The organism is Chromobacterium sp. IRSSSOUMB001 (genome assembly GCF_023507765.1).
Taxonomy (GTDB): domain Bacteria; phylum Pseudomonadota; class Gammaproteobacteria; order Burkholderiales; family Chromobacteriaceae; genus Chromobacterium; species Chromobacterium haemolyticum.
Genome location: NZ_JALCYU010000012.1, coordinates 1 through 57,671, shown reverse-complemented (window position 1 = coordinate 57,671; position 57,671 = coordinate 1). Strand labels below are relative to the sequence as shown.

Below are 57,671 nucleotides of genomic sequence, written 5' to 3'. Positions count from 1 at the left end.
TCACCGCGTAGCCGCGCGCCAGCATGGCCAGCGGCCCCCAATAGCTGACGCGGTTGAAACGGTAAGGGGACTCCGTCACCTGGCTGGCTGCGGCGGCGGTTTTGAACTCGGTGGGATAGGCCCACATCAGCAGCGGCAGCGGACCATTGCGTTTGGCCTCGTAGCCGGGCGGCAGGTAGAGGGTGGCGGTCAGCTTCACTCCATCGGCGCGTTGGTAGCGCAGCTGCTTTTTGGAGACGTTTTTCAGCTGTGGTGTTGGGTGCGGCATATGCGTTAGCGCCAGCGGTTCTGCGGCGTGCCCCAGCGTCAGACGGTAGAGATTGGGCGGCTGGTCGATGGATTCGCGGCTAAGCAGAAGCTCTTGGCCGGCGTCGTCCAGCAGTGCGGCCGGCTGTTCGAACCAGGGCGCTTGCGATTGCCATAGCCGCGTGGCGCGTTTATCGGCTAGAGCGTAGCGGTCGACGAAGGGGCGGTCGCCGTCGGGGCCGGCGCCTTCGCCCAGCAGATAGACGGACTTGCCGTCCGGCGTGGTTTGCAGCACGGATTGGCCGTTAGCGTTGCTGACCATGGCCGCCTCGCCTGGGTCGCTGTAGCGGTCTTCCGATTTGCGGCTGCTCAACAACTCCGGCGCGACATCCTGATCCGGGCGCGCGCGCCAGACTTTCAGTTCACGGGTTTTCCACCAGTGCTCGCGCACCAGAGCCAGGTCGCCGCGGCCCCAGCGGACATCGGCGAAGCGGCTGGTCAGCCGCATCAGCCGCCGCGGCGCTTGCTGAAACGGCGCGGCTTGCAGATAGAGCGCGTCGCGTTCGGCGGCGGCGCGGGCAGGGTCGCCTCCGTCCAGCGCCTCAACCCAAAACAGAGACGCTGGAGCGTCGGCGCGCCAGGCGATTTCGCGCGGACCAGCCTCCACAGCGTCGTTGCCGGACGGCATGCGTTCCAGCAGCGGCCGCTGAGTCACGGTGTGCGCAATACGGCCATGCCGGTCCAGTACATCGATGCGTTTAGGGAAGCGGGATATCGGCACCAGGCCGGAGTAGGGGCGCTGCAGGCGGGTGGCCAGCAGGTATTGGCGGTTGGGAGAGCCGCTGACGCTGAGATAGCGGTCCGGTTGACCGATCGTACTGAGCTTGCCGTCCAGGCCGACCAGCGCCAATTGGCTTTGCAGTTGATAGTCGAGCAAGTCGGCGTCGTACGGGGTCTTGAGCAGATCGGGATAGGTCCGGGTTTGAGAGAGGATGCCGCCTTCGCTTTGCTGGATGTTGGGGCCGCTGGGCGCTTGGGGTTGCCGCGGCGCGGGGCCTTGCTTGGCAGGCACGCGCTTGATCAGCAATTGTTCGCCGAACCAGGCGAAGCCGGAGCCGGTGGCGGCGTTGAGGTGGAAATCGCCCAGCCGGCGGGCGCGGGCGTCGGCGACATCCAGCAGCCACAGCTCCACGCCCTTGACGCCCCAAAGGCTGAAGGCCACTCGGCTTTCGTCGGCGGCCCAGGCTGTGTCCGCGATGCGGGCGCCGGCCGGCAGGCCGCGTACCGTGCGGGCGCGGCCTTGTTTCACGTCCAGCAAGGTCAGTGCGTTGCCGAAGTCGAAACGGCTGGCGGCGCGCATCGAGGGGTTCAGGCGCAAGCCGGCCAGCTTGAGTTCAGGCTGAGCGACATCGGCGATGCCGGGCAGGCCTGGACGATGGATTTGCAGCAAGGTCCGGCGTTTGGGGCCCAGGCTTTGTAAGGGAGGGCGCGGCGCGTCCACTAGCGCTTGCAGTTCCGCGGGCGGGGTCTGATAGCCGTGTTCGGCAGCGCTAAGCGGCGGCGCGGCCAACAGGCCGACAATGAGCGGCGCGCTGGTCAGCAGCGGGGAACGAAGGGACATGCGGGACTCCTGGCGAAGAATGGCGGGCAAGTCAAAAAACTTGCCCTAGTCTTGCCGGAGCGTCAAGGCGCGCCGCGCGCGGGCGGCGAAGGCCGAGTGCGCGCTAGAGCGGCGCGGCGGCGCTAAGCAGTTCTTTTTGCTGCGGATTGGCCGGTGTTACCGGGTAGTCGAAGAACTGCAGCGTCAGGCCGCCGCCGTCTGCGTTGAAGCGGGCCGGGAAGCCCAGAGGCAGCGTGGTCTTGTCGTGGACATGACCAAAAGGAATGCCTGTCAGCACCGGAACGCCGGTCAGACGGCGGATTTCTTCCAATACCGCGTCCAGGGTATAGCCGGGATCGTAAATGTCGACTTGGCGGTTCATATTGAAATCGCCGATGAAAATGGCGCGTTGTTTAGCAAGCACGCCGGCGAGATGCAGTTGCTGCAGCATGCGCTCAATGCGGTAGGGCTGTTCGGCGACATCCTCCAGGAACAGCAGACCGCCTTTGATCTCCGGCAGGTAGGGGGTGCCGACCAGGCTGCTGAGCACGCTGAGGTTGCCGCCCCAGAAAATGCCTTCGCCGCTGGCGTTGTGGCGTTGAGGCGCGTCGACGCGCAGTTGGCGGTTGGGCGTGGTGGTGGTGGTCAAGAACTCATTCAGCGTGAAGGCGCTGAGCTGCTTGGCTCCAAAGTCGCTGACCATGGGGCCGGCGAAGCTGCCCAGGCCGCCCTTGGCCAGCAAGGCCAGCTGGATGGCGGTGAAGTCGCTGTAGCCGATCAGTTGGCTGCCGGATTCGCGCAGCAGCGGGCAGAGCCGGCCGTAGTCGATATGAGGCAGCAGCCGCGTGGCGCCGTAGCCGCCACGGCCGGCCACCAGCAACTGCGGCGCGCGGCGGCGCGAGATCAGCTGATTGAGGTCGCCCAGCCTTTGCGCGTCGCTGCCGGCGAAGCGCTGGTAGCGGCGGTCCAAGGCCTGGACGTTTTCCAGTTGGTAACCGGCCAGACGCAGCCGCTCCACGGCTTGCTGCTTTTGGCGCGCGTCCGGCAGCGGGCCGGAGCAGGCGGTGAAATAGAGGCTGCTGCCGGCGGCGGCCGGCGCGGGAAGGGATTGGTCAACCATGGTGCGACATCCTTGCAAGAGGCCAAGGCCGGCGCTGAGCGCGCCCATTTGGAGTAGTTGGCGACGAGAGTATTGAATGCGGGCAGTCATTGAGTCCGGGGCCGGTAAGGGCTGGTGCAAACGAGGTTCGACAGCGCTAGGCTGCGTGAGTTGCGCCAGTATACGGTAAACGCGGCGACGATGCTGAGCGCCGCCGCCATCGCCGCGTTCAGGCCAGCAGATTGGCCAGGCTGGAAGTGGACTGCTGCATGGCGGACAGTTCGCTGTTCAGTGAGGTGTACTGGTGCAGGAGCGAGCTTTTCTCATTGGCCAACTGGTTGTTGAGCTGGGACTGGAGATTGTTCTCGTCGCTGATCTTGGTGTTGATGTCGCCTTGTTCGGTGGTGATCATGCCGTTGGTCCCCAGCAGGTTATTGATGGCGGTATTGAAGGTGTTGGCGTAGCCGTTGTTCTTGGCATTGCCAAACAGATTGGCCACAGCGCCGGGGTTGGCGTTCAGCGCGGTGATGAAGGCGCTGGAATCCAGTTTCAACGTGCCGTCCGCCTGCTGGGTGATGCCGACCTGGGCCAGGTAGGCGTAGGAGGAAGAGGCGTCGACGCCCGACACCGGGGTGCTGAGCAGGCCGGCTAATTGCTCTTGCAGGCCGATCACATCGCTATTGTTCTTCATGCTGCCGCCCAGCGCGGAATTGCTGGCGCTTATCACCTGATTGTAAGCGCTGACGAAGCTTTGCAGCGTCGAGGTGACATTGGTGGTGTTCTGGCTCATGTTCAGCGTTACCTGGCCCAGTTTGTTGAGGTTGACGGAGGCGCCGTTGATCACATTGCTCAGGGTGTTGCTGCTGCTGGACACGTTTACGCCGTTGACGGTCAGCAACGCGTCCTGAGCGGCCGCGGATTCGCTGGCGGCCGCGCTGCTCTGGCCCAGGCCGGCCAGGGTGTTGCCCGAGGTGCCGCCGCTATCGCTGCCGCCGGCGGAAATGCTGAAGGCGTTGGCGGGGCCGGATTGCGAGGAGGCCAGCACCAGCGAGTAATGGTTGTTGTACTGCACCACCGATGCGTTGACGCCGATGCCGGCGCTGTTGATGTTGTCGGCGATTGAGGAGAGCGAGATGGTGGAGCCGTTCTGGCCCAATTGCACCGTGCTGGTGGCGCCGTTGACGGTGAAGCTCAGCGCGCTGGGGGCGCCGGCCAGCGCCGCGTTCTGGTCGGTGATGGCTTGTCCGCCGGATGTTTGGTCGAGCACCAGTTGCCGCGGCTGTGCCAGTTGGGTGACGTTAAGCGCGTAATTGCCAGCCACGCCGCCGGAGGTGGCACTGGCGGTGGCGATGGTGTTGTCGGTGGATGTGACCTGGAATTGTTGCAGGAAACTGCCCGAGGCCATGGCGGTGACCGAGGTCTGCAAGGCGGACAGCGCCGAGCTGATCTGACCGATGGAGCTGAGCTGGGACTGATAGTTGCTGACCCGGTTTTGGCTTTGGGCCAGAGGCCGGGACTCAATCGACATCAGTTGGCTGACGATGCTTTGAACGTCCAGCGGCCCAACGCTGGTGGTAATGGACGCCATGACGACTTCTCCCCGCGCGATCCGCTGCCATGGGCGCGCTGCAATGCTAGAGATTCAAGAATCTTATTGTCGTAATGCGTCCATCACGGTTGAGCCTCCGGCTGCCAGGCCGGCGCGAGCTTGCGCCGCAACTTCCATTGTAGAAGGCGGCGCGCTGCGCGTTGATGAAACCTTATCGACCATTCCCGTCCGGATTTTAGCGCGGCGCGTGCGAATGAGTCGGCGGGGCGGTTTCCGTTATAACGCGGGCCGCGGCGGCGGGTTGACGTCGCCGCGGCCCCGAGCGGTCACGAACCGTTCTTTAGTTCGGCGGCTTCACCGGTTTCGCCGCCGTCTTCCGGCGGAGGGCTCTTGGGCGGCAGGAAGAAAGACAGCGGCGCGTTGAGGAAGCGTTTGAACAGCATGGGCACAAGAGGCCACAGCAGGCTGCCGGACAGCTTGCGCGAGCGCAGCGCCACCCACAGCGCCAGCGAGAAGCTGACCGCCAGGTTGGTCAGGCCGATCAGCGCCACGCCGGCGCAGCCCAGCAGCACGGTGGCCAAGGGCAATTGGAAGTCCTGCGCCACGGTGGCGAAGGCCAGGTTGGCGGCGGAAAAGGTGATGTGGCGGATGTCGATGGGCAGGCCGAGGATGAAGCCTATGGTGCCGGTCAGGCCCAGGAACATGCCAAAGTAAAAGTTGCCTGCCAGCGCGCCCAGATTGTGCTCGATATAGCTGCCCAGCTTCCAGGCGCGGTGCTCGCCCAGCAACCGCTTCAGGCCGGCGTGGGAGGCGATGCGTTCCGGGATGCGGCGGTAGATTGCCTTGTTGTCGTAGTAGCCGGCGATCAGGCCGGACAGAAACAGGAAGACGCCGGCAATGGCGGCGTGCGGCAGCGCTAGGCTGTGAATGGGGTCGATATCGTGCAGCAGGCTTTGCGCCTTGACCACGTTCACCACCGGCGCGCCAAAGGCGGCTTGCCAGGCGAAGGCGATCAGGCCGGCGGTGGGGATGGCCAGCAACACGTTGCCGAGGATGGCGACGAACTGAGTGCGCATCACTTTGACCACCAAGTCGGCCAGGTCTTCCAGCTGCTTCTTCTGGCCGTGGTTTTCATGCAGCACCGCGGCGATGCGGGCGGCGGTCATCGCCGGCTGCTTGGTGGCAATGGTCAGGTGCAGGATCTGCACGATGATGAAGCCTATGGCGTAATTGAGGCCGAAGGCGATGCCTTCCCACAGCGGGGGCAAATGGCCGCGGCTGAGCATCAGTTTGATCAGCGCCATGAAGCCGACGATCAGGCCGGCGCCCATCGCCGCCTTGGCCATGGTTGACCACTCCTGGCGGCTCTCGGCGATATAGTGCTCGCCGTGGCGGCCGGCGTGCTCGGTGACTTGCAGCGCCAGCAGCTCCACATTGGACTTGAACAGATCGCGCAGGCTGTATTTGCGGTTCTCCGCGCGGGCGAAGGTCACGATGAGCTGGAACAAATGCGGTTCTGCGGCCGGGTTGTGTTCCGGATCCAGGATGGCCAGCAGCGCGCGGATGCGGGCGATGCTCTGCGCCAGCCGCAGGCCGTGGTAGGTGAGGTTGACCGAGATGCCGAAGCGCCGCGCGTTCTTGCGCACCTTGTTGAGAATGCTTTCACACTGGTCCAGCAGCACCAGCACGTGCTTGTCGTCCTCGGCGCGCGGCAGGCTCTCCACCAGATCGCGGCGGTAGCCATCGACATAGCGCTGAACCTCGGCGTTCAGGTTGAGAAAAGGGGATTCGAAGCGCTCGATGTCCGGATTGATGCGCACCAGCTCGGGCTCCAGGCCGATGGCGGTGATCTGGGCCGACAGCACTTGCACCGACTCCAATAATTGCAGCCGGGTCTGCTGCCAGCCGTCGGCGTTATCGTTCTCCTGCCAGGCCATCGCCCGCCACAGCGCGTGCCAGGTGGCGTTGGGGATGGCCGCCAGCCAAATGTAGTCTTGTTTCCAGCTAAACAGCCGGCTGAAGCGGTCTTGCAGCGAATCCGCCTTATAAGGCATGGGCAGGATGCGCTCGCCGACGCGGCGCAGCAAGGTGGAGCCGAAACCTTCGTTGGCCAGGATGCCGCATTCGGTATACAGCGGAATCTGCCGGGTTTCGGTCAGCAATTGCAGCAAGGCTTTGCGTAAGGCCGCGCGGTAATCGGAATGGTGCTCCAGCAGATAGGACAGCGCTTGCAGATTGACCACCGCTTGTTGCGGTTTGCCGGCGTCGTCGGGGCGCAGGCACTGCAGCAGGGCGGACAGGGCGTCGAGCTGGGCCGGCGCTTGGCTGATCTGGCGCAAGGCCTGTTCCAGGCTGGGGGACTGAATGTTTTCGCTCATCTAGGGTGCTGGTTTGGATGAAAGTGAGTGGTGGGGCGCGACTCCGGCCTACGACCTTAATGGTAGGCGCAAGCGGCTGGATTTTCCGGCGCGGCGCGAGCGCCTGCTTGGCGGCGCGTGGAATCGACCTTGGGGTTTAGAGATGGGGACGATTGATTCAGTTTCCAGCTTTGCTTGCAAAATCACGCAATTGACACCTTACTGACCAGTAAGTAGAGTGCTTCGCATGACTCAAAGCTCCGATCCCAAGACCGACACCCGCAAGCGCATTCTGGACATCGCCGAGCAGTTGCTGCTCAGCCGGGGCTTCAACGCTTTCAGCTACCAGCACATCAGCTCGGAGCTGGGCGTGCGCAATGCCGCCATTCATTATCACTTTCCCAAGAAAAGCGATCTGGGCGTGGCCTTGATCCAGCGTTACCGCCGGCGTTTCCAACGCTTCATCGACCAGCAGGCGGAGCTGGATCCCCGGGCGCAGCTGGAGGCCTACTTCGGCTTGAGCGACAGCTATTACCTGCAGCATCGGCAGATCTGTCCCAGCGGCATTCTCAGCACGGAGTTCCTGACGCTGCCGGAAGACATGCAGCAAGAGGCGGCGGCCTTCATCGACGAGATGCGGCTATGGGCGGTGGACATCACCCGGCGGGGGGCGGCCTGCGGTCAGATGCGTTACGCCGGCACGCCGGAAGCAATTGGCATGATGTTGTTTTCCGCCTTGCAAGGCGCGCTGCAACTGGCGCGCATCGACCAGCACGCGCTGGAGACCATCAAGCAGCAGGTGCGCTCGGTGCTGGGGCTGGACGGGCATTGAGTGCCGGAATCACGACAACAACAGAGGGGCGCTACATGGAGTACAAGAAAAACAGCATGAGCCGTATTGCCGACAAAGTGGGCAAGTTGCCGGCGGGAATGCGCAGCACCGTATTGAGTATGATGTTCGGCAAGATCGTGCCGTTTCTGTCCACGGCCGGCCTGCGTTTCGAGGAGGTGGGCCATCAGCGCTTGACGGTGTCCATTCGCAACCGCAAGAAGGTGCAGAACCACATTCGCGGCGTGCACGCCGCGGCGATGGCCTTGCTGGCGGAGACTTCGACCGGCTTTGTCGTCGGCATGAACATGCCGGACGACAAGCTGATGCTGCTTAAGTCCATGAAGGTCAACTACGTGCGTCGTTCGCAAGGGGATATGCGCGCGGTGGCCAGCCTGAACGCGGAACAGATTCAGCTGATGCACGACACGGAAAAGGGCGAGGTGCTGGTGCCGGTGCTTGTCACCGACGAATCCGGCGAATCGCCGATCGAATGCGAAATGCTGTGGGCGTGGATTCCCAAGAAGCGTCCGGAACAAGGAGCGGCGGCATGATCAATCTGGAAACGATGCGGATCGAACTGAACGAGCATGTAGCGCTGATTCGCCTCAGCCGCGCGGATAAGGCCAATGCCCTGAACCGGCAAATGTGGCAGGATTTGCGCGCCGCTTTCGAGTGGCTGGACGACGCTCCCGAGGCGCGCGTGGGCGTGTTGGCCGGCGAGGGCAGGCATTTCTGTTCTGGTATCGACCTAGGCATGCTGATGGGCGTGCAGGCGGAGATCGCCGACGATTGCGAGGCGCGCAAGCGCGAGAAGCTGCGTAGACTGATCCTGGATCTGCAGGACTGCGTCAATAGTCTGGAGCATTGCCGCAAGCCGGTGATCGCCGCGGTGCATGGCGCTTGCGTCGGCGGCGGCCTGGATATCGCGCTGGCCGCGGACTTCCGCTTCGCCGCCGCGGATGCGGTGTTCTCGGTGCGGGAGATCGACGTGGGCATGGTGGCGGACGTGGGGTCGCTACAGCGGCTACCACGCGTGGTGGGCGAGGGCATGGCGCGCGAACTGGCGTTGACCGGCCGCGACGTGGCCGCGGAAGAGGCGTTGGCGATGCGTCTGGTCAACCGAGTGCTGCCGGATGCGGCCGCGGTGCTGGAAGCGGCGCTGGAGTCGGCGCGGCTGATCGCCGGCAAGTCGCCGCTGGCGATGCGCGGCTGCAAGGAAGTGCTCAACTACAGCCGCGACCATTCGGTGGCGGACGGCCTTAATTATGTGGCGAGCTGGAACGCGGCGATGCTGATCTCCGAGGATATCCAAAAGGCCGGCATGGCCATCCTGACCGGCCACGCGGCGCAGTTCCGCGACTGAGCGCGGTTTGTCTGTTCCCAATGGCGCCTGCGGGCGCCATTGTCGTTGGCGGCGGGCAAAGAAAAAGAGGCGCGGAGCGCCTCTTTTTGAGTCAAGCGGGTTCGGCAGCGCTTACTGAGCGGCGCTGGCGGCCGGCGCGGCGGCGGCTTCGCCGCCGACGGTGGACACCACTTCCCACTTGCCGCCCTTGACCTGATACACGGTGACCGCGCCGTTCTTGATGTCGCCCTTGTCGTCAAAGGCGATCTTGCCTGTCACGCCGGTGTAGCCGGTCTTGCCCACTTCGGCCAGATAGGTCTTGGGGTCGGTGGATTTGGCGCGCTTCATCGCGTCCACCAGCACCATTACCGCATCGTATTCATACGGCGCGTAGATCTGCACCTCGGTATTGAACTGCTTCTTGAACTTATCGTTGAACGCCGCGAAGCCGGGCATCTTGTCGCGCGGCACGCCGCAGCTGGACGCGTATTGCCCGTCGGAGGCCTCGCCGGCCAGTTTGATGAATTCCGGCGTCTGCCAGCCGTCGCCGCCCATCAGTTTGGCCTTGAGGCCCAGGCGCTGCATCTGCTTGGCCAAGGGGCCGGCTTGCGCGTCCATGCCGCCGTAGAAAATCAGGTCCGGCTTGCTGGCCTTGATTGAGGTCAGGATGGCGTTGAAGTCGGTGGCGGTGTTGGTGGTGAACTCGCGTTTCACCACTTCGGCGCCCTTGCCCTTGACCGCGGCCTCGAACTGGTCGGCGAGGCCTTGTCCGTAAGCGGTGCGGTCGTCGATGATGGCGATCTTCTTGGCCTTCAGCCCGGTGGCGGCGAATTCGCCCAACGCGCGGCCTTGCTGCACGTCGTTGGCGATCACGCGGAAGGTGGTCTTGAAGCCTTGCTTGGTGTAGTCCGGGTTGGTGGCGGAGGGGGAGATTTGAGGAATGCCCGCGTCGGAGTAAATCTTGGACGCGGGGATGGTGGTGCCGGAGTTCAAGTGACCCACCACGCCGGCGACGCCGGCGTCAACCAGGCGCTGCGCCACTTGGGTGCCGATTTTCGGGTCGCCTTGGTCATCTTCCGACACCAGTTCGAATTTGAGCTTCTTCCCGCCGATCTCCACGCCGGCGGCGTTCAGATCGGCGATGGCCAGTTTGGCGCCGTACTCGTTGTCCTTGCCCAAATGGGAAATGGGACCGGACATCGGCGATACCTGGCCGATCTTGACGACGGCGCCGTCGCCAGCGGCTTGAGCCGGGGCCGAAGCCGCCTGATTGGCGGCTGGTTGCTCCTGCTTGCCGCAGGCGGCCAGGGTCATGGCGGCAGCGGCAATGACGCTGAGGCGGACATATTTGTTCATGTGATGTATCCCCTGATTCTCTATTCTGTAGACTCTAGTCATCTCTTTGTGGCCAACGGCATTTTGGTGAAATGACCGTTGGTTGCGTTTGATTATGGGTAGCTGTTTGCGCGAGTGTCAATGTCAAAACCGGGGAGGGATGCAACTATTTGTAAACTTCTTTGCCAATGGTGTGTCTAAAGCGCAAACGCCCCCTGGAATAATTGCCAGGGGGCGTTTCTTGTAATTCAAGTTTTTGAATTTAAAAGACTTGCTCGGATTTTTGCCGGCAGTCTTGTTTCAGGCCTTGGCGCCCAGCGTCTGGGCTCGCTGCTGGCGCAGCAGGGCGTTTTCCTCCGGCGCTTCGCACCATCCCGACAGATTCTTTTTGATCATAGTCGAGATTGCGAGAATCCATTGCGGGTTTTCGTTCAAACAAGAAATGTATCGATATTCGCCGCCCCCGTGGCTGAGGAAGGTTTCCTTGCCTTCCATCGCGATTTCCTCCAGCGTTTCCAGGCAGTCGGCGATAAAGCCGGGGCAGAGAATATCCAGCTTGCCGGTCTTGTCCTTGCCTAGTTGAGTCAATACTTCGCTGGTATAAGGCTGCAGCCATTCCGCGCGACCGAATCGGCTTTGGAAGCACACTTGGTATTCCTGTTGCGACAAGCCCAATTCTTCCGCCAATAAGCGGCCGGTTTTCTGGCATTCACAGTGGTAAGGGTCGCCTTTGTCGCGGGTGAACCGGGGGACGCCGTGAAAGCTCATCACCAATTTGTCGCCGCGGCCATGTTCGCGCCAATGCGAGCGCACTTGTTCCGCCAGCGCGCGGATATAGCCGGGATCGTCGTGAAAATGACGAACGGTGCGCAGCTCCGGCATATTGCGCAGTTTCATCAGGGAGCGGAATACCTGATCCAGCGCAGTGGCGCTGGAGGAAGCCGCGTATTGAGGATACAAAGGCACCACCAGCAGACGTTCCACGCCTTGTTCTCGCATGCGGGCGATCACGCTTTCCACCGAGGGTTCGCCGTAGCGCATGGCGAAATCCACGACTAAGTCGCGCAGCCCCATTTCACCCAACTGGCCTTTGATTAACGTGGCCTGCTTGCGGGTGTGGGTATAAAGCGGCGAACCGTCCTTCTCCCAGATCGCCGCGTATTTTTTGGCGGATTGGGCGGGGCGGGTGTTCAGGATGACGCCGTTGAGGATCAGCCACCAGAGCGCGCGCGGGATTTCGATCACGCGGCGGTCGGAAAGAAACTCTTTCAGGTAGGGGCGCAGAGCCTTGGCGGTGGGGGCTTGCGGCGTGCCCAGATTCATCAGCAGCACACCGGTTTTGGGCGTGTAATCGTGGCGAAAAGGGGGTTCGGGCTTGAAATCCGCCATGCGTGACCTCTTGGTTGGTGCTGGGCGGCGTTGCGCCCGGTTGGGTTTTTAGGGGGGCAGCGGCCGGGTGATCTTAAGACCTGTTTGCGATCTGCTGCGCGTCGTGAAACGAGGCTTGGTGAGTGCGCCATCCGAAATGCTCATGTACCGTGTGCACACTCCGCTTTCTCAGCGGTTTTCACCTTGTCTCGCCTCAGCTCGCGAGATCGTAAACTGTTCTTAGTCTTCGCGGGACGGCGCCAGCACTGCGCGGTTGCCGTTGCTTTCCATCGCCGAAACCAGGCCGGCGGATTCCATCTGCTCAATCAGTCGCGCGGCGCGGTTGTAGCCTATGCGCAGATGGCGCTGCACAGAGGAGATCGACGCCTTGCGCGTCTTGAGCACAATGGCGACGGCTTCGTCGTAAAGCGGGTCGGCTTCGCCGTTCGCCTCGCCGTCAAGGCCGGAGGGCGAACCGTCTTCGCTGTCGCTCTGGCCGGTGAGAATGCCTTCCACATAGTCCGGGCCGCCGGTGCTTTTCAGGAACTCCACCACATGGTGGACTTCTTCGTCGGCGACGAAGGCGCCATGGACCCGGACCGGATAGCCGGTGCCCGGCGGCAGATAGAGCATATCGCCTTGACCGAGCAGGGTTTCCGCGCCCATTTGATCCAGAATGGTGCGGCTGTCTATCTTGCTGGATACCTGGAAGGCGATTCGCGTCGGGATATTGGCCTTGATCAGGCCGGTGATCACGTCCACAGACGGCCGCTGAGTGGCCAGGATCAGGTGGATGCCGGCGGCGCGGGCCTTCTGCGCCAAGCGAGCGATCAGTTCTTCTATCTTCTTGCCAGCCACCATCATTAGATCGGCCAGCTCGTCTATCACCACCACGATCAAAGGCAGGGTGTCCAGCGGTTCCGGGGTTTCCGGGCTCAGGCTGAAGGGGTTGGGGATCTTTTCGCCGGCCTTGTCCGCGTCCTTGATCTTTTGGTTGAACCCGGCCAGGTTGCGCACGCCCAGCTTGGACATCAGTTTATAGCGGCGTTCCATCTCCGCCACGCACCAGTTCAGCGCGTTGGCGGCTTGTTTCATGTCGGTGACCACCGGGGCCAGTAGGTGAGGAATGCCTTCATAGATCGACAGCTCCAGCATTTTGGGGTCGACCATGATCAGCCGCACTTCTTTGGGCGTGGACTTGTACAGCAGCGACAAGATCATCGCGTTGATGGCCACTGATTTGCCGGAGCCGGTGGTGCCGGCCACCAGCACGTGTGGCATCTTGGCGAGGTCGGCGGACACGGGTTGTCCGGCGATGTCCTTGCCCAAGGCCATGGTCAGCTTGGAAGCCATGTTCTGGTAGCCGTCGGAGCCGACGATTTCCGAGAGGCGCACGATCTGGCGTTTGGGGTTGGGGAGTTCCAGGCCCATATAGGTTTTACCGGGAATGGTTTCCACCACCCGGATGGAAACCAGAGACAGCGCGCGCGCCAGATCCTTCATCAAATTGACGACCTGAGCGCCCTTTACGCCCACCGCCGGTTCCACCTCGTAGCGAGTAATCACTGGGCCGGGATAGGCCGCCACCACTTTGACGTCGACCCCGAAATCGGCCAGCTTGCGCTCGATCAGCCGCGAAGTGTATTCAACCGTATCCTGCGACACCGGTTCCTGTTGTTCCTTGGGCGCCTCCAGCAGTGTCAGGCCGGGCAGCGCGCCGTCCTTGGGGTCGGCGAACAAGGATTGTTGCACTGGCTTTTGAGCCTTGGTGGACAGCGGCACGTCCAGCACTGGAGGCTCGATCCGCAGCGGGCTTTTCTCCTCGTTCTTCTTTTTCTCGGTGGTGATCTTGGCTTCGCGCTTTTGCGCGATCTCTTTGCCGATTTCGCGATCTTTGCGTGCCTGCCAGTTGTGCCACAGTTTCAAGGCGCCGTCTTCCAGCGCGCCGCCCAGCCGCTCCATGATGTCGAGCCAAGACAGCCCGGTGAACAGGGAAAAACCGATGGCGGCGAGCACGCTGAGCAAGAGGTAGGCGCCAGACAGGCCCAGGCCGTGGGCGATGCCGAGGCCGATGAAATGCCCCAGCATGCCACCGGCGGACAGGGGCAGATTGAGCGCTTTTTCCGCCAGGATGATGGCCTCTATGCTGGCGCTGGAAAACAGCAGCAGTAGAAAGCCGCCGATGGCGGCGACGGTGATGGGGTTGAGCTTGAAGCCCAGTGTTTCCATGCGCTGATAGCCCCAGGCGATGGCCACTAGGCAGAACACCACCAGCCACCAGGCCGACAAGCCGAACACGTAGAGCAGCATATCGGACAGCCAAGCGCCGAAAGCGCCGCCGTAATTGCGCACGGTGGGATCTGAGGAGCTATGGGACCAGGAGGGGTCTTGCGGGGAGTAGCTTGCCAGCACCAGCACCAGGTAGACGGCCAATACGGCCATCAGCAGCCACCACGCCTCGCGCAGCAGCGAGGCCAGCTGCGGCGGCAACGGGGTCTGGCTGTTTTTGACTACGGCTTTGCGCTTGAAAAGTCGCATTTTTCTCTTGTTTGGCTATGACTGTCGCTGATTATAGCCTGACACGCCTCGTTTAAGCGTGTCGGAATGTATTCGGTTTTGCTGACAAGTCTTGATGGCGTTCCCTTTAGAGACTGTGTATCAAAGTCTGTTGTGTTGACACGCAAGGCCTTGGAACAGGCTTTGAGGCGCTTATTTGGGGTATAGCGCGCCGAGTACGCGTTCGCCGGCGGCGCCGGTCACTTCCGGCAGGTTGCCGGCGAGGCGGCGCAGGAAGCGCCAGCCCAGCCAGGCGAAGGCGGCGGCCTCCACTTGGTGTTCGGGCAGGCCCAGCGCGGCGGTGCCGGCGATGTTTTGTTCCGGCAGCAAGGCGCTCAGGCGACGCATCAGCGCGCCGTTGCGCGCCCCGCCGCCGCAGACGAAGATAGCCTGGTTTGCCGGGCAATGCAGGGTGATGGCCTGAGCGATGCCGCGCGCGCTCAGCTCCAGCAGCGTGGCTTGCACGTCGACGGCGGGCACGTGACGGCCCAGCAGTTTTTGCTCCAGCCAAGGCAGATCGAACAGGTCGCGGCCGGTACTCTTGGGCGGGGGCTGCCGGAAGAAGGGTTCGTCCAGCAGCGCCTGCAACAGCGAAGACTCCACCACGCCCTGGCTGGCCCATTGGCCGTCGGCATCGTAAGGGTGGCCCTGATGGCGTAGGCACCAGGCGTCCATCAGCATATTGCCGGGACCGCAGTCGAAGCCGATCACCGCTTGGTTTGGGTGAAGGCGGGTCAGGTTGCTGATGCCGCCGATGTTGAGAATCACCCGGTTTTGCTCCGGCGTGCCAAACACCGCCTGATGGAAGGCCGGCACCAGAGGCGCGCCCTGGCCGCCGGCGGCCAGGTCGCGGCTGCGGAAATCGGCGATTACATCGATGTGGGTCAGCTCGGCAAGGCGGGCCATATTGCCTATTTGCCAGGTGTAGCCGGCGTCCGGGGCGTGGCGTATGGTTTGGCCGTGGCTGGCGACGGCTGCGATGTCAGCCGGCTTCAGCTCTTCAGCGGCCATCAGGCCGTTAACCGCCTGGGCGTAGAGCTCGGCCAACTCATTGGCCAGCCGGGCGGCGCGATCCAGCTCATTGTCGCCGATGGCCTGCAGCGCCAGCGCCTGTTCGCGCAGTCGCGGCGGGTAGGCAACGAAGTAGTCGGCTTCGACGCGGAGCGCGCCTTGTTCGTTGAAGCGCACCAGCACGGCGTCGACGCCGTCCAGGCTGGTGCCGGACATCAGTCCGATCAAGCGTTGATTCATCAGTCTAGCAATGCGATGTTGGTGGGCAGTTCGCGCAGTAGTTTCAGGTGCGCGGTCAGCGCCTGGTTGCCGGATTTGAATTCGGCCAGCTGAGTGGCGCTCAGGCCCGGCGTCGGCAAGGCGTTGGTGGCCGGGTCCACCGCCTGGCCGTTGATCCGCACCTCAAAGTGCAGATGGGGGCCGGTGGAGCGGCCGGTGCTGCCGACGTAGCCTATCACCTCGCCGGCCTTGACGCTTTTGCCGGAACGGGCGCCAGGGGCGAAGCGGCTCATGTGCGCGTACAGCGTGGTCATTTTTTGATTGTGGCGGATTTCCACCATATTGCCATAGCCGTTTTGGCGTTCCACCTTGACCATGGTGCCGTCGGCAGGGGCAATGATGGGAGTGCCGCTGGCGGCGGCGTAGTCCACGCCGGAATGCAGGCGCAAGGAGCGCAGTATCGGGTGCTTGCGGAAGCCAAAGCCGGAGCTGATGCGTGCGTTGGCCACCGGCTGATGGCTGAAGCCCTGTTTGATGGGCTTGCCCAGCGCGTCGTAATAGGCGCCGGACTCGCTGTCATGAGCAAAGTAGAAGGCTTGGTGAAGCTTGCCGGAGCGTTGAATTTCCACAGCCAGCAGGTTGCCGGCGGCGATGGGCGCGCCGTTGTAGAGCAGGGTTTCGTACACCAGATTGATGCGGTCGCCTTTGCCCAGAGAGTTGATGTTGAATTGATCGGCGAAGATTTCCGTCAATTGGGCGCGGATGTCGCGCGGTACTTGGGCTTTGGCCAGCGCGGCGCCCACGGAGCGGGTGATCAGCAGCGAGCGCACCGTCTGCACCGCTTCGGTGGCGATCGGGTCGGCGCTGGCCTGCCATTCGCCGTTGACCTTTTCGATGGCCACCAGCACTTGCTCGCCGTTTTCGTCGTCATTGAGAAAACGCAGGCCGAACAATTCGCCCAAATCGTTGGTCTGCACCGACAGCGTGGCGCCGGTCTTCAACTTGAGCAAGTCCTTGGACAGCGGGCTGGAGTGCAGAAAGCGGTTGGCTTCGCTGTCGCGGATGCCCAGCCGGTTCAGCACGCGGGCGATGGTGTCGCCGCGTTGAATCGCCTCGTCTCGCCAGTAACGGGTGGCGCTTTCGTTGAAGGAAAAAGCCGGCAGGGTCAGTTGCTCGGTCACTTCTTTTTGCAAAACTTCCGGTTTGGCGGGCTGAGCGCCGTTCTGAGCCACGGCGAAGGCGGTGGCCATGCCGAACAAGGGCAGGGAGGCGGCCGCGCCGATCAAGCTCAGATGATGGTTCATCAGCTTGTGGAAGCATTTTTGCGGGATATGTAGCAGTTTGCGATAATCCATCGTTCACTATAAAAGGCTGGCCATGAGCCAACCTTTGTAAATTCCGTATTTGCCAATCACAGGCCTTGCGGCCGCGTCTCAACATTTGGGGAGCTTGCGCGGCATAAGTTCCTGTGCAAACTGTAAATTATAGCCGCGATTCCGGATGCTATCCGCCTGATTTCGCCCAGGGCCCATGCCAGGGCGTTTTCGCAAGGCTTTGATATTACTTCGATCTCGTCATCCAAGTGTAGCGATAAATGAAATTGACATTGTTGTTGCCCGGTCTGCTTTGGCTGGACGGCCACGACGGCGCCGATGTGTGCAAGGGGCTGGAACTTCCCGCCCTGCAACGCTTGTTGGGCCAGGGAGAACGCGCCGCCGGACCGGCGACGCTGAGCGAGCTCTTGACCGCGCCGTGGCGCGGCTCCGCGGACGGCCTGGCGAGGCTTCGGGCGCGTCAGGCCGGCTTGCCGGCGGAACAGGGAGATTGGCTGCTGGCCGATCCGGTGCATGTGCGTGTGGATCGCGACCGCGTCTTGCTGGCTGATGTCGGCGTGATGAGCTTGAGCCAGGCCGAGGCCGAAACCCTGGCCGACGCGGCTAACCGCCATTTCGCCGACGACGGCTGGCGCATCCATCCGCTGGAGCCGGGCCGTTGGCTGTTGCAGCTGGACGCGCCCGCGGCGGCCAGCTTCAGCCCGCTGCCGGATGTGGTGGGCGAGGACATTAACGCGCATTTGCCGCAGGGCGAGCGCGGCCTGGACTGGAGCCGCTTGCTGAACGAGTTGCAGATGCTGCTGTACGCCCATCCGCTGAACGATGAGCGCGAGGCGCGCGGGGAACTCGGCGTCAACAGTTTATGGCTGTGGGGCGGCGGCGTAGAGCCGGGCTGGCGCGCGCCGGCGGAACAGGTGTTCGCCGACGAGGACTGGTTGGGCTGGATCGCGGCCGAGGCCGGCGCGCCGTGCCTGCCGGCGCCTTACGACTTCGCCGGCTTCGTCGAGCAGGCCGGCGTCCGCGACTGCCTGGTGGCGCTGGACGCCGTGCAGGCGGCGGCGCAGTACCGCGACGCCTGGGGCTGGCGCGAAGCGTTGCAACGACTGGAGCGCGACTGGTTCGCTCCCTTGTTGCGGGCGCTGCGTCAGGGCCGGATCGATAGCCTGGTCTTGCGCGCGCATGGTCACGGCGGGCTGGAACTGAAGGTGCGCCGCAACGACCTGTGGAAATTCTGGAAGCGGCCGCTGCCGTTGTCCGCCTTGTATTGAGAAAACATGTCCCAAATCGTTTCCCGAAGCATTCCCGCCGATACTCATGAACAATTGCTGCGTCAGGGCTTGAGCCCGTTGATGGCGAGGTTGTACGCCGCGCGCGGCATTTGCGACTGCGCCGAGCTGGATTACGGCCTCAAGGCGCTGCTGCCCTATCAAAACCTGAAAAACATCCAGCCGATGGCGGAGCGCCTGGCCGAAGCCATCGCCGGCCGTCAACGCCTGTTGGTGGTGGCGGATTACGACGCCGACGGCGCCACCGCCTGCGCGGTGGCGGTCAAGGGCTTGTCCATGCTGGGCGCGCGCGTTGACTTCATCGTGCCAAATCGCTTCGAGTACGGTTACGGCCTGACGCCGGAGATCGTTGAGCTGGCCGCGCGTCAAAACCCGGACATCATTGTCACCGTGGACAACGGCATCGCCAGCGTGGACGGCGTGCTCGCCGCCAAGGCGCTCGGCATTGAAGTGCTGGTCACCGATCACCACTTGCCCGGCGACGTGTTGCCGGAGGCCTTGATCGTCAACCCCAATCAGCCCGGCTGCGAATTTCCGTCCAAGAACCTGGCCGGCGTGGGGGTGATGTTCTACGTGCTGCTGGCGCTGCGCGCCGAAATGCGCCGGCGTGGAGTGTTTGACGAGCGTAGCCAGCCCAATCTGGGAGAGCTGCTGGACTACGTGGCGCTGGGCACGGTGGCCGACGTGGTGCGGCTGGATCAGAACAATCGCACCTTGGTGGAAAACGGCCTCAAGCGCATGCGCGCCGGCCGCATGGCGCCAGGCATCGCCGCTTTGTTCCGCGTCGCCGGCCGCGCGCATTACAAGGCCAACACTTTTGACCTGGGGTTCACACTGGGCCCGCGTTTGAACGCCGCCGGCCGGCTAGACGATATGAGCCTGGGCATCGCCTGCCTGCTGGCCGCCAATGAGGAGCAGGCGATGCGGCTGGCGCAACAGCTGGACCAGCTCAACCGCGAACGGCGCAGCATAGAGCACGGCATGCAGGACGAGGCGCTGGCGGCGTTGTCCGGCATCGACGCCGACAACCGCTACACGCTGACTCTGTTCCGCGACGACTGGCATCAGGGCGTGGTCGGCATCGTCGCCTCCCGGCTCAAGGAGCGCTTCCATCGGCCGGCCATCGTGTTCGCGCCCGGCGACAACGGCGAGATCAAGGGCTCCGGCCGCTCGATTCCCGGCTTCCATCTGCGCGACGCGCTGGACTTGGTGTTCAAGCGGTATCCCGGCCTGATTCTCAAGTTCGGCGGCCATGCGATGGCGGCCGGCCTTAGCCTGCAACAGACGCGCTTTGACGAGTTTCAGCGCGCCTTCGAGGCAGTGGCGCGCGAGTTGTTGGAAGAGCGCCATCTGACCCGCACCATAGAAACCGACGGCAGCCTGGCGCCGCGCGAATTGAACCTGGCCTTCGCCGAGCAATTGGCGGCCGAGGTGTGGGGCCAGGGCTTCCCCGTGCCTTACTTCCACGACCGTTTCGCGGTGATGAGCCAGCGCGTGGTTGGCGACAAGCACTTGAAGCTGCGCTTGGCGCGCGACGGAGAGGAGTTCGACGCCATGTTGTTCAATCAGGTGGAATGGCTGCCGGACAATGTCGACGCGGTGTATCAGTTGATCGCCAATGAATGGCAGGGCCGCAAGGAGTTGCAAGTGTATTTGCAGCATTGGGCGGCGGCGTGAACGAGCGGGCGGATTCGCGCCTACGGGTGTTGACCGGTGGTCCGGGGGCGGGCAAGAGCGCTTTGTTGGAGGCCTTGCGAGCCGCCGGATATTCTGTGATGGACGAGGCTGGCCGCGCCATCATCCAGGACCAAACGCTGATTGGCGGGCAGGCTTTGCCTTGGGGAAACTCCCGCGCCTTCGCCGAAGCGATGCTGACCTGGGAGCTGCGCAGCCTGCGGTTGGCGGCGGGATTGTCCGGGCCGGTGTTTTTCGACCGAGGGTTGCCCGACGTGCTGGGCTATCTCGATTTGCTGGGCCTGCCGATACCCGCGCATATGCAATCCGCCGCAGAGCGGTTCCGCTATTGTCGCCAAGTATTCTTGCTGCCGCCGTGGCGCGATATTTTCATCCAGGACCAGGAGCGCAAGCAGACTTTCGCCGAGGCGGAGCGCACTTGCGCCGCGATGGAACGGACGTATCGACGCCTGGGCTATCAAATAATCGAAGTGCCGCCTGCGCCGTTGGCGCAGCGGCTTCGCTTCGTCATAGAACAATCGCTGCCGCGCCGTGGAGAGCGGGCCGGCCAATTTGAGGCTTGATGATGGAAATGTTGGTTATCGGTCTGTTGCTGGGGCTGCTGGCAGCCGGCGCGGCCGCTGCCTTGCTGCGCAGCCGCTTCGCGAGGCAAGCGGCGGATCAGCGGGCTCAGCAGGAGGTGTCGCGCTTGCAATTGGATGAGTGCAGGGAGCGAGAGCAGGCCGCACGCGCGCAATTGCAACAACAAGCGCAGCAACTGGGCGATGCTCAGACCCAACTGGGCGCTTATGTGGCGCGCGCTCAGCGGGTACCTGAGCTGGAGCGGCAAGCACAGGAGCGGGAACGGCAGTTGGATGCTCTGCAGGCGGAGTTACGGCGTGTCGGCGCACTGCTGGCCGCCAGCCAAGAGCAGGGGAAAATGCTGGCAGTCCTGCAAGGGCAAGCGCAGACGCAAGGCGAAGAAATTACCCGGCTCACCGCCCGCGAGCAGGAGCTGATGACGCTGCTGGAGCAGGAGCGCGGCCAGAACGCCGAGAAGCTGGCCTTGTTGACCGAGGCGCGCGAAAGCATGGCTGGGCAGTTCAAGGCGCTGGCCGGGGATATCCTGGAAGAGAAGGCCAAGCGTTTCACCGAGCAGAATCAGCAGAACCTCGGTCATCTGCTCGGGCCCTTGCAGCAGCGGCTACAAGATTTCGGCAAGCTGGTGCAGGACAGTTATGAAAAAGACAGTCAGGGGCGCTTGTCGCTGGAGGCGGAGCTCAGGCGCTTGCAAGAACTCAATAGCCGGCTGGGCGACGACGCCATCGCGCTGACCAAGGCCTTGACCGGTGCCAGCAGCAAGGCGCAGGGCTCTTGGGGCGAGATGGTGCTGGAACGGGTGCTGGAAACCTCCGGCCTGCAGAAGGATCGCGAGTACCGGGTGCAAGTGTCCGACGTGGTGGCCGGCGAAGACGGCAACCGCCGCTATCAGCCGGACGTGGTGATAGACCTGCCGGAAGGCAAGCAGCTGGTGGTGGATTCCAAGGTATCGCTGAACGCCTATGTGCGCTACACCGCCGCAGAGGACGAGGCGGAACGGGCGACGGAAATGAAGGCCCATGTCGCGGCCATCCGCAATCACATCCGTACGCTGTCGGAAAAGCGTTACCAGGACTTGTATCGTTTGAACACCCTGGACTTCGTGTTCATGTTCATTCCGGTGGAGCCGGCCTATCTGTTGGCGGTGCAGCAGGATATGAGTTTGTTCAACGAGGCTTTCGAGCGCCGCATCATGATCGTCGGCCCCAGTACCTTGCTGGCGACGCTACGCACCGTGGCCAGCATCTGGCGCTACGAATACCAGAACCAGAACGCGCAGGAGATCGCCCGCCAGGGCGGGGCGATGTACGACAAATTCGTCGGCTTCGCCGCCAATCTGGAAAAACTGGGCAAGCAGTTGGACGTGGCTCGCGACAGTTTTGGCGACGCGATGAAGCAGCTGTCCGGAGGCCGCGGCAATCTGGTGGCCAGCGCCGAGCGTCTGCGCAAGCTGGGGGTGCGCAATAACAAGCAATTACAGCAGCATCTTAAACTGGGCGCGATGGAAGGCGAGGGCGTGGAAGGGGCGGAAGAGGCCGGCCTGGACTGACGGAAGTCGGTTGGCGATGACCGTTTCGTGATAGAATACGAGCTGTCATTACCTATGCTGGCCGCCCTGCGGCGGGCGCGTGAATGCACCCGCAAACGCAGGGCGGCCTGTTCATCCTTACGAATCAAGAAACTATGACCGATAACCTGTTCGCCAAGGAAACCATCCCCATCAGCCTCGAAGAGGAGATGCGCCGCTCTTATCTGGATTACGCGATGAGCGTGATCGTGGGCCGCGCCTTGCCTGATGTGCGCGATGGCCTGAAGCCGGTGCACCGTCGGGTGCTGTACGCCATGCACGAGCTGTCCAACGATTGGAACCGCGCGTACAAGAAATCGGCGCGTATCGTTGGCGACGTGATCGGTAAATACCACCCGCACGGCGACACCGCGGTGTACGACACTATCGTGCGCATGGCGCAGGACTTTTCGCTGCGCTACCCCTTGGTGGATGGTCAGGGCAACTTCGGTTCGGTGGACGGCGACAACGCCGCCGCGATGCGTTACACCGAGATCCGCATGGCGCGCATCGCCCATGAGCTTCTGGCCGACATCGAGAAGGAAACCGTGGACTTCGGTCCCAACTACGACGGTTCCGAACACGAGCCGCTGATCCTTCCGGCCAAAATCCCCAATCTGCTGATCAACGGCTCCTCCGGCATCGCAGTGGGCATGGCCACCAATATTCCGCCGCACAATCTCAACGAGGTGGTGGACGCCTGCCTGGCCTTGCTGGCCAACAGCGAGCTGACCATTGACGAGCTGATCGACATCATTCCGGCGCCGGACTTCCCCACCGCCGGCATCATCTACGGCACCGCCGGCGTCAAGGAAGGCTATCGCACCGGCCGCGGCCGCGTGATCATGCGCGCGCGCGTTCATTTCGAAGACATCGGCAAGGGCGATCGCCAGGCCATCATCGTCGACGAGATCCCGTATCAGGTAAACAAGGCGCGTCTGCTGGAGCGCATCGGCGAGCTGGTGCGCGACAAGCAGATCGAAGGTATTTCCGACCTGCGCGACGAATCCGACAAGTCCGGCATGCGCGTGGTGATCGAGCTCAAGCGCGGCGAAATGCCGGAAGTGGTGCTCAATCACCTGTACAAGATGACCCAGCTGCAGGACAGCTTCGGCATCAATATGGTGGCGCTGGTGGATGGCCAGCCGCGCTTGCTGAACCTGAAGCAGATCCTGGTGGAGTTCCTGCGTCACCGCCGCGAAGTGGTGACCCGACGCACCATCTTCGAATTGCGCAAGGCGCGCGAGCGGGGCCACATCCTGGAAGGTTTGGCTGTCGCGCTGTCCAACGTCGATGAAATCATCGCGTTGATTAAAGCGTCGGAAACCCCGCCGCAAGCCAAGATCGCGCTGATGGACCGCGAATGGCGTTCGCAGCTGGTGGAGGAAATGCTGTCCCGCGTCGATCAGGATAAGGCGCGCCCAGACGGGCTGGCGGAAGAGTTCGGCCTCAAGGCCAACGGTTACCGTTTGTCCGAAGCCCAGGCCCAGGCTATTTTGGAAATGCGCTTGCAGCGCCTCACCGGCCTGGAGCAGGACAAGATCGTCGCAGAATACCGCGACATCATGGCGGTGATCCTGGACCTCTTGGACATCCTGGCCAAGCCGGAGCGCATCAACCAGATCATCAGCGAAGAACTGACCGCCATTCGCGCCCAGTTTGGCGACGCGCGCCGTTCCGAGATCGAGCCTTTTGGCGGCGATATCAATATCGAGGACTTGATCACCCCGCAGGACATGGTGGTGACCATTTCCCACACCGGCTACATCAAGGCTCAACCCATCGACGACTACAGCGCTCAGCGCCGCGGTGGTCGAGGCAAGCAGGCGGCGGCCACCAAGGACGACGATTTCATCGACACTCTGTTCGTGGCGAATACCCACGACTTCGTGCTGTGCTTCTCCAGCCGCGGCCGCTGCTACTGGCGCAAGGTCTATGACCTGCCGCAGGGCGGCCGACAAAGCCGCGGCAAGCCCATGGTCAACGTGCTGCCGCTGGAAGAGGGAGAGAAGATCAACGCGCTGTTGCCGGTCAAGGAATTCCGCGACGACCAGTACGTATTCATGGCCACCGCCGACGGCACCGTGAAGAAGACGCCGTTGCGCGCCTTCTCCAAGCCGCGCGCGGCGGGCATCATCGCCATCAATCTGGACGAGGGCAACTACCTGGTGGGCGTGGCGCTGACCTGCGGCAAGAGCGTGGCAGGCCAGGGAGACGAGGATGACGAGGCCATCGTAGAGGAAGACATCGCGGTTGAAGGTGAACTCATCGAGGACGGCCTGCCGGTCGAGGGCGATCAGGTGATGCTGTTCTCCGATGCCGGCAAGTCGGTCCGCTTCAGCGAAAGCCAGGTGCGGCCGATGGGGCGCACTTCCAGAGGTGTTCGCGGCATGAAGCTGGGCGAAGGCCAGAAGCTGATTTCCCTGCTGGTGACCAATTCCGAAGACCAGATGGTGCTGACCGCCAGCAACGGCGGTTACGGTAAGCGCACCCGTACCGGTGATTTCCGCCTGACCAGCCGCGGCACCCAGGGCGTGATCGCCATGGATCTGACCGACAAGACCGGCCTCAAGCTGGTGGCTGCCAGCCTAGTGGAAGAAACCGACGACGTGATGCTGATCACCACCGGTGGCGTGCTGATTCGCACTAAGGTGTCCGAAGTGCGCGAAACCGGCCGTTCCGCTCAGGGGGTGCGCCTGATCAATCTGGACGAAGGCGAGCAGCTGATCGGCCTGGAAAAAGTGGCGGAGGGCGATAGCGACGACGAGACGGAGGCACTGGAAGGCGAAGACGGCGCCGAGGCCGCGGACGAGGGCGGCGAGGCATGATTCCAACGCCGGCCAATCCCGAAGTGCTGGAGGCGATGAGCCAGCTTTTCGTCTCCTTTCCGCACTGTCGCACTCTGGGTTTCCAATACATCGGAACCGAGGGACGCCGGCCCACTTTGAAGGTGGACTGGCGCGAGGATCTGGTCGGCAACCCGGCCACCGGCACTTTGCACGGCGGGGTGATCACCTCGCTGGTGGATACCTGCAGCGCGGTGGCTGTGATGGCGCATCTGCCTGAGCTGGAAACCATCGCCACGCTGGATCTGCGCATCGACTACCTGAGGGCGGCCACGCCGGGAAAGCCTATCTTCTGCAGGGCGGAATGCTATCGCCTGGCCAGCCAGATCGCCTTTACCCGCGCCGTGTGTTATCACGAATCGCCCAGCGATCCGATCGCCCACGGCGTGGCCACCTTCATGCGGGAATCCAGCCGGACGCCGATGCTGCCGGAGGCCGCCGCATGAGCCGCTTCATGGAACGTTTCAACGCCTTGCGCGATCAAAAAGCCTATGCGCTCATCGTGGACGAACTGCCCTACATCAAGCTGATGGGGGTGGAGTTGGGCGAGGACGACGCCGGCGAGTTGCTGTTCCAGTTGCCGTTCTCCGAGCGCAATGTCGGCAATACCGCTCTGCCGGCATTGCACGGCGGGCTGATCGGCGGTTTTCTGGAAAGCGCGGCAATGTTGCATCTGATGTGGATACGGGAGTCGCAGGAAACGCCTAAGATCGTCGACTTCTCGCTGGACTATCTGCGCCCGGGCCGGCCGCAAACCTTGTATGCCAAGTGCGAGATCACCAAGCAGGGCAAGCGGGTGGCCAATGTGCTGATCGAAGCCTGGCAAGAAGACCGGCGAAAGCCGGTTGCCGTGGCGAGAGCCCACTTCCTGCTCAGTCAGTAAACTATAACAAAGGCCCGGCGCTTAGCGATCGGGCCTTCGCATACCAAGGCCCGGAGTTCGCCGGTGCGGGCGCCAAGGGCTGTCAACGCAAATAGAGGATGAACATGGCCAAAGTGTACAACTTCTCCGCCGGCCCCGCCGTGCTGCCTCATCAGGTGCTGGCCGAAGCGCAAAGCGAAATGCTGGATTGGCACGGCTCCGGCATGTGCGTGATGGAAATGAGCCATCGCGGCAAGGAATTCATGGAAATCATCCATGACGCCGAGCACGACCTGCGTGGGTTGATGGGCATTCCCGCCAACTACAAAGTGCTGTTCCTGCAGGGGGGCGCATCGCAGCAGTTCGCACAGGTGCCGCTTAACTTGCTGGGCGAGCGCGACAGCGTGGATATCGTCAATACCGGCCACTGGTCCAAGCTGGCGATCAAAGAAGCGCGTCGCTACGCCAAGGTCAATGTGGCGGCCAGCAGCGAGGACCGCAACTTCGCCTACGTGCCGGACGAAGCCGGCTGGCAGCGCGACCCCAAGGCGGCTTATCTGCACTACACCTCCAACGAGACCATAGGCGGCTTGCAATTCCCCTTCGTGCCGCAAAGCCTGCCGGACGTGCCGCTGGTTTGCGACATGTCCTCGGACTTCCTGTCCAGGGAGGTGGACGTCAGCCAGTTTGGTCTGATCTACGCCGGCGCGCAAAAGAATATCGGCCCGTCCGGCCTGGTGGTGCTGATTGTGCGCGAGGATCTGCTGGGCAAGGCCCGCGCCGATCTGCCCACCATGCTCAATTACCAGGTCCACGCCGACGCCGACTCGATGTACAACACTCCGCCCACGTTTCCGATCTACATCTCCGGCCTGGTGTTCAAATGGTTGAAGGAGCAAGGTGGCGTCAAATCCATCGCCACCCGCAACGAGGAGAAGGCCGGCTTGCTCAATCATGTGATCGAGTCCAGCGAGGGCTTCTATCACACCCATATCGACGCGCCGTTCCGTTCGCGGATGAACGTGGTGTTCCGGCTCAAGGATGAGGGGCTGGAAGAAACCTTCCTGCTGGAAGCGCGCAAAAACGGCTTGATCCAGCTGAAGGGACATCGCGCGGTGGGCGGCATCCGCGCCTCCATCTACAACGCGATGCCGATAGAGGGCGTCAAATCGCTGGCCAACTTCATGCAGGACTTCGCCCGCATCCACGGCTGAGTTTTCGCTGCAGTTCTGTCATAGCCCGCCGGTCGGCGGGCTTTGTTTTTGTCCGGCTGGCTTGGCGCGGCATGCCATGCTACGGTGGCGCTTCCATTTGAATCGTTTGCAAGGAGCGTGGAGAAGGCAATGCATTGGCAAGCTAAAATCCTGTTATCGACGGTTTTGGCCGTCTCCATCCCCGCAGGCGCCGGCAGCGGCCAAGCCTTGCTGGCGGCGGCCGGTCGCGGAGACGCACCTGAAGTGCGGCGCTTGTTGCGCGCGGGCGCGCCGGTGGATGTCCGCGATTCCCGGCAGCGCACGCCCCTGCTGCTGGCGACTTGGGGTAATCATCCGGAGGTGGCGCGTTTGTTGATTGAGGCCGGCGCGGATGTAAACGCCAAGGATAAGCAGCAGGACAGCTCCTATCTGTTGGCCGGCGCCCAGGGCAGGAATGAAATCCTGAGCATGACGCTGCGGCACGGCGCGGACTTGGCCAGCACCAACCGTTATCAGGGCACGGCGTTGATCCCCGCTTGCGAACGAGGCCACGCGGAAGCTGCGCGGCAATTGATTGCCGCGGGGGTCAAGCTTGATCACGTAAACCGGCTGGGTTGGACCTGCTTGCTGGAAGTGGCGATTTTGGGAGCGGACAGCGCGCAGCATCGCGACATCGTCCGGCAACTGATCGCGGCCAAGGCGGATCTGAATCTGGCGGATCGCGACGGCGTAACCGCCTTGCAACATGCCCGCCGCCGGGGGCTGTCCGGCGTTGCCGCCTTGCTGACGGAGGCGGGCGCTCGCTGAACTGCGCAGAACAAAACCGAACGAGCTCGGTCTATTCCCATTTGCCAAGAGCAAGCCGCAGTTCGTCATTCTAGGAGTTGAACCATGAAATCCATCTTGTTCGCCGTACTGACCCTGAGCAGCGCAGCCGCGCTGGCCAAACCGCTGACCTTGCCGGAGATCCAGGCTGGTCAGCGCCAGGTCGTCAACTACGTTTGCGCCGACGGCGCCAAGCTGACAGTCAAGTATTACAACGTCAAAAACGAGCAGAGTTTCGCGGTATTGCCGATCAAGGGCAAGACCATGCTGTTGGCCAATGTGGTGTCCGGTTCCGGCGCCAAATACGCGGCCGAGCAATACAGCTGGTGGACCAAGGGGCCGGAAGGCACGCTGCGCGACGAAATCACCGACAAGGTCTTGTTGGACGACTGCAAGGAAAGCCGGCGCTAAAGCGCCGGGCCGGAACTGGATGCCGCCGAGCGCGCTGCGTCCAGTTCCGGGCGCAGCAGAAATTCGCGCAGCGGCATCGGTCGCGCAAACAGGTAACCTTGCAGCCAACCCACATCCAGACGAGTCAGGTAAGCGCGCTGGGCTTCGGTCTCCACTCCTTCCGCCACGATTTCCAGCTTCAATTTATGCGCAAGCTCGGCCACGCTGTCGACAATGTGGCTGGACGGCGCGTCCGCGCCGATGCTGGCGGTGAAGCTCTTGTCTATCTTGATGCCGTCCAGCGGTAGTTGCTGCAGATAGACCAGGCTGGAGTGGCCGGTGCCAAAATCGTCTATCGCTATCTTCACGCCTAGTCCGCGCAGTCGGGCCAGCCGTTCGCAGGCTTCGGGAGTGGGCTCTACCATCTCTCTTTCGGTTAGTTCCAGCACCAGATTCAGATCCCCCGGCGGGAAGTGAGCGAGAAACTGTCGGCAGTCTGCCAGCAAAGCATCATCCCGTAGATGGGCGGCGGTGATGTTGATGCCAAGGTGGAACTGCGGTGGCAATCGGCTTCGCCCCAGAGTCCGCGCCAACTGGCGCATCATCTGCCGCGTCATCGGCACGATCATGCCGCAGTCCTCGGCGCGGGGAATGAACAGGTCCGGCCGGATCAGTCCATCCCGCGGATGGCGCCAGCGCATCAGCACTTCCGCGCCTTGCCAGCCCAGCCCGTCGGAACGCACTACGGGCTGTAAAAAGGGCTCGAATTCCCCATTGTCCAGCGCGCGTTGCAGTTCAACGGTGGGCGACGCCGGCCGGCTTAGTTGCCAGCGCAGCGCGGCGGCCAGCACCAGGCCCAGCGCCGCCATGCTGAGGAAGACCAGTTCATAGCTGCTGGCCATCTGGTGGTACAGGTCGCGGCGGTTGAAGCCGCTAATCAGGGTATAGGGATGGCGGGAGGAGGCGCGTTCTATCGTAAGCAGGTCGAAGGGCGGACTGGGGTTGGGGTGTACCGCGTGATCCGGCCCTATCCAGAGCGGTCCCACGCGCATGTAAACCGGGCTGTAGTCGCTGGCCATGTCCAGGCTGAACTGCAGATGCACGCCGTCAATGGCGATGTAGATCGCCGTCGGCCCCGATTGCTTGCGGTAAATGATCAGCGGACGGCCCGGGGTCAGCACGTTGCCGGACTTCAAGCGCAGCTCGGTTTCCGGGCGGGGTTTGTCCGGCGAGGAGATCTGTCTGTGGTAGACGCCGAATAACGAGGAGCAGTAGAGAATGCCGCCGCGTTCCAACGTGACGCTGCGGATGAAGGGCACCACGGTGACTTGTTTGCGCAGCGCCTGTTCTATTTGCGGACATGGCTGGTTGGTGAGCGGGGCCACACTGTCGGCGGCCTGAGCCGCATAGTCCAGCATCAAGTCCAGCATGCTTTCCGCTTGGCCTGTTTGCAGGGTGGCTTGCTGTCGCAGTCGGTTGCTTTCCTGCCAATAGACAATGGGAGTGATGATGGCCAGCGGCAGCAGCGCGGCGACGCCGATCAACAGCCAGCGGCTGATGCGGGCAGGCAGGGTTAGGCGGCGGGACATCATGGAGCGTATGGGGGAGTCGGCATGGTTCATGATATACGAGGGCCGCCGCCGCTGCCGGGAGGGCTAGCGCTCAGCGGCTTCCGGCTGCGACAGGTAGGCCAGGCTTAGCAGGATGAAGCCGATGAAGGCGTAGGCCTTCATTTGGCCGTTCCATTGGCTGGCCCACATGGCGAAGTATTCGCCGCCTATCACCGCAAAACCGGTGTACCAGACCAGCAGCGCCGGAATGCAGCCCAGTGTGAACAGCGTCTTGCCTCGCAGATAAGCTTCCTCGCGTCCGCAGAGCGCGCCGCGCAGCATGGCGCCGCCGCCCCAGGCGCAGATCAAGCCGAAGGCCAGTTCGCCGGCGATGATGGCCAGGTAGGCGGCTTGCTGCCAGCCGGGGTGAGTGATGGCGCGGCCTTTCAGTGCTTGGCCGTTAAACCAGGGTTCCATGCTGTCCATGGCCAGCACGTGGCGGACGAACTGCCAGTTGCTGTCGTAGTCCAGAATGTTGCCGCTTGCGGCCAGCAGACCGAACAGGGCGATGGAAAGCGCGAGCAGGCATTTAAAGCACTGCTGGGCACGGCGCAGAGAAGGTAGGCGCATGGAGTTTCCTTATGGTGGGGGTGTGGGGGGATTGTGCCAGTGCGGAGAGACGCTGGGAATGACCGGCGACGGCGTAAAAAAGCCCCGCGAGAGCGGGGCTGGAGTTACGGGATCGAGCTGCTTAGAACCAGCGGCCGTAGCGTTTGATGTAAATGGTTTTAACGATTTGGGTCAGCGTCATATAACCCATCATGGTTGCCAGCAACCACCAGAAGTAGCTGGTGTCCAGCTTGATGAAGCCAATGCTCTCCGCCAGCGACGAGAACGGCAGGTAGCAACCTATGGCGATGGCCACCGAGGTGGACAGCAGGACCGGCAGCGAGGCGGTGCTTTGCAGGAAGGGAATCTTGCGCGTGCGCAACATGTGCACCACCAGGGTTTGCGACACCAGGCCCTCGATGAACCAGCCGGAGTGCATGATGCTGGCGCCGCCGTCGCTGACGCCGTGGGCCAGGCCGGCGTAGTAGGCCGCGCCGGCGCCGAACACCGTCCACATCAGAGTGTAGGTGGTGATGTCGAACACAGAGGAGGTGGGCCCCAGCCACAGCATGAAGCGCTTGATGTTGCTGGCTTCCCACTTACGCGGTTTTTTCAGGAACTCAGGATCCATTTTGTCCCAGGGTAGAACCATCTGCGATACGTCGTAGATCAGGTTCTGAATCAAGAGATGCATCGCCAGCATCGGCTCCCACGGCAGCCAGGCCGAGGCCACCAGTACCGAGAATACGTTGCCGAAGTTGGAGCTGGCGGTCATGTTCAGGTACTTGAGAATATTGCCGAAGGTTTCCCGGCCCTTGATCACGCCTTCTTCCAGCACCATCAGGCTCTTTTCCAGCAGGATGATGTCCGCGGTTTCCTTGGCGATGTCCGCGCCGCTGTCCACCGAGATGCCGACGTCGGCGTCGCGCAGCGCCGGAGCATCGTTGATGCCGTCGCCCAGGAAGCCCACGGTGTGGCCGTTGGCCTGCAGGGCTTTGACCACGCGGGATTTTTGCAGCGGGGTCAGCTTGGCGAAGATGGTGGTGTGCTTGACCGCGCTGCACAGAGCCACGTCGTCCATAGCCTCGATGTCTTTGCCGATCAAGGGGACGCCGGGGCTGAGGCCGACGTCGCGGCACACTTTGGCGGTGATGATGGGGTTGTCGCCGGTCAGAACTTTGACCGCCACGCCGTATTCCTTCAGCGCGCGGATGGCCGGAGCCGCGGAGTCCTTCGGCGGATCGAGGAAGGTCAGGAAGCCGCGCACCACCAATTGGGCCTCGTCATTGGTTTTGTAGTTGCGCTTGGCTTCTTCGGCCGGAATGTCGCGGGTGGCGACCAGCAGCACGCGGTAGCCCTCGGCGTTGTATTCCTGGCTGCGCTTGAGCAGGGCGGCGCGCTCGTCCTCGGTCAGCGGCTTGATCTGATCGCCGTCCTGCACGTGGCTGGAGACGGCCAGCATTTCTTCCACCGCGCCCTTGGAGATCATCAACTGGCGGCCGCGCTGGTTTTCCACGATCACCGACAGCCGGCGGCGCACGAAATCGAACGGCATTTCGTCCACCTTGCTGTAGCCGTCGGGCTTGACGCGCTTGCCCAGCTCGTCGGCGTGCTCCACCACGGCAATATCCATCAGGTTCTTCATGCCGCTCTGGTGAAAGCTGTTCAGCCAGGCCAGTTGCAGCACGCCCTCGTCTTTGAGCCCATGGATATTGTAATGGTGTTCCAGGATGATCTTGTCCTGGGTCAGGGTGCCGGTCTTGTCGGTGCACAGCACGTCCATCGCGCCGAAGTTCTGCACCGAGTTCAGCCGCTTGACCACCACCTTGCGCCGCGCCATCGCCACCGCGCCCTTGGCCAGGTTGGCGGACACGATCATGGGCAGCATTTCCGGGGTCAGGCCCACGGCCACGGCCAGCGCAAAGGTGAGGGCGGACATCCAGTCGCCCTTGGTCAGGCCGTTGATCATGAACACCACCGGCACCATCACCAGCATGAAGCGGATCAGCAGCCAGGACACGCTGCTGACGCCGCGGTCGAAGCTGGTTTCCACGCGCTTGTGGCTGACCACGCTGCGTGCCAGCGAGCCGAAATAGGTGTCGGTGCCGGTGGCCACCACGACGGCGGACGCTTTGCCGCTGACCACATTGGTGCCCATGAAGCAGATATTGGGCAGGTCGAGCAGGTCGGTGTCGCCGTTGGCCTGGCCGTTGGCGGATTTCTCGGCCACCGCGCCCAGGGTGTCGTACTTCTCCACCGGCAGCGCTTCGCCGGTCAACACCGCCTGGCTGATGAACAGGTCGCGGGACTCCAGCAGCTTGATGTCGGCCGGGATCATGTCGCCGGCCTGCAGGTGGACGATGTCGCCGATCACCAGCTCGTTCATCGCGATTTCCTGGCGGATCGGGCTGCTGCCGTTGGCCGGGCGGCGCTGCACGGTGGCGGTGTTGCGCACCAGCGATTTGAGCTTTTCCGCTGCCTTGGCGGAGCGGAACTCCTGCCAGAAGCGCAGCAGGCCGCTGATGCCCACCATGGTCAGCAGGATGGTGATGCCGGTCCATTCCTCATCGCCCGGGGCGGCGAAGTAGATGTCGGTGAAATAGCTGATGGCGGCCAGCACCATCAGTACGACGACAAAGGGGTTCTTGAAAGCGTGCGCCAGCTGGATCAGCGGGTGCGGCGCCTTGTCGTGGGCCACCTCGTTGGGGCCGAACTGGGCGTAGCGCTGATGCGCTTCCGCCATGGTCAGGCCGTCCTGGTGGCCGCGTACGCGTTGCAGGGTTTCTTCTACGGAGCTGTCGGCTTCCTGTACCGCTCGGATGACCGGTTTTTCCTGTTTTGCGCTAGGGGTGGCGACATAGCCTTTCAGCTTGTGTCGGCTGCTAGTGTGTTTCGTCATTGTTTAGTCTCCTGCGCGCGAGTCCCGCGCAGTACGTCCGGCCCGTTTAGGCGGAGCGTTTGTCTGGCGGGCGCAGCACAGCGGGTGTTGCGGATGTTCTGAGTTCGAGTTTTGCGCCCGCCTGCGTTGTTGTCGGTGTATGCAGGGCGGGCGGTCGCGGGTAACTGTCGTCAGTCATGGTGTTTCCTTGTGAGAAATGGGAGCTTGAAAATCCCGCGCCGCCGCGGATGAGCGGAGGCCGGCGCGGGACGATGAATCAGGATTGAGCCAGAGGGCGGACCCCGGCGGACCACTCTGGCCGGACCTGACCGGGCAAAATGTCCAACCGGACCCGGGCCAGCGGCAGATTGCCTAGCCTTTGCATGATGGCCTCGAGAAAGTGCATGGAGGCGTCGCCGCGGGAGCGGAACTCCGTGGCCAGCATCCAGTTGGCGGGCGCGCCGGAGGGCTGGCACTCGCCAACCAGCAGGGTTTCGTTCCAGCTGGACACTTTCAGTCCGTGCCCCTGTGCGGCGGCACGGATTTCCCGGCGGGCGGCCTTCACCGCTTGCGTGGGGCAGATGACCGACAGCTGATAACGCTGCGGCCGGATGTTGTGGCGGATGATGTCGTTCATGGCGATCTCCTTGCGATCCGGCTTTCGTCGCGTCTGGACGTGCCGGCCCCTGCCTTACGGCATGCTAATGACAGGGTTGTGTTTGACGGTGGCGAGGCGCGCGAGCCTATCTCGCCGCCGTCAGGCGGGGGAGATCAGGCGGTGCGGGCGGCCTCGGGTCTGCAAGATCGGGGTTCCGGTTCTTCAGACATGGCTGGCCTTTCTTGGCGAAGAGGGTTGAACAGCGCGCAACAGCGCGGCGGGCATTGATCGAATGTTCAGGCGCTGGCCGCCCAGCGACGGGGCGTCGCCCGCGTCTCCGGCTTGCGGCGGCCCCAGCGCACGCGATGGATTTCCGGCATTTTGCTCAGGCGCAACGCCATTTCATTGAAGGCGCGGCGCAGGGCTACCGGGCAATCCAGCCGTACGCTCAGGCAGGCTTGTCCGGCGGCGGAGGCGGGCGTGATGGTGACGTGGGTCGCCGCCAGGCCCAGGGTGTGCATTTCCCAGAATAATTGCTTGCGCAGCGCGGTAATCACCGGAATGTCGCAAGTCACGTTCAGATGGCAGCTAGTTTCGTCTTGGCGTTTGCTTGGGGTGCGCGCGAGATAATTAAATAACCAAGCCAGTTTGTTATGGCGCATATTTCTCACTCCCTCATTTTCATTTTGAAAATGCGACAGACAGCATTATTCCCTTTCTGTGTTTTATAGACGCAGAAATGAAAATATATTCAATGGTCGATTGCGATGGTCGGCGGCGGCTAATTGGCCGGTCCCGCTGTCGCAATAAGGGAGAGGCTCAGATCAGCAATACGCCAAAGGCCGGCGCGGTCGCGGTTCAGGGTCTTCAATCAACATCAGAACCTCCTGCTGGTTGGCAGCGTTTGCGTTTCAAGGATGCGCGCGGATTTGTCCGCGCCCGGAAAGAACTTAGAAGAATTAGGGCGGGTCAGTGCGCCAAGTGGGCCCGTTGGGCCAGCAAAAAGGTGCGATTGGGCACGCGCGGGCGCTGTGCGTGGCGCGCCCAGTGAACACGGTTCACCTGCGGCAGCTGGCAAAAATGCGCGGCGAGCTGATTCAGACAACGGCTGGCCACGTCGGGACAAGCGAACAGCACGCTCAAACAGGCCAGGTCGTTGTCGCCGGCGGTCAGGGCGATGCGTTCTACCTCCAGGCCGCGGGCGTGCAGCTGTTTGGCGGCTTGCACGCGCAGCATGGTCAGGTCCGCATGGACGCAAAAAATGTTCAACTGGTAAACGGCGGCCGGGGTAGTGGTTTTGCCTGGGCGCAGCAAGGCTGCCAGTTTGGTGATCAAGCGCATGATGATTCCTCCCGTTGGCGATGCAAGGAGGACGCGACGAAGATCCGAAGGCAAGCGCCGTCAAAGGGAATCCGTGCGCAATGAGGCGGCAAACCGCCCGTGCGGCGCGAATCTGGGGATGTCTGAAATAGGAGGCCGTTTGGCCTGAGTTCCTACACGCACTGGACTGCGCAATAGGCGCGCCGCTGATGTGCGTTGTTGCCGAATTTTTAGACACCACACCCTGTCATTGCAGGATGTGGCAGAGAAAAGGTTCTGCTAAATCCTGCAAGACGGCGTTGCGATACAAGATCGACTACTTCCGTCGTTGTCCACGATGAACCTTTGCAGTATTTGAGATGCCCGGATTATAGGGGGCTTTGAGAGGATAGGCAATCCTTAATCAGACTTTTTTACATTTTTGTGTGCGCCGCAACACTAAATAAGCCGTGAGCATGGAGGGAAATGAAAACGCCGGCTGCATTGTCTTGAGCAAGCTGGCCCATGTTGGAGATATTCTCTGGCTTTGATGTTAATTAATATCACGCCTTCAATCGGCGCCGTAAGCGTAAGGTCCGCCTTTTTCCAGCGCGATTTGGTAAGCCGGGCGGGCGTGGATGCGTTGGAGGAAGTCCAGCGCATGCGGATGCTCTTGATTGAGGAGGCCGCGCGCGCGCGCCGCCTCCAGCGGAAAACTCATCTGGATGTCGGCGGCGCTGAAAACGGGGCCGGCAAACCAGCCGCTGCGAGCCAGGCTGCGGTCGGCATGATTCAACAGCGCATCCAATTGAGGCTTCAAATAGGCGTGGCGGACGCCGTCTGCCAGTTTGCGCGCCAACGGTCGCAGCAGCCAAGGCACCGGCGGCTGGTCCAAGCGCGAGAACACCAGGCTCATCACTAGCGGCGGCATCAGCGAACCTTCGGCGTGGTGCAGCCAAAACAGGTAATCGCTGTGTTCCGGCGCGGCTGAGGCGGGTTTGAGTCGGCCGGAGCCGTAGGTGTCCACCAGATATTCGACGATGGCGCCGGACTCGGCCAAAGTCAGTTCGCCGTCGCTGATCACCGGCGACTTGCCCAGTGGATGTATCTCCTTGAGCTCCGGCGGAGCAAGCAGGGTGTGTGGATCGCGCTGGTAGTGTTGAATTTGGTAGTGGAGATTCAGCTCCTCCAGCAGCCAGAGCACGCGTTGCGAGCGGGAGTTATTCAAGTGATGAACAGTAATCATGGGCGGGTTCTGCCTTTAGATGGGGAGCCGGCTGCCGGCCTTGACTTCGCGCAGCGCCAGGCTGGAATGGATGGAGTGCAGGCCCGGCGTGCGGCGCAACACGGTTTCGATGAAGTCGCTATACGCGTCCAGATTGGGCGAGACGACTTGCAGCAGGTAGTCGGCATCGCCGGTGATTTTGTGGCAGGACAGCACTTCCGGGCGCTCCCGCATCTGATCTTCAAAGCGGTTGGGGGCGTCATCGGCGTGTTCTCCGAAGCTGAGCCGGACGAAGGCCAGTACGTCGTAGCCCAGTTTGCGGCGGTCCAGATTGGCCTGATAGTCCTTGATGTAGCCGGCTTCCTCCAGCCGTTTCAGGCGGCGCCAGCACGGAGTTACGCTGAGGGATAGCCGCTCGGCCAGCTTGGGATTGGACATGGCGCCATCCTGTTGCAATAGCCTTAGAAGAGTTAGATCCGTTTCATCTAGTGAATTTCTGAGTCTGTTCATGCTTAATTGTCGCCAATATCGTTGATTTCTTGCTCCAGATTAGCGCCTAAGGCGGCGTAAAAGCAAAACTATTCCAGTGGCCGCGGCGCATACTGGGTCTTCCCTTATTTATTCGAAAAGCAAGCAAAGGAGGGCTGACGATGCTGACAATTTACAGTGACGCGCACCATCTGCATCACGGTTGCGAGTTGAAGGATGGGGTGTTGATGCCTTGTTTTGAGCAACCGGGGCGGGCGGACACTATCTTGGCGCGCGTGAGGGCGACTGGGTTGGGCCCGGTGGCCGCGCCGGGCGAATACGACAGCGCGCGCTACGCCCGGGTTCACAGCCCGCGCTACGTTCGTTTTTTGGAGCGGGCCTGGGATGAGTGGACAGCAAGCGGACGCAGCCATGACGCGCTGCCGTTGATTTGGCCGGTGCGCGATCTGCGCGGCGATATCGAGCCGGAGTTTATCGACGGTAAATTGGGTTTTTACGCGATGGACGCCGGGGTGGCGATCACTGCGGGAACCTGGAAAGCGGTGCGCGCCAGTGCCGACGTGGCCTTGACCGGAATGGATGCTTTACTGGCAGGCGAGAGAAGCGCCTTCGCCTTGTGCAGACCGCCCGGCCACCACGCGGCGGCCGAGTATATGGGCGGCTATTGCTATCTGAACAATGCGGCGATCGCCGCGCAGTCCTGCCTGGACGGCGGCGCCGGCAAGGTGGCTTTGCTGGATGTGGATTACCATCACGGCAACGGCGGGCAGAGCATTTTCTACCAGCGCGACGACGTAATGTTCCTATCCCTGCACGGCGATCCCAAATATTCCTATCCGTATTTTTCCGGCCATCGCGACGAAACCGGGGCGGGTTCCGGCCTGGGCTTCAATCACAATTACCCGCTGCCGCATGGCACCGGTTGGCCGGCCTACAGCGAAGCCTTGAACCATGCTTGCGGTCGGATAGCCGCCTATGCGCCGGATGCGCTGGTGGTCTCGCTGGGCGTGGACACCTTCAAGGATGATCCGATCAGTCAGTTCCGTCTGGAGAGCGAGGACTTCCTGCGTTTGGGGGCGCGCATAGCCGAGCTGGGTTTGCCGACCTTGTTTGTGATGGAGGGGGGCTATATGGTGGACGACATCGGCGTCAACGCGGTGAATGTGCTGACGGGCTTCCTGGCGGGCGGTGTTGGTGTTTGACCAGGGTCAGTCCGGCTGCGAATAAAGCGCTGGACGGGCTGTCGGCAAGCCGAGCTTGTGAAAAAAATGTAAAAAGCATAGAGTGGCGGGTGTAAAATTGCTTACACCCGACAACTTCAGAGTTATTTCTCATGAAAAGCGGTCATTCCGACTCCGCGGATCGAAGTCCCAACGCGTTTTATCAGCATTTTTCGCCTCATATATCCTTGGCGGGCGACAAGCGCCAGACCAAATGGCGGCTCAGCGCCCGGCAAGAGGAAGTTTTGCTGCATGCGGCGCTGATCGCTTGTATCGCATTGGTGGCGCTGTTTGCTTACCTGCGCCACTAAGAACCTGTTTACTATCTGCTGCGCTGCGGCGATACGGCGTTGAAACCGGTTTCGAAATGCTCATGTACCACTCGAGAGCGTAAACACGTTCTAAGCACCTGCCCAGCATCTTGCGAGCAAAGCCTGCGCCGTCGATGCGCAGCAGACTGTAAATTAGGCTTTAAGCCGGCTGCGGCTGTTCCGCGTGGTGAATCTCGCGGCGCAGCTGCTTCAGCGTAGGCGTCACGATGGCGATGAAGCTGGCCTCGCGCAGACGGCGTTGCGCCGGGCTCGACAGCAAGTAGCCGGCGGCGCCAGCGTGCAGTTGGGCCGACATCGCCGCGCGCAGGCACAGTTCGCTAACCTCGGCGCGCAGCCGCAACACCCGCGGCGGAGCGGCCTGGCCCGCCTCCGCCAGCGGCGCCAGCGTTTTTGCCTCGCGCCACAGCGCGGCCAGTTCCGCCGCCAAATCCTCATAAGAATGATCCAACCAGCGGTTTTGCTCGCCGTCGCGTAGGTTGGCGGCCTGGATGTCGTCCAGACAACCCTGCACGATGCCCAGGCCTACCGCCGCTTGAGCCAGTACGAAGCCGGGGCGCACGCGGCGGATGAAGCCGACGAAGGCCGCCGGTTCTGCCAGTACGCGTTCCGAAGGAACCAATACCTGATCCAGTTTCACGCACAAGGTGCGAGTGCCGCTCATGCCGGCGATTGGCGGGCCGGCGTTCAACCGTACCCCTGGGGCATCGCAGTCTGCGAGGAAAACCAGTTTGCCGCCGTCGGAGCAGCTTGCCGCCGCGACGAACAGATGGCCGGCGCCTAGGTTGGACACCCACGGCAGTTCTCCGCTGATCCGATAACCCTGGGGGCAGAGCTCGGCGCGCAAGCGCATAGCTTCCAGGCCGGCAAGGTGTTTGATGGCGTTGGACAGGCCGGGGCCGCCCAGCCGGCGGCCGGCGGCCAGCTCGGACAGCGTCGCGCTCAACTCCTCCCGCGGCGCGGCATGGCGCAGCAAGTAGACGCAAGCGCTTTGACACCAGGCGAGGAAGGCGGTGCTGCCGCACGCCGCGCCCACCTCGGAGATTGAGGCCATCAGCGTGGCCAGGCCCAGGCCGCTGCCGCCTTGCTCGGCGGGCAACAGGGCGGCGTAGGCGCCGTCCTCGCCCAGGCCGCGCAGCATGGCTTGGGGGTAGAGCGCTTGTTGGTCGATGGCGGCCGCCTGCGGCGCCAACTGTTGACGCACGCGCTGATCAATGCGGCGAAGCAGGGCTAAGGATTCGGCTTGATGCATGGCGCTGGGCAAGGGTAGTTGAAGAATCAGCGGCATTCTGGGCGCGATGGCCGTCGCTGTCCATGCCTACAGCATGGCGTCTGTGCGTATGGATCGCGCGCTCGGGCGGAACTTGGCGGCGTTTCATGGCTCTATTCTGCTTGCCCGTCCCCTGTTTTTATTCACACCGTTCCCGCCGCGCCTATGGCGCGGGAAATCAATATCGCGGAACGGGGAAAGGTTCCAATGAGAGCATCTCCCACCCTTACCCTTGGTCTGCTGCTGGCCATGCTGGGCCTGGCAGGCCCCAGCCTGGCGCTGGACCTGAATCTCAAACCGGCTCCGACCGAAGCGCCCAGCCCCGCGGCCAAGCCGCCGCCGGGCTGGAGCCAGGGGTATGACAGCAAGCGCTTCAGCTATCCGCCGTCCGAACAAACCCGCAGGCTGGCGGACCAAGCGCTGCGCAGCAAGCAAGAGCCCAAGACGCCGGTGGACTGCCAAAGCCATCCCGGCTATGCCTATTGCCAGCCCAAGGGCGCCGAGCGCGCCTACGCCTCCGCGCCGCCCCAGCCCATGGGCAGCGCAAAGCACTGCGACCAGGACCCCTATGCGCCGCAGTGCGCGGACAGCGCGTTGCAGCTGCACACCCGCAACAGCAATTGCGCGCCGGACGATAGAAACTGCCAGGGGCTGGGTCTCAGCCTCAAGTGGGGCGACTGAGCCGAGGCCCAGGGCTGGACGAGGCCCGGCAAGCGGGTAAACTGCCGGGCATTGATTCCATTGAGTGGCCGGCATGCGCATCCTCCACACCTCGGACTGGCACCTGGGCCAGCATTTCATCGGCAAAACCCGCCTGGCGGAGCATCAGGCCTTCATTCATTGGCTGCTGGAGCAGGCGGAAAGCCACCAGGCCGACGCCGTGCTGGTGGCCGGAGACATTTTCGACACCGGCGCGCCGCCCAGCTACGCGCGCGAACTGTACAACGGCCTGATCGCCCAGGCTCACCGTGCCGGCGTGCAACTGGTGCTGTTGGGCGGCAACCACGACTCCGTGGCCACGCTGGCGGAAAGCCGCGCGCTGCTGTCCTATCTGTCCGCTTGCGTGGTGCCGGCCCTGAGCGAAGACCCTGCAGAACAAGTGTTGATCCTCAAACGCCGAGACGGCGAACCGGGCGCGTTGCTGTGCGCGCTGCCCTATATCCGCCCGCGCGACGTGTTGCGCAGCCAGGCGGGCCAGAGCGCGGAGCAAAAGCAGCAATCCTTGCAGGACGCCATCCGAGAACGCTACCAGCAGGTGTACGAGCAGGCGCTCCGCCTGCGCGAGCGGCTGGGCCGGCCGCTACCCATTATTGCCAGCGGCCATCTGACCACGGTGGGCGCCAGCGCCAGCGAATCCGTTCGCGAGATCTACGTTGGCGCGCTGGAGGCCTTCCCCAGCAACGCCTTCCCGCCGGCCGACTACATCGCCCTCGGCCATATCCACCGGCCGCAGAAAGTGGGCGGCCACGAACACATTCGTTACAGCGGCTCCCCCATCCCGCTGAGTTTCGACGAAGCCGGCCAGGGCAAGGAGGTGCTCTTGGTGGAGCTGGACGCCCAGGGCTTGTGCGGCGTCACGCCGCTGGAGGTGCCTTGCTTCCAACCCTTGCGCTCGGTGCGCGGCAGCCTGGCCCAGCTGCCGGCGCTGTTGGCCGAGGCGGCTGAAGCCGGCTCCGCCGAACGGCCGGTGTGGCTGGAAGTCGTGGTCAGCGCCGACGACTACCTGAGCGATCTGGCCGCCCGCGCGCAGGCGATGTGCGCGGAACTGCCGCTGGAGCTGTTGCGCGTGCGGCGCGAGCGCGGGCAGTCCGCCTCAGGGCTAGCCTCGACCGCCGGCGAAACCCTGGCAGAGCTGACGCCGCTGGACGTGTTCGAGCGCCGGCTGGCGCTGGAAACGCTGGAGCCGCCGTTACAGGAGCAATTGCGCTTGCGCTACCGCGAAATCCTGGCCTCGCTGCAGGAGGAACAGGCATGAAAATCTTGACCCTGCGCCTGAAAAACCTCAATTCGCTGCAAGGAGAGTGGAAGCTGGACTTCAGCGCCGAACCCTTCGCCGGCAGCGGGCTGTTCGCCATCACCGGCCCCACAGGCGCCGGCAAATCCACATTGCTGGACGCCATCTGCCTGGCGCTTTACCACAAGACGCCGCGGCTGGACGCCGTGACCCAGGGCAGCAACGACATCATGAGCCGGCACACCGCGGACTGCCTGGCGGAGGTGGAGTTCGAAGTCAAAGGCCGGCGTTACCGCGCCTTCTGGAGTCAGCGCCGCGCGCGCGACAAGCCGGACGGCGCGCTGCAAGCGCCCAAGGTGGAGCTGGCGGAAGCCGACGGCGAGATCCTCAGCAGCCAGGTGGCGGACAAGCTCAAGCGCATCGAAGCCATCACCGGGCTGGATTACGAGCGCTTCACCAAATCCATGCTGTTGGCGCAAGGCGGCTTTGCCGCCTTCCTCAATGCCGACGCCAATGCGCGGGCCGAATTGCTGGAGGAACTGACCGGCAGCGAAATCTACGGGGTGATCTCGCAGCAGGTGTTTGAACGCGCCCGCGATGCCCGTCAAACCCTGGAGCAATGGCAGGCGCGCGCCGACGGGGTGGAACTGTTGGCGCCGGAGCAGCGTGAGGAAATGGAAGCGAGGCTGGCCGAGCTTGGCGCGGCCTCGCGTCAGGCGCAGGCGGATTGGGAATTGGCGCGCAAGCAGTGGCAGTGGCGCGAAGCTCTTGAGCAGGCGCGGCGTCAGAGCGCGAAAGCCGACGGCGAATGGCGGGAAGCCTGCGAGCGAGAAGCGCAGGCGGAGCCGGAGCTGGCGCGTTTGCGTGGCGACGAACCGGCGCGGCGCATCCAGCCGCAGTGGCGCGAAATGGAACAGGCGCGGGCGGAACTGCGGCGTCTGGAGGCGGAGGGCCAGGCGCTGCGGCAAGAACAAGCGGCGTTGAACACGGGCTGGCAGGCCGGCCACTGGCGAGCCTTGAGCCTGGCCCGTCGGTTGGAGCGGACTGAAGGCGCGCGTCTGGACGCGCTCAAGGCCGTGGCGGATGAGCAAGAGGCGGCCGCCCGGCGTCTGGGGCATCACGCTCGTTTGGGCGAACTGCTGGAACGCTGGCGCGCCGGCTTCGAACAACAGGAACGGTTGCGCCAACAGCGCGACGGCTGCGCCGCGCGCATTGCGGAATTGGACGCGCAAACACTGCGTCAGCGGCGGGACCTGGCGGCCTTGAGCGCGGAAGTCGAGGCGCAGGAGCGGCGAGGCCTCGAGGCTGCCGACCAGCTGCGGCGGGCGGAAGAGAACGGGCGCGCGGCGCTGGACGGCCGCAGCCTGGCCGAATGGCGCGAGCAATGGCAGCTCACGCTGCGGCAAACCACGGTTTTGCGCGGCCTGGCGACGTTGGCCGCCGAACTGAAGCCGCTGGAAGCGCGGCTGGCCGGCCGGCGCGAGGAGAGGGCGGCGCTGGAAGCCGAACATGCCCGCCATGACGCGGACTTGCAGCGGCTGCGCGCCGATTATCGACAGGCGCAGGAGCAAGCGGCGGACAAACGGCGGTTGCTGGAACAGGAACGGCGCATTCTCAGCCTGGAGCAGCACCGGGCCGCTTTGCGGCCGGGCGAACCCTGCCCGCTGTGCGGCGCCAGCGAGCACCCGGCGGTGGCTGCTTATCAGTCCTTGGACATCGGCGCCGCCGAGGCGGCTTTGAACGCCAAGGAGGCCGCGCTTGAAGCCCTGCGCGAACAAGGCGAGCAGGCCGCGGCGCAACTAGCGCGAGACGAAGCGCGGCTGCGGCAGTTGAATGAATCGACGGAACAGGAGCAAGCGCGCCGCGAGCGTTTGGCTGAGCAATGGCTGAGCGAGGGCGCGCCCTGGGGGCTGACGGACGGGGACTGGAGCGGGCCCAGGCTGGAACAAGCCAGCCAGGATGCCGAGCGGCTGCAACAGCGGCAGGAAAGCGCGCTGCGCGCCGCGGAACAGGCGGAAACGGCGCTGGAACAGGCGCGCGGGGACGCGCGGCGTCAGAGCGAGGCCGTCCAGGCGCTGAGCCAGCAGCGGGCGTTGCAACAACAAGGTCTGCAGAATCTGGAACAAAGCCTGCAAACGCTGCGGGGCGAGCTTGCGCAGCGCGAGGCCGAGTTGCGGGAACTGGCCGATGGGCGCGACGCCGACATCGCCGCCGCGGGGTTTGTTGCGCCGGAATCCGGACGGGAGGCGGGCTGGCTGGAACAGCGCGCCGCCGACTGGCAAGCCTGGAAGGATTTGGAGCAGGCTCGCCGGCAAGGGGAGGCAGACGCAAAGGCCCAGGCCGCCGCGCATCGGTTGGCCGGCGAACGCGTTGCGGATTGGGAGGCGCGTTGGCGGAAGCTGGAGCTGCCGGACGGCGCGCCCTTGCCGGACGATGCCGACGTCGAGGCCGCTTGGCTGGCCGCCGTCGCGGATTGCGAGGAGCTGGCGCGGAGCTTGGCCCGGAACCGGGGTGTGCTGGAGCGGATGGAAAGCGACGCCGTGCGCCAACGGCAACGCGCGGAGGAGGCGGAGCAGGCTTGGGGCAGGACCTTGGACGCCAGCCCGTTTGCGGACGCCGCCGCCTTCCTGGCGGCGGCCTTGCCGGAGGAGGAGCGCGAGCGTTTGGGCGCATTGAGCCGACAACTGGGACAGGAGCGGCTGCGCGCTGCGGCGTTGCGGCAGCAGGCAGCGGAACGGCTGGAAACGCTGGAGCGGGAAAACGTTTCAGACCAGCCAGAGCCGGAGCTGCGCCAGCGAATGGAGGCGCTGGACGCCGAGCGGCAACGCCTGGCCGGTGAGGACGGAGCCCTGCGCGCCTTGCTGAACAACGACGCCGTGCGCCGCGAAGGCCAGCGAGAGTTGTTTGCCCGCATCGACGGCCTGCGCGACGAGGCGGATGTCTGGCAGCGGCTGAACGGCTTGATCGGCTCCGCCGCCGGCGACAAATACCGCCGCTTCGCTCAAGGCCTGACGCTGGAGCATTTGGTGGCGCTGGCCAACCACCATTTGAGCCGGCTGCACGGCCGCTATTGGCTGCGCCGCCGCGCAGACGGCGAGTTGGAGCTGGAAATTGTAGACAGCTGGCAGGCCGACGTGGCGCGGGACACCCGTACCCTCTCCGGCGGGGAAAGTTTCCTGGTCAGCCTGGCGCTGGCACTGGCGCTATCCGACCTGGCCAGTCACAAAACCTCGATCGATTCCCTGTTTCTGGACGAAGGCTTCGGCACCCTGGACGGCGAAACGCTGGAACTGGCGCTGGACGCCTTGGACGCGCTCAACGCCGGCGGCAAGACCATAGGCGTGATCAGCCATGTGGAGGCGCTGAAGGAGCGCATCCCGGTGCAGATCCGGGTCAGCCGCGCGGGCGGCGCCGGTTGCTCCGTACTGGCGGTAAGCGGCTGAGAACCCGTTCATGGTCTGCTTCGCGTAGAACGCCTTGCCTCGCTCTTGCCCGCAAGAGCATAAAGGCGTTCTATTGGGCAGATTCAGCCGGCGGCGAAGTCGGAGAGGGCGGCGCCGTCCATCCGGTAGCGCACCCATTCCGCCTGCGGCTTGGCGCCGATGGACAGGTAGAAATCGATAGCCGGCTGGTTCCAGTCCAGCACGCTCCATTCAAAGCGGCCGCAGCCTTGCTCCACCGCCAGCTGTGCCAGGCGGCGCAGCATCAGCTTGCCGGCGCCGCCGCCGCGCTGCAGCGGCGAAATATACAGATCCTCCAGGTACAGCCCCTTCTTGGCTTGCCAGGTGGAGTAGCTGAAGAAGTAGACGGCGTAGCCGGCCGGCTCGCCGTCCACTTCGCAGATCAACGCCCGCGCCGGGCTGTCCGCGCCAAACAGACTGGCGACGATGCCGGCCTCGGTGGCGGCAACCTGATCGCCGGCGCGTTCGTAAACGGCCAGCTCCTTGATAAAGCGCAGAATCAGCCCGGCGTCTTGGGCCTGGGCGGGACGGATGTGGATGGACATGGGCGGGGCCTGAATCGTAGTGAACGGATAAGCCGCTATACTACGGCCAAGACAAAATGCATGTGCTGCATTGTTTTCAATTCATGATGAACATATTGCATTCCGATCTGCGCCGTTTGGATCTCAACCTGCTGCTGGTCTTCGACGCGCTGCTGCGCCAGCGCTCGGTCAGCGCCGCCGCCGACGAACTGGCGATGAGCCCGTCCGCGTTCAGCCACGCGCTGGCGCGGCTGCGGGCCGCCTTGGGCGACGATCTCTTCGTCCGCATCGGCAATGCGATGCAGCCCACGGCCTACGCCGAGCGGCTGGCCGGCGCGGTGAGCGCCGCGCTGGAAACGCTGTCGCAAGGGCTGGCTCAGGCCGGCGGTTTTCAGCCGGAACGCAGCGAGCGCGCCTTCGTGATGGCGGTGACCGACTACACCGCCTTCGCGGTGATGCCGCGCCTGCTGGCGGGTTTGCAGCGGGCCGCGCCGCGGCTGCGATTCAAGCTGGTGCACTCGCGCGGCCGCGAGTCCGCCGAGGATCTGGCCGCTGGACGCATCGACTTCGCCCTGGGCTATGTAGAAGACATCGCGGAACCCGCTGCCGGGATCGAAAGCTTCGATTGGCTGGAGGACCGCTACGTGGCCATCGTCAGCCGCGCCCACCCCGACATTCGCGGCAGCCTCAGCCTGGAGCAATACCTGGCGGCGCGCCACGTGGTGGTGATGCCGTGGGGCGAAACCCGCGGCGGCATCGATCGGGCGCTGGAGCGGCGGGGCCTGCGCCGCGACGTGGCGCTGCAACTGCCGTCGGTGCTGGCCGCGCCTTTCATCATCGCGGAGTCAGACTGGGTCATGACCCTGCCGCGGCTGGCGGCTGAGGCCTTGAGCCAGGCCGCGCCCATCGTCGTCCACCCCGCGCCTTTCGATATTCCGTCCTACACCCTCAAGGTCTATAGTCACGCCCGGCACGGCCGCAGCGCCGCCCATGATTGGCTGCGCGCGCAATTGCGCGCCTGCGCGCCCTTGCTCCAGGACTAGCCGATCCTCGTCGCCTTGATATCGGTCATAGCCTTTCCCATGAGGGAAAACCCCCTGGGCGCAATGACAGGCGCGGCGACGGCCGGGCCCGGAATGCGCTTATCATGTGGCTTCAACCATGCGCGGCCGGGACGGGCCCTTGCCCGGGGCGGCTGCGCCAGGAGAAGCCGATGCAAGCAGAATGGAGCGGCCTGGACCGCTATTACACCGCGGCGCTGCAGGTAGAGGACAGCGCCTTGAACAGCGCCTTGTCGGCCAACGCCGCCGCCGGCCTGCCGGCGCAGGACGTGTCGCCGCTGCAAGGGCGCTTTCTGCACATCCTGGCGCGCCTGATGCGGGCGCGGCGGGTGCTGGAGATCGGCACCCTGGGCGGCTACAGCACCATCTGGCTGGCGCGGGCGCTGCCGGCCGACGGCCGGGTGGTGACGCTGGAGGCCAACCCCGCGCACGCGGACACGGCGCGGGCTAATCTGGCCGCCGCCGGCGTGGCGGAGAAGGTTGAGCTGCGCGAAGGGCCGGCGCTGGACAGCCTGCCGCTGCTGGCCGGGGGCGAACCCTTCGACCTGATCTTCATCGACGCCGACAAGCCCAATAATCCGGCTTATCTGGAGTGGGCCTTGAAGCTGGCGCGGCCCGGCGCCGCCATCGTCGGCGACAATGTGGCGCGCGGCGGCGCGGTGGCCAATGTGGTCAGCCAGGACCCCAGCGTGCGCGGCGTACGCCGTTTCCTGGAAGACATGGGCGCCGAGCCGCGGCTGACCGCAACCGCGCTGCAGACGGTAGGCGTCAAGGGTTGGGACGGGTTTTCCATCGCCATCGTCAATGAAATGGCCTGAGAACCTGTTTACGATCTGCCGCGCCTCGTGAGACGTGACACGGCGAGTACCCCTTCGAAATGCTCATGTACCGTGTGTACACTCCGCTTTCTCAGCGGTTTTCGCCTTGTCTCACCTTAGCTCGCAAGATCGTAAACACGTTCTGAGCGCCGGCTCGCGGGAAGGCAAACCGGCGGCCTTGCTCAAGAGCAGGCGGAATCCAGCGCCGGTTGCGCGGCGGTCTCCTCCGGCTGCGCCTGGCCGGCTCCGCGCAGGAACAGCGCCACCACCAGCGCGCTGAGCACGGTCAGGACGGACAGCACCGTCAACAGCCGCTGGAAAGCGGCTGCGTAGCTCAGGCTCAAGGTTTCCGGCGACAGGCCGGGCAACAGCTCGCCGGCGGCGGACAGCTTGCCCAAGGCGCCTTGGCTGGCGGCCGCGGCCAGAGTCTGCGGCTCCACCGTGGACACAGCGGCCAGCCGCTGTTGCAGCAGCGCCGCCAGCAGCGCGCCCACCAGGGCCAGCGCAATGCCTTCGCCCGCCACCCGCGTGGTGCTGAAAATCCCGGCGGCCATGCCGGCGCGCTCCTTGGGCACCACGCTGACAGCCAGGCCATCCATCAGGCCCCAGGGCAGACTGATGCCCACGCCTATCAGCAACAAGGGCCACAGCGTCTGCTGCAACGCGGACAGTTGCGGGTAACGGCTGAGCCACCACAGCCCCAGCGCGCACAGCAGCAAGCCGCCGGCGGACAAAGCCGCGGCAGAAAACCAGCGCGTCAGCCAGGCCGCGCACAACGGTAGCGCCAGCATGGGCGCGGACAAGGCCAGCATCACCCGCCCGGCCTCCGCCTCGCTAACGCCTTCTGCGGCCACCAGGCGCAGAGGCAACAGCACCAGCAGCACTACAAAGGCGTAAGCCGGCGCGGCGGCCAGACATTGAACGCCGACAAAGCGCGGATAACGGAACAGGCTCAGGTCCAGCATCGGACGCGTCGCGCGCCTCTCCAGCGCCACGAACAGCCAGAACGCCGCCGCGGCCCCCAAGAGCAGGCCGATCACCAGCGGGCTGTTCCAACCCCGCTCCGGCGCGGCCAGCGCGCCGTAAGTCAGCAGGCTCAGCGCCAGCGTGAAGCTGAGCGCGCCCGGCCAATCCAGGCCGGCGGCCTGCGGATCGCGCGATTCGCGCATGCAATAGGCTGCCAGGCCCAGGGCGAGCAGACCCACCAAGCCGGCCAACGCGAAAATGGCGCGCCAGCCCAAGGCCTGAATCAGAAGCCCGCACAGCAAGGGGCCGAAGGCCAGGCCGATGCCGAAGGTGGTGCCTATCAGGCTGAAAGCCCGCGTGCGCGCCGCGCCGGCGAAGCTTTGCGCCAGCGCCGCCAGGCCGCTGGCGAAGGACAGCGCCGCGCCCAGGCCCTGGGCCGCGCGCAGCAAGTCCAGCCACAGCAGGCTGCCGACCAGGAACAAGCCCAGCGAGGACAGCGAGAACAAGCCGATGCCCAGCAGAAACACACGCTTGCGGCCGTATTGATCCGCCAGCGCGCCGGCCGCCATCAGGCTGCCGCCGAAGGTGAGCATGAAGGCGTTGGTGACCCAGGTCAGCGCCTGAGCGCTGCCGCCCAGTTCGCGGCCTATCGCCGTCAGCGCCAACGCCGGGCCGGTGAAGCTGAGCGGCATGGTCAGCGCGGCCAGGCACACGGCGGCCAGGGTGAGAAGCTTGGCGCCCTGGGAGGACGCCGGTTTGGAAAGCTGCATGAGTTCGCCTTTTCAAAGAGTGGGGCAAGCGCCCGCGCGGCATGGCGCCGGCGGGCGGATGTGGATGGTCATTGGGCGAACACATGATAATTTGGCGGCAATTGACGAAAAATAGGGGATGTGTCCAAATTAAGCGGACAAAAACTCTTTAATTGAGGCGCTTCATGGATAGTTTGAGCGGCCTGGCCGCCTTTGTGCGCGCCGCCGAGGCGCAAAGTTTCGTCGGCGCCGGCCGTGCGCTGGGCGTGTCCTCGTCCGCCGTGGGCAAGAGCGTGGCGCGGCTGGAGGAGAAACTGGGGGTGCGGCTGTTTCAGCGCAGCACTCGCCACGTGCGGCTGACGGCGGAGGGCGAGCTGTTCTACGAACGCTGCCGCCGCATCCTGGACGACATCGACGACGCCGAGGCCGAACTGGCGCAAAGCCGCGCCACGCCGCGCGGCAAGCTGCGGGTCAGCCTGCCGGTGGTGGGCTACCGCATGCTGCTGCCCATCCTGCCGGACTTCATGCAGCGCTATCCGGAAGTGGAGCTGGACCTGGATTTTTCCGACCGCATGGTGGACGTGATAGAAGAGGGCTGGGACGCGGTGGTGCGCAGCGGCCCGCTGGCGGACTCCCGGCTGATGGCGCGGCCGCTGGGGCCGTTCCGCCTGCTGGTGGTGGCCTCGCCCGGCTATCTGCGCGAGCGCGGCACGCCGCAAAGTCCGGAGGAGCTGGCCCAGCACGCCTGTCTGCGTTACCGCTTTCCCAGCACCGGCAAGCTGCAAGCCTGGGCGCTGGACGGCGCGCCGGCCGGCCAGGATTGGCCGCCCAGCAGCGCCATGAGCTGCAACAATATCGAGGCGCTGATCTGCGCCGCCAGCCAGGACCAGGGCCTGGCTTACCTGCCGGACTTCATCGTGCGCGACGCGCTGGCCGCCGGCCGGCTGCAAACCGTGCTGGAGCCTTATCTGGGCCAGACCGGCATGTTCCATGTGCTGTGGCCGTCCAGCCGCCAGCTGTCGCCCAAGCTGCGCGTCTTCGTGGATTTTCTGTGCCAACGGATGTTCGCGCCGGCAGGCGGGGCCGCGTGAGGGCCGCCTACTCGCCGCGCTGACGGCGGAACGCCCACCAGCCGGCCAGCAGGCTGAAGCTGGCCACCAGCAGCACCAGCACCCAGAAACCGTGCGGGTGATTGGCCAAGGGCACGCCGCCCACATTCATGCCAAAGAAGCCGGCGACGATATTGATGGGCAGCGCCAGCACCGTGACCAGGGTCAGCGTGAACAGGGTGCGGTTGCTTTGCTCGTTCAGGCGCGCGGCCAGCTCCTCCTGTAAGAGCTTGATGCGCTCCACCAGCGCCGCCAGATCGTTGAGCGTCAACGCGAACTCCTCCGACGACTGGCGCAGCGCCTGCGCGTCGGCGGCGTCCAGCCAGGCCGGCGGCCGGTTCAGCAGCCGGAACAGCGCGCTGGGCTCCGGCGCCAGCAGGCGTTGCAAGCGCACCAAGGAGCGGCGCATCGCCGCAAGCTGCGCGCGCTGGTCGTCCAGCCTTTGCGCCAGCAGCCGGTCCTCCAGCACATCCACCTGCGCGCCGCTGGCGCGCACAATGCCGGCCAGCGCGTCAGCCTGGTTCTGCAGCAAGTGCACCAGCAAGGCCGCCGGCGAACGGAAGGCCGCGCCGCCGCGCACCGCCGCGCGCAGCCGGTCCACCGAGTGCAGCGGCTTGACCCGCGCGGTGATCAGCACCCGCGGCTGCGCATGCGCCCACAGGGTGGCGATGTCCGACGAGGCCAGGCCAAAGCTGAAGGCCACATCGTTGATCACCGCCAGCAAGGCCTGATCCAGCAACTCGATGCGGGTGGAGTTGGAGCCGCCGCGCAGCGCCTCGAAGAAATCCTCCTGCAGCGGCAAGGCCGCGCGCAGCCAGCGCTCGCTGGCGGCATTGGCCAGATTGAAATGCAGCCACAGAAAGGCGTCGCCGTCCGGCGGCGCGCGCAGCCAGGCCTGAGCCTGGGCGGAATCAATCTCCGCGCCGGCGCCGTCCGGATGAAAACAAAAACCGCAGATCAGCCCGGCCTGGTCCGAGCCGTATTGTTGCTGTGCGATGGGGTGGTTCATGGCGCGCGGCCGACATGGTGGGATACGGTACAGCTTAGGCGCGGCGGATGACGGAATGGTGACGGTGAGATGAAGGGGCCGGCGCATGCGCGCTGACGAGCGAGGCTCAGTATTTGAAATACATCACGCCGAATGCACCGGGGTCGTCTGGTTTGCGTTTGGTTTGCTTGGCTAGGTCTATTTTTTCTGGATTATTTAGACCTAAAGTTTTAAATATGTTCTTGGATGCCTGGGCAAATATGAGGAATTTTTTGCCATAGACATATGTGAATGCTCCAAAGAACATGTAAAATCCGATGGAAAGGTAAAGATATCCTGCTTCAAGGAAGATGTATTTTTCTTGGCTAGGGGATATGAATTCGAATAATATGAAAGTTGCTGGAATTAGAATGGTTAGAAGGAATGTGACCGAGTAAAGCCACCATTTTATGATGTTCTTTATGTGTGCGTGCTTGCCTCTTGTGCAGTGGGGGTAAAGTGAAATGACTCTGTCCTTGGGGCGGGCTATCGCCACGATTTCAAAGTAATCCTCTTGCTGAGTTCCAATAAGCTCAACTTCATCTCCATTTTGGAATGGACTAAACCATACCCAACCTTTGGCGGGTTGCCCATTGATTTTCATCTCAACGTAGTCGGCCTGCTCGCGTAAGTTGGCTGCATCCCTGGCGGTGCTAGCTGCCATGCCGGCGGCTCCAGCCAGAGCTCCTGCAATGGCAGACAAACCCATGATGTTACGGTCATGGTCGGTAAAGAAAAAGTTGGCCATCTCTCGCGTTTTTTTGTAGCGGGAAATCTTGCCGCTGATTTTGCTTAGCTCTGTTGTTGGTGCAAGAGGCGCTAAGCTGTCGGGTGATGACGAGGTCATGCCTGGGGCTTAGTAGTTGAAATACATCACGCCGAATGCGCCAGGATCGCCTGGCTTGCGTTTTGTGCGTTTGGGTAGGTCGATGTGGTCAGGGTCTTGTAGGTCCATCACTTTAAAAATACGTGTTGCTGCATGTACATACATCATAAATTTTTTCCCTGTAACATACGCGTACGCCCCAAAAATGGCATAAACTGCTGCACATACATAAATGTAATCGAAATCTATTAAACTAAAAATTTCGTCTTTACCAGAAATTAAATCAAAAAAACCAAAAACAACAGGGGCTAATATTGCAACCAAAAAAGATACTGACAGAAACCACCATTTGAATACGGTTTTGATATGTGCAGTTTTGCCACGGGAACAGTGTGGGTACAGTGCGATAACTTTGTCTTTGGGGCGGGTCACTGCGATTATTTCAAAATAATCATTCTGCTGTGTGCCAATAATCTCTACTTCATCACCATCTTTAAATGGGCTGAACCATACCCAGCCTTTGGCTAGTTGTCCATTGATCTTCATTTCGATGTAGTCTGCTTGTTCTCTTAGATTGGCTGCGTCGCGTGCTGTGCTCGCAGCAATGCCTGCCGCACCTGCAAGAGCCCCAGCTATAGCGGACAAACCCATTATGCTGCGATCGCGGTCAGTGAAAAAAAAATTGGCCATTTCTCTAGATTTTTTGTAGTGAGTAATGCGGCCTTTTATTTTTTCTAGATTAGTGTTTTGACTAGATTCTATTGTGCTGATCATGTGTATGGTGCTCCTATTCTTTTTCTGCGGAGGTGGATTTTTCCATTATTTTTTTCAAGGAATTTGTGAGGTCGTTAATGTTGCTTGGGGCTTTGGAGTTTTTGTGATCAACGCCAAATGGTGTTTGACTAATCCATATCTGTAGATCGTCGTCCTCTACTGCCAATATTATGCCTTGTAATATAAAAATGGTGAGAGATATCCAGCTGCCTGCCGTCATGAAAATAATTCTAGTTGCTAATATGGCCGTGGCGCGTGCACCTATTGCTGCAGCAGTGTCGGCAATAACAACATTGCTACTTACTCTCATGATAAGTGGGGCGGCATATGTGAATGTACTTAGGCCTGCTACAGTCAGGCCGGCAAGTCCAGCAATTGCTTTCACTCGGTAGAGATTCACAACTAAAGACTGTCCCTTAGATTTAGCAGTGTCAATTGCGATATAGTCTTGATAAGCCCCAATCCCATTCGACGCAGCCATCAACAAGCCGCCCATCAGTTTCAGGCGCTGTATGCTGCGGGCTTGTTCTCCACCCTGCATGACCTTGCTCAGGGGCAGGCTCATCATATCGATGGCCTGGGCTGTCAAGGCCATGGCGGAGGCGGCCAGGCTGGCGTATAGTGCGCCGTCCTTCTCGTTTTGCAGCAACAAGCGTCCCAGGTAGACGCCTTCTATCATCATCACCAACAAGGTCAGGCGGGCGTCCTTGACCACGGACAGATGATCTTTCGGTTTGTCCGCTCGCAGCTTATTGTAGGCCTGCTGCAGTTTGGCTCCCTGAGTCCGACGGTATTCCGCTTCTTTGCGCAATACTTTTTGCAAGCGTTTGTTCCTGGTGCGTTGGCTTGGCTCTTTTTTCCTGTTGAGGTCCGCGCGTTGGCGGAAATCCGCATATTCGGCGGCCACCAAGGCCTTGATGTCGGCGGTACTGACCAGCGCGCGGCTGGCCAACACCATTTGCAACAGCTTTTCGCCCAGATAGATTTCCGCCTTGTCCAGCTTCAAGGCGGCGCCGGCGCGGCCGGCGGCTGGAGCGAAGGCTTTGACGATGGCGTTGCCGGCGGTGACGATCACGTGGTCTATCTGCCCGGTGCGCGCGGTTTTGAGACTGACGCCGAAGACGGTGTCGCCCTGCGGGCTGGCCGCGGCGATGTTGGCCTGGTACAAGGCGGAGTTTTCCTTGTACATGTCCAGCAGCTTCTGGAAATAGTTCTTGGTGGTTTCTATGGTGCGCACCGCCGCGTCGCTGTACGGCGTGTCCTGGTTCTGCTTGGCGTCCTTTAGCGCGGCTTTCAGCTCGGTTTCAATTTTCTTCTGGTTGAGCGCCAGCGCGCGGTAAAGCACGTTGTTGCGCGCTATCGCCACGTCCTTGGCCCAGGCTTCCAGCTTGGCCTGGCCGCTGGCGGTGACGTTGATGCCGCTGATGGCGTGGCCGATGACGGCTTCAAATTCGATGCCGTCCTTGGGGTCTGCGTCGTGGTAGTCCTCCAGCGTATCCAGGAACAAGGGCGCTTGCAGCCAGCGCAGCAGGACGCCCACGGTTTTGTTCTGGCGCTCGCGGATGGCGGCGTCCAGCTCGTTTTGGAATTTCTGGAAGTTGGACAGGCGGTCCGGGTCTATTTTCTTGCGGTATTTGGGCCAGCTGCGGTCGCCGGCCTGCTCGATATTGTTGTCGTAGTTTTCGCCGCGTTTGGAGCGGAAGGCGGCCACCTTGGCCTTGAGCGCGGCGATCTGCTGGCTGCGCTGTGGCTCCGGGATGCGGCGTACATCAATGGCGTCCAGCTCATTGGGCGCGATAACGGCCGGGATTTGCCAGCCGGCCCATTGGTCCAGCAGGTCGCACACTTCCAGGCGCTGGCGTTTCAGCACCGGGTCTTGCAGTTTGGCGATGGCGGCGCGGCGCTGGGCCATGACGGCCGGGTTGTACCAGGTGGCGGTGTCGCGCCGCATCATGTCGTCCTGGAATTTCTCCTGTCCCTCCTGGGCCTGGGCGCTCAGCGATTTCCGAATGTTTTCCAATGCCTGGATCGTGTGCAACTGGAAGCCGCGTTCCTCGGCGAACAAGAGCGCCAGGCCGGCGCTGTCGTTGACATAGCCGTTGAGTTCCTGGGCGGTGCCGATGGCGTCCCACAGCGCCAGGATGTGCGGGGTGTTGTTGCCGCCGCTTTTCTTGGCGCGCGCCTGCATGAATTGCAGGCTTTCCTCGGCCTTGCCGCGGCGCGCGTGGATGGGGTAGCGCGCGTAGTTTTTGTCCACCCGGGCCTTGTCGTAGCTGCCGTCTTCCTTGCTGAAGGCCTCGGTCTTGGGGTTGTAGGCCAGTTGGGCGGGCTGGTAGCCGGGGTGGTATTCCATCACCGCTTCGATCGCGGCCTTGCTGGCGGTGGTGCCGTGGGCGTTGGAGCTGCCGGCGGCCATGGCCTTGGGGTCTATCGCCTGCATGCGGGCGGCGCGCAGCTTGGCGTCCTGGGCGTAGCGCCGCAGGGTCAGGTCGCTCCATTTGTATTCGCTGAAGGCAATCCAGGCCGGGCCGCATTTTTCCGGCTGTTCGATGATCAGGTGGTGCAGCCGGCTATTGCTGTGGCCGGAGGTGCTGCAAACCACGCTTTCCCCGGCCGCTTTCGCCGCCTTGGGCGAGGGCTGTTTCAGCAGGACGCCGTCTTCGGTGACGCTATAGCATTCCCATAGATTGAAGCCGCGCGCGTGCTTGGAATAAAACAGGTAGACGAAGCCGGCGCGCAGGGTGCGCAGCGCGTAATGGAAGTCCGCGTCCAGCGCGATGTCTTTGACCTTGTCGGCACAGGCCCAGGCGGGCAGGGCGGCTTTCACCGTTTTGGGCACCGGCGCGTAGCGTACCGGCATGATGGGCAGGCCGCTGGCCTGACAGGCTTTACACAGTTGGCTCATGATTTGCTGTGGTCCGGGATATGGGGTGCGTGATGTCGGCCGCGTTCAGGCGCCGGCGGCGATGGCCGCCCAGTCCGCTTCGCTGAGCGAATCCGTCAGCCCGCTGTAAAAGTCGTCCGCAGCGCGCCCCGCCAGCAGCGCTTGCACGCGGGGGTGCAGGTAGAAGCGGGGGTGGACGGTGACGGCGTGCAGGGCGAAGCGGGACAAGTCCTCGTCGTCGTCAAAGCCCAGCGCGCCGGCATGGCGCAAGGCGGCGAAGGCGTGCAGACGCGCGGTTTCCAGCTTGTCCGCGTCGCATTCCGGCGCTTGTTCGCGCCAGGCCAGCAGCGCGCGGTTGAGCGAGCCGATGCGGGCGATGTCTTCCCACAAGCCGGGTTCCCAGCGCGAGGGCAGGCGCGGCGCGCGAGCGGCTTGTTGCGCCGGCTCCAGGCAAACGAGTTCGCCGGCCGGGTCTAGCAGCCACCAGCGGCTGACCGAGCCCAATAGGCCGCGCTGCTGCGCGGTGTTCAACAGCGGCCACAGCGCCCAGCTCACCGCCGGGTCGTGCAGGCGCAATAGATGGGTTTCGCCATTGGGCGTGCGGCGTATCATCTGCCGGCCGATATGGGCGGCCGCCAGTTTGGCGGAGCCGGCGATTTCCAGCCAGCCGGCCACGAGCCGACCTTGTCCTTGCGCCAGCGCGTCCGGCTCGGCTTCAGCCAGCGCTTGGGCGATGCTGTCGGCCAACGCCGGCGCGCCGGCGGTCAGCGGCAGCCAGGCGGGCTGGCGCGCCGGGTCCAGTTGCGGGTGTTTCAGCGGCACGGGCAGGCCTTGCTGCCGGACTTGAGCGTCCAGTTCGGCCTCAGCTCCCGCCAGCGGGCGGCTGGGCGCGTCCAGGGCCAACAGCAGTTGCGCGCCGGCCTGCTGGCGGGCTTGCAGCTGCCGCAGAATGGCGGCGTGTTGATTGGATGTTTGCATGGCTCAGCCCAGGCGCACGGTGGCAGATTGGGTGGCGGCAGCGCTGTCCAGCGCTTGCTCGCAGCCTTTGTTGAACTTGGGCAAGGGCGCGTTCAGGCTGGTGGGGCCGCTGAGCTTGTGGCTGGCGCCTTTCACCGTCACGGTGCCGGGGCAGTGCACTTCGATGTCGCCGCCCTTGAGCCGGATGTAGCCGCCGCCGGCGGTGACCAGGATTTCCTCCTTGGCGGTGATGACGATGCGCTCCTTGCAGGAGGTGATGGTCACGTCCTTGTCCGCGGTCACTTCGATAGTGTCGCTTTGCGCCTGCATCTGGATTTTGCCCTTGGCGGCAATCAGCTTCAGCGCGATCTTGTCTTGCAGGCCGGTGACGAACAGGCTGATCTTGTCGCCGACATTGTGGATCCAGCGCCGGCCGGAAGTTTGGTTAGTGTCGCGCTGCGCCACCAGGTCCAGATTGGTTTCCGCTGCCAGGGTATGGCTCTGTTGGCTTAGGCTGGCGATGCCGGCCGGCGCGGATAGGATGAGCAGGGGCTGGCGGCCGGAGATGTCCTGGCCGGTCTTGCCTTCCTTGTCGGTATTGGTTTCCGCCTCCCAGGCTTTCAGCGCCGCTTGCTGGTGCTGCAGGTGGCCGATCAGCTGCTTGCCTTCCCGCTTATTGTCGTCGCCTATGCCTTCCGGCCCGGTTTCCATAGTGTCCGCCTGCTGGCCAGTGGCGGTGTCGGCCAGGCTTTGGCTCAGGGCCAGGGCCGCGTCCAGCTGGCTTTGCGCTTGTTCGCGCGCCAGTTGTTTGCCGGACGCGCCGTTCTGCGCTTCGGTGCTCAGCAGCAGGCCGTGGCCGGCGCGGATGGCGCCGTGGCTGTCGGTTCTGAGTTCGAAGCCGTCGCCGCGCGGCTCGGCCTTGCCGTTGCTGCGCTGGTGGGTGAGGAAGCCCTGGTTGAGCTGGGTCTTGCCCGGTTCGCTCGATAGTTTGGCTCTGACTTCG

The 57,671-nt window shown here is 63.2% G+C and carries 46 protein-coding genes (1 of these 46 running past the window's edge); 20 read left to right on the top strand and 26 right to left on the bottom strand.

Going from position 1 to position 57,671, the window contains the following annotated elements; genetic code table 11:
* The 4 genes from MOV80_RS16310 to MOV80_RS16295 form a co-directional block, all read right to left on the bottom strand.
* Positions 1–1,867, bottom strand: the 5' portion of a protein-coding gene (locus tag MOV80_RS16310) for a prolyl oligopeptidase family serine peptidase (RefSeq protein ID WP_249605321.1). The gene continues 578 nt to the left of window position 1, outside the view; the window shows 1,867 of its 2,445 coding nt (coding positions 1–1,867); the start codon lies at positions 1,865–1,867; the stop codon falls past the left edge of the window.
* 103 nt (positions 1,868–1,970) lie between these two features.
* Positions 1,971–2,966: an LD-carboxypeptidase gene (locus MOV80_RS16305; RefSeq protein WP_233423365.1), complete on the bottom strand. Its 996-nt coding sequence runs from the start codon at positions 2,964–2,966 to the stop codon at positions 1,971–1,973.
* Between the two features lie 208 nt (positions 2,967–3,174).
* Positions 3,175–4,533, bottom strand: coding sequence for a flagellar filament capping protein FliD (fliD, locus tag MOV80_RS16300; protein ID WP_249605320.1), 1,359 nt, complete (start codon positions 4,531–4,533; stop codon positions 3,175–3,177).
* Positions 4,534–4,820: 287 nt separating this feature from the next.
* On the bottom strand, positions 4,821–6,872 hold the full coding sequence (locus tag MOV80_RS16295; protein ID WP_118267480.1) for a site-specific recombinase: 2,052 nt from the start codon (positions 6,870–6,872) through the stop codon (positions 4,821–4,823).
* A gap of 226 nt (positions 6,873–7,098) precedes the next feature.
* Here MOV80_RS16295 and MOV80_RS16290 point away from each other — a divergent pair, with 226 nt between their 5' ends.
* From MOV80_RS16290 to MOV80_RS16280, 3 genes are read left to right on the top strand one after another with little or no spacing between them, the layout of a single operon-like run.
* The gene (locus MOV80_RS16290) at positions 7,099–7,683 is read left to right on the top strand and encodes a TetR/AcrR family transcriptional regulator (RefSeq protein ID WP_081554726.1); all 585 of its coding nucleotides are present in this window, start codon (positions 7,099–7,101) and stop codon (positions 7,681–7,683) included.
* A 35-nt stretch (positions 7,684–7,718) separates the two neighbouring features.
* The gene (locus MOV80_RS16285) at positions 7,719–8,234 is read left to right on the top strand and encodes a DUF4442 domain-containing protein (protein WP_043641837.1); all 516 of its coding nucleotides are present in this window, start codon (positions 7,719–7,721) and stop codon (positions 8,232–8,234) included.
* Complete coding sequence (locus MOV80_RS16280) at positions 8,231–9,046, top strand: crotonase/enoyl-CoA hydratase family protein (RefSeq protein ID WP_249605319.1); 816 nt, start codon at positions 8,231–8,233, stop codon at positions 9,044–9,046. The genes MOV80_RS16285 and MOV80_RS16280 overlap by 4 nt, the downstream gene beginning before the upstream one ends.
* 111 nt (positions 9,047–9,157) lie before the next feature.
* On the opposite strand, the gene MOV80_RS16275 is transcribed toward MOV80_RS16280, so the two are convergent.
* The 5 genes from MOV80_RS16275 to MOV80_RS16255 all read right to left on the bottom strand — a co-directional run bounded on the left by MOV80_RS16275 (position 9,158) and on the right by MOV80_RS16255 (position 16,869).
* A complete protein-coding gene (locus MOV80_RS16275) occupies positions 9,158–10,381 on the bottom strand; it encodes a branched-chain amino acid ABC transporter substrate-binding protein (protein WP_019101420.1) in 1,224 nt (407 codons plus the stop codon).
* A 279-nt stretch (positions 10,382–10,660) separates the two neighbouring features.
* Positions 10,661–11,749: a ferrochelatase gene (gene hemH / locus MOV80_RS16270; protein WP_081574099.1), complete on the bottom strand. Its 1,089-nt coding sequence runs from the start codon at positions 11,747–11,749 to the stop codon at positions 10,661–10,663.
* Between the two features lie 219 nt (positions 11,750–11,968).
* Positions 11,969–14,266, bottom strand: coding sequence for a DNA translocase FtsK (locus tag MOV80_RS16265; RefSeq protein ID WP_052052236.1), 2,298 nt, complete (start codon positions 14,264–14,266; stop codon positions 11,969–11,971).
* Positions 14,267–14,437: 171 nt separating this feature from the next.
* Positions 14,438–15,535, bottom strand: coding sequence for an anhydro-N-acetylmuramic acid kinase (locus tag MOV80_RS16260; protein ID WP_249605318.1), 1,098 nt, complete (start codon positions 15,533–15,535; stop codon positions 14,438–14,440).
* A complete protein-coding gene (locus MOV80_RS16255; RefSeq protein WP_019100440.1) occupies positions 15,535–16,869 on the bottom strand; it encodes a M23 family metallopeptidase in 1,335 nt (444 codons plus the stop codon). Before MOV80_RS16255 ends, MOV80_RS16260 begins: the two co-directional genes overlap by 1 nt.
* A 239-nt stretch (positions 16,870–17,108) precedes the next feature.
* Between MOV80_RS16255 and MOV80_RS16250 the strand changes: the two genes are divergently transcribed.
* The 10 genes from MOV80_RS16250 (at position 17,109) to MOV80_RS16205 (ending at position 28,112) form a co-directional block, all read left to right on the top strand.
* Positions 17,109–18,116, top strand: a complete 1,008-nt coding sequence (locus MOV80_RS16250; RefSeq protein WP_249605317.1) for a hypothetical protein — start codon at positions 17,109–17,111, stop codon at positions 18,114–18,116.
* Positions 18,117–18,122: 6 nt separating this feature from the next.
* Complete coding sequence (recJ, locus tag MOV80_RS16245) at positions 18,123–19,811, top strand: single-stranded-DNA-specific exonuclease RecJ (RefSeq protein WP_249605316.1); 1,689 nt, start codon at positions 18,123–18,125, stop codon at positions 19,809–19,811.
* Positions 19,808–20,392 (top strand): AAA family ATPase, encoded by a 585-nt coding sequence (locus tag MOV80_RS16240; RefSeq protein ID WP_238537309.1) that lies wholly within the window; start codon positions 19,808–19,810, stop codon positions 20,390–20,392. Before recJ ends, MOV80_RS16240 begins: the two co-directional genes overlap by 4 nt.
* Entirely contained in the window at positions 20,392–21,957 is a 1,566-nt protein-coding gene (rmuC, locus tag MOV80_RS16235) for a DNA recombination protein RmuC (RefSeq protein WP_019100436.1), read from the top strand. Before MOV80_RS16240 ends, rmuC begins: the two co-directional genes overlap by 1 nt.
* Positions 21,958–22,091: 134 nt before the next feature.
* Complete coding sequence (gene gyrA, locus MOV80_RS16230) at positions 22,092–24,803, top strand: DNA gyrase subunit A (protein ID WP_249605315.1); 2,712 nt, start codon at positions 22,092–22,094, stop codon at positions 24,801–24,803.
* On the top strand, positions 24,800–25,267 hold the full coding sequence (locus MOV80_RS16225) for a PaaI family thioesterase (RefSeq protein WP_019100434.1): 468 nt from the start codon (positions 24,800–24,802) through the stop codon (positions 25,265–25,267). The genes gyrA and MOV80_RS16225 overlap by 4 nt, the downstream gene beginning before the upstream one ends.
* Complete coding sequence (locus MOV80_RS16220; RefSeq protein ID WP_019100433.1) at positions 25,264–25,704, top strand: PaaI family thioesterase; 441 nt, start codon at positions 25,264–25,266, stop codon at positions 25,702–25,704. Before MOV80_RS16225 ends, MOV80_RS16220 begins: the two co-directional genes overlap by 4 nt.
* Positions 25,705–25,808: 104 nt before the next feature.
* Entirely contained in the window at positions 25,809–26,897 is a 1,089-nt protein-coding gene (serC, locus tag MOV80_RS16215; RefSeq protein WP_118268611.1) for a 3-phosphoserine/phosphohydroxythreonine transaminase, read from the top strand.
* A 129-nt stretch (positions 26,898–27,026) separates the two neighbouring features.
* Positions 27,027–27,683 (top strand): ankyrin repeat domain-containing protein, encoded by a 657-nt coding sequence (locus MOV80_RS16210; protein ID WP_118267490.1) that lies wholly within the window; start codon positions 27,027–27,029, stop codon positions 27,681–27,683.
* An 84-nt stretch (positions 27,684–27,767) separates the two neighbouring features.
* The gene (locus MOV80_RS16205) at positions 27,768–28,112 is read left to right on the top strand and encodes an MliC family protein (protein WP_043593644.1); all 345 of its coding nucleotides are present in this window, start codon (positions 27,768–27,770) and stop codon (positions 28,110–28,112) included.
* Here MOV80_RS16205 and MOV80_RS16200 read toward each other — a convergent pair.
* The 8 genes from MOV80_RS16200 to MOV80_RS16165 form a co-directional block, all read right to left on the bottom strand.
* Positions 28,109–29,713, bottom strand: coding sequence for an EAL domain-containing protein (locus tag MOV80_RS16200; RefSeq protein WP_118267493.1), 1,605 nt, complete (start codon positions 29,711–29,713; stop codon positions 28,109–28,111). The genes MOV80_RS16205 and MOV80_RS16200 overlap by 4 nt on opposite strands.
* A 33-nt stretch (positions 29,714–29,746) precedes the next feature.
* Entirely contained in the window at positions 29,747–30,271 is a 525-nt protein-coding gene (locus tag MOV80_RS16195) for a DUF2165 domain-containing protein (RefSeq protein WP_019100428.1), read from the bottom strand.
* A gap of 121 nt (positions 30,272–30,392) precedes the next feature.
* Positions 30,393–33,149: a magnesium-translocating P-type ATPase gene (mgtA, locus tag MOV80_RS16190; protein WP_118267495.1), complete on the bottom strand. Its 2,757-nt coding sequence runs from the start codon at positions 33,147–33,149 to the stop codon at positions 30,393–30,395.
* A 256-nt stretch (positions 33,150–33,405) separates the two neighbouring features.
* Positions 33,406–33,765: a hypothetical protein gene (locus tag MOV80_RS16185; protein ID WP_118267497.1), complete on the bottom strand. Its 360-nt coding sequence runs from the start codon at positions 33,763–33,765 to the stop codon at positions 33,406–33,408.
* A 257-nt stretch (positions 33,766–34,022) separates the two neighbouring features.
* Complete coding sequence (locus tag MOV80_RS16180) at positions 34,023–34,388, bottom strand: hypothetical protein (RefSeq protein WP_081544693.1); 366 nt, start codon at positions 34,386–34,388, stop codon at positions 34,023–34,025.
* 307 nt (positions 34,389–34,695) lie between these two features.
* A complete protein-coding gene (locus MOV80_RS16175) occupies positions 34,696–35,067 on the bottom strand; it encodes a hypothetical protein (RefSeq protein ID WP_118267499.1) in 372 nt (123 codons plus the stop codon).
* A gap of 529 nt (positions 35,068–35,596) precedes the next feature.
* The gene (locus tag MOV80_RS16170) at positions 35,597–36,271 is read right to left on the bottom strand and encodes a glutathione S-transferase (RefSeq protein WP_118267501.1); all 675 of its coding nucleotides are present in this window, start codon (positions 36,269–36,271) and stop codon (positions 35,597–35,599) included.
* A gap of 15 nt (positions 36,272–36,286) precedes the next feature.
* Positions 36,287–36,760: an Lrp/AsnC family transcriptional regulator gene (locus tag MOV80_RS16165; protein WP_039756537.1), complete on the bottom strand. Its 474-nt coding sequence runs from the start codon at positions 36,758–36,760 to the stop codon at positions 36,287–36,289.
* A 140-nt stretch (positions 36,761–36,900) separates the two neighbouring features.
* Here MOV80_RS16165 and MOV80_RS16160 point away from each other — a divergent pair, with 140 nt between their 5' ends.
* Positions 36,901–37,941, top strand: a complete 1,041-nt coding sequence (locus MOV80_RS16160; protein WP_118267504.1) for a histone deacetylase family protein — start codon at positions 36,901–36,903, stop codon at positions 37,939–37,941.
* A gap of 489 nt (positions 37,942–38,430) precedes the next feature.
* On the opposite strand, the gene MOV80_RS16155 is transcribed toward MOV80_RS16160, so the two are convergent.
* Positions 38,431–39,576: an acyl-CoA dehydrogenase family protein gene (locus MOV80_RS16155; protein WP_118267506.1), complete on the bottom strand. Its 1,146-nt coding sequence runs from the start codon at positions 39,574–39,576 to the stop codon at positions 38,431–38,433.
* Between the two features lie 189 nt (positions 39,577–39,765).
* Between MOV80_RS16155 and MOV80_RS16150 the strand changes: the two genes are divergently transcribed.
* The 3 genes from MOV80_RS16150 to sbcC all read left to right on the top strand — a co-directional run bounded on the left by MOV80_RS16150 (position 39,766) and on the right by sbcC (position 44,955).
* On the top strand, positions 39,766–40,239 hold the full coding sequence (locus tag MOV80_RS16150; RefSeq protein WP_141113088.1) for a hypothetical protein: 474 nt from the start codon (positions 39,766–39,768) through the stop codon (positions 40,237–40,239).
* Between the two features lie 73 nt (positions 40,240–40,312).
* Positions 40,313–41,533 (top strand): exonuclease subunit SbcD, encoded by a 1,221-nt coding sequence (gene sbcD / locus MOV80_RS16145; protein ID WP_118267509.1) that lies wholly within the window; start codon positions 40,313–40,315, stop codon positions 41,531–41,533.
* Positions 41,530–44,955: an exonuclease subunit SbcC gene (sbcC, locus tag MOV80_RS16140; protein WP_249605314.1), complete on the top strand. Its 3,426-nt coding sequence runs from the start codon at positions 41,530–41,532 to the stop codon at positions 44,953–44,955. Before sbcD ends, sbcC begins: the two co-directional genes overlap by 4 nt.
* A gap of 83 nt (positions 44,956–45,038) precedes the next feature.
* Here sbcC and MOV80_RS16135 read toward each other — a convergent pair whose 3' ends face one another.
* Positions 45,039–45,518 carry a GNAT family N-acetyltransferase gene (locus tag MOV80_RS16135; protein WP_019104071.1) on the bottom strand — a complete coding sequence of 160 codons (480 nt, stop codon included), beginning with the start codon at positions 45,516–45,518 and terminating at the stop codon, positions 45,039–45,041.
* Positions 45,519–45,601: 83 nt separating this feature from the next.
* On the opposite strand from MOV80_RS16135, the gene MOV80_RS16130 reads away from it, so the two are divergent.
* Both MOV80_RS16130 and MOV80_RS16125 read left to right on the top strand, forming a co-directional pair.
* Positions 45,602–46,540, top strand: coding sequence for a LysR family transcriptional regulator (locus tag MOV80_RS16130; protein ID WP_240333872.1), 939 nt, complete (start codon positions 45,602–45,604; stop codon positions 46,538–46,540).
* A 170-nt stretch (positions 46,541–46,710) separates the two neighbouring features.
* Positions 46,711–47,376, top strand: coding sequence for an O-methyltransferase (locus MOV80_RS16125; protein ID WP_118267513.1), 666 nt, complete (start codon positions 46,711–46,713; stop codon positions 47,374–47,376).
* A 182-nt stretch (positions 47,377–47,558) separates the two neighbouring features.
* On the opposite strand, the gene MOV80_RS16120 is transcribed toward MOV80_RS16125, so the two are convergent.
* Entirely contained in the window at positions 47,559–49,112 is a 1,554-nt protein-coding gene (locus MOV80_RS16120; protein ID WP_249605313.1) for an MFS transporter, read from the bottom strand.
* 164 nt (positions 49,113–49,276) lie between these two features.
* Here MOV80_RS16120 and MOV80_RS16115 point away from each other — a divergent pair, with 164 nt between their 5' ends.
* Positions 49,277–50,182, top strand: a complete 906-nt coding sequence (locus MOV80_RS16115) for a LysR family transcriptional regulator (protein ID WP_249605312.1) — start codon at positions 49,277–49,279, stop codon at positions 50,180–50,182.
* Positions 50,183–50,189: 7 nt separating this feature from the next.
* Here MOV80_RS16115 and MOV80_RS16110 read toward each other — a convergent pair whose 3' ends face one another.
* The 6 genes from MOV80_RS16110 to MOV80_RS16085 all read right to left on the bottom strand — a co-directional run.
* Positions 50,190–51,209, bottom strand: a complete 1,020-nt coding sequence (locus MOV80_RS16110; protein WP_249605311.1) for a transporter — start codon at positions 51,207–51,209, stop codon at positions 50,190–50,192.
* A gap of 106 nt (positions 51,210–51,315) precedes the next feature.
* Positions 51,316–52,074: a putative type VI secretion system effector gene (locus MOV80_RS16105; protein ID WP_146176102.1), complete on the bottom strand. Its 759-nt coding sequence runs from the start codon at positions 52,072–52,074 to the stop codon at positions 51,316–51,318.
* Between the two features lie 9 nt (positions 52,075–52,083).
* Entirely contained in the window at positions 52,084–52,827 is a 744-nt protein-coding gene (locus MOV80_RS16100) for a putative type VI secretion system effector (RefSeq protein WP_146176103.1), read from the bottom strand.
* Between the two features lie 13 nt (positions 52,828–52,840).
* On the bottom strand, positions 52,841–55,732 hold the full coding sequence (locus MOV80_RS16095; protein WP_118267522.1) for a T6SS effector BTH_I2691 family protein: 2,892 nt from the start codon (positions 55,730–55,732) through the stop codon (positions 52,841–52,843).
* Between the two features lie 45 nt (positions 55,733–55,777).
* The gene (locus tag MOV80_RS16090; protein ID WP_249605310.1) at positions 55,778–56,689 is read right to left on the bottom strand and encodes a hypothetical protein; all 912 of its coding nucleotides are present in this window, start codon (positions 56,687–56,689) and stop codon (positions 55,778–55,780) included.
* 3 nt (positions 56,690–56,692) lie between these two features.
* Positions 56,693–57,671: type VI secretion system Vgr family protein (locus MOV80_RS16085; protein ID WP_249605309.1), on the bottom strand; the 979-nt coding region annotated here is incomplete at its 5' end.

Coding starts and splice junctions, on each gene's coding strand:
- MOV80_RS16120 (WP_249605313.1), bottom strand. CDS start 49,112: ATGCAGCTTTCCAAACCGGCGTCCTCCCAGGGCGCCAAGCTTCTCACC.
- MOV80_RS16155 (WP_118267506.1), bottom strand. CDS start 39,576: ATGCCGCTGATTCTTCAACTACCCTTGCCCAGCGCCATGCATCAAGCC.
- MOV80_RS16285 (WP_043641837.1), top strand. CDS start 7,719: ATGGAGTACAAGAAAAACAGCATGAGCCGTATTGCCGACAAAGTGGGC.
- MOV80_RS16165 (WP_039756537.1), bottom strand. CDS start 36,760: ATGAACAGACTCAGAAATTCACTAGATGAAACGGATCTAACTCTTCTA.
- serC (WP_118268611.1), top strand. CDS start 25,809: ATGGCCAAAGTGTACAACTTCTCCGCCGGCCCCGCCGTGCTGCCTCAT.
- MOV80_RS16105 (WP_146176102.1), bottom strand. CDS start 52,074: ATGACCTCGTCATCACCCGACAGCTTAGCGCCTCTTGCACCAACAACA.
- MOV80_RS16295 (WP_118267480.1), bottom strand. CDS start 6,872: ATGAGCGAAAACATTCAGTCCCCCAGCCTGGAACAGGCCTTGCGCCAG.
- MOV80_RS16095 (WP_118267522.1), bottom strand. CDS start 55,732: ATGAGCCAACTGTGTAAAGCCTGTCAGGCCAGCGGCCTGCCCATCATG.
- MOV80_RS16255 (WP_019100440.1), bottom strand. CDS start 16,869: ATGGATTATCGCAAACTGCTACATATCCCGCAAAAATGCTTCCACAAG.
- MOV80_RS16170 (WP_118267501.1), bottom strand. CDS start 36,271: ATGATTACTGTTCATCACTTGAATAACTCCCGCTCGCAACGCGTGCTC.
- MOV80_RS16210 (WP_118267490.1), top strand. CDS start 27,027: ATGCATTGGCAAGCTAAAATCCTGTTATCGACGGTTTTGGCCGTCTCC.
- MOV80_RS16275 (WP_019101420.1), bottom strand. CDS start 10,381: ATGAACAAATATGTCCGCCTCAGCGTCATTGCCGCTGCCGCCATGACC.
- MOV80_RS16090 (WP_249605310.1), bottom strand. CDS start 56,689: ATGCAAACATCCAATCAACACGCCGCCATTCTGCGGCAGCTGCAAGCC.
- MOV80_RS16185 (WP_118267497.1), bottom strand. CDS start 33,765: ATGAACGACATCATCCGCCACAACATCCGGCCGCAGCGTTATCAGCTG.
- MOV80_RS16135 (WP_019104071.1), bottom strand. CDS start 45,518: ATGTCCATCCACATCCGTCCCGCCCAGGCCCAAGACGCCGGGCTGATT.
- MOV80_RS16200 (WP_118267493.1), bottom strand. CDS start 29,713: ATGAACCATGCCGACTCCCCCATACGCTCCATGATGTCCCGCCGCCTA.
- MOV80_RS16130 (WP_240333872.1), top strand. CDS start 45,602: ATGATGAACATATTGCATTCCGATCTGCGCCGTTTGGATCTCAACCTG.
- gyrA (WP_249605315.1), top strand. CDS start 22,092: ATGACCGATAACCTGTTCGCCAAGGAAACCATCCCCATCAGCCTCGAA.
- MOV80_RS16180 (WP_081544693.1), bottom strand. CDS start 34,388: ATGCGCCATAACAAACTGGCTTGGTTATTTAATTATCTCGCGCGCACC.
- rmuC (WP_019100436.1), top strand. CDS start 20,392: ATGATGGAAATGTTGGTTATCGGTCTGTTGCTGGGGCTGCTGGCAGCC.
- MOV80_RS16250 (WP_249605317.1), top strand. CDS start 17,109: ATGAAATTGACATTGTTGTTGCCCGGTCTGCTTTGGCTGGACGGCCAC.
- sbcC (WP_249605314.1), top strand. CDS start 41,530: ATGAAAATCTTGACCCTGCGCCTGAAAAACCTCAATTCGCTGCAAGGA.
- MOV80_RS16305 (WP_233423365.1), bottom strand. CDS start 2,966: ATGGTTGACCAATCCCTTCCCGCGCCGGCCGCCGCCGGCAGCAGCCTC.
- MOV80_RS16280 (WP_249605319.1), top strand. CDS start 8,231: ATGATCAATCTGGAAACGATGCGGATCGAACTGAACGAGCATGTAGCG.
- MOV80_RS16205 (WP_043593644.1), top strand. CDS start 27,768: ATGAAATCCATCTTGTTCGCCGTACTGACCCTGAGCAGCGCAGCCGCG.
- MOV80_RS16290 (WP_081554726.1), top strand. CDS start 7,099: ATGACTCAAAGCTCCGATCCCAAGACCGACACCCGCAAGCGCATTCTG.
- MOV80_RS16220 (WP_019100433.1), top strand. CDS start 25,264: ATGAGCCGCTTCATGGAACGTTTCAACGCCTTGCGCGATCAAAAAGCC.
- hemH (WP_081574099.1), bottom strand. CDS start 11,749: ATGGCGGATTTCAAGCCCGAACCCCCTTTTCGCCACGATTACACGCCC.
- MOV80_RS16195 (WP_019100428.1), bottom strand. CDS start 30,271: ATGCGCCTACCTTCTCTGCGCCGTGCCCAGCAGTGCTTTAAATGCCTG.
- recJ (WP_249605316.1), top strand. CDS start 18,123: ATGTCCCAAATCGTTTCCCGAAGCATTCCCGCCGATACTCATGAACAA.
- MOV80_RS16265 (WP_052052236.1), bottom strand. CDS start 14,266: ATGCGACTTTTCAAGCGCAAAGCCGTAGTCAAAAACAGCCAGACCCCG.
- MOV80_RS16260 (WP_249605318.1), bottom strand. CDS start 15,535: ATGAATCAACGCTTGATCGGACTGATGTCCGGCACCAGCCTGGACGGC.
- MOV80_RS16110 (WP_249605311.1), bottom strand. CDS start 51,209: ATGAACCACCCCATCGCACAGCAACAATACGGCTCGGACCAGGCCGGG.
- MOV80_RS16225 (WP_019100434.1), top strand. CDS start 24,800: ATGATTCCAACGCCGGCCAATCCCGAAGTGCTGGAGGCGATGAGCCAG.
- MOV80_RS16160 (WP_118267504.1), top strand. CDS start 36,901: ATGCTGACAATTTACAGTGACGCGCACCATCTGCATCACGGTTGCGAG.
- mgtA (WP_118267495.1), bottom strand. CDS start 33,149: ATGACGAAACACACTAGCAGCCGACACAAGCTGAAAGGCTATGTCGCC.
- MOV80_RS16125 (WP_118267513.1), top strand. CDS start 46,711: ATGCAAGCAGAATGGAGCGGCCTGGACCGCTATTACACCGCGGCGCTG.
- MOV80_RS16115 (WP_249605312.1), top strand. CDS start 49,277: ATGGATAGTTTGAGCGGCCTGGCCGCCTTTGTGCGCGCCGCCGAGGCG.
- MOV80_RS16100 (WP_146176103.1), bottom strand. CDS start 52,827: ATGATCAGCACAATAGAATCTAGTCAAAACACTAATCTAGAAAAAATA.
- MOV80_RS16150 (WP_141113088.1), top strand. CDS start 39,766: ATGAGAGCATCTCCCACCCTTACCCTTGGTCTGCTGCTGGCCATGCTG.
- sbcD (WP_118267509.1), top strand. CDS start 40,313: ATGCGCATCCTCCACACCTCGGACTGGCACCTGGGCCAGCATTTCATC.
- fliD (WP_249605320.1), bottom strand. CDS start 4,533: ATGGCGTCCATTACCACCAGCGTTGGGCCGCTGGACGTTCAAAGCATC.
- MOV80_RS16175 (WP_118267499.1), bottom strand. CDS start 35,067: ATGCGCTTGATCACCAAACTGGCAGCCTTGCTGCGCCCAGGCAAAACC.